57 protein-coding genes (1 of these 57 running past the window's edge) are annotated in these 56,258 nt (G+C 68.5%); 29 read left to right on the top strand and 28 right to left on the bottom strand.

Going from position 1 to position 56,258, the window contains the following annotated elements; all coding sequences use genetic code 11:
- Positions 1-310 carry the 3' portion of a TetR/AcrR family transcriptional regulator gene (locus tag ABD327_RS37160; protein ID WP_344458446.1) on the top strand. The gene continues 260 nt to the left of window position 1, outside the view, so the window shows 310 of its 570 coding nt (coding positions 261-570); its start codon lies beyond the left edge, outside the window; it ends in the stop codon at positions 308-310.
- A gap of 71 nt (positions 311-381) precedes the next feature.
- Complete coding sequence (locus tag ABD327_RS37155) at positions 382-666, top strand: hypothetical protein (RefSeq protein WP_344458443.1); 285 nt, start codon at positions 382-384, stop codon at positions 664-666.
- Here the strand turns inward: ABD327_RS37155 and ABD327_RS37150 are convergent, their stop codons facing one another.
- Both ABD327_RS37150 and ABD327_RS37145 read right to left on the bottom strand, forming a co-directional pair.
- Entirely contained in the window at positions 667-1,479 is an 813-nt protein-coding gene (locus tag ABD327_RS37150) for a hypothetical protein (RefSeq protein WP_344458440.1), read from the bottom strand.
- Positions 1,472-1,981 (bottom strand): SigE family RNA polymerase sigma factor, encoded by a 510-nt coding sequence (locus ABD327_RS37145; RefSeq protein WP_344458437.1) that lies wholly within the window; start codon positions 1,979-1,981, stop codon positions 1,472-1,474. Before ABD327_RS37145 ends, ABD327_RS37150 begins: the two co-directional genes overlap by 8 nt.
- A 306-nt stretch (positions 1,982-2,287) precedes the next feature.
- On the opposite strand from ABD327_RS37145, the gene gad reads away from it, so the two are divergent.
- Entirely contained in the window at positions 2,288-3,658 is a 1,371-nt protein-coding gene (gene gad, locus ABD327_RS37140) for a glutamate decarboxylase (RefSeq protein ID WP_344458434.1), read from the top strand.
- Between the two features lie 231 nt (positions 3,659-3,889).
- Here the strand turns inward: gad and ABD327_RS37135 are convergent, their stop codons facing one another.
- Positions 3,890-4,519, bottom strand: coding sequence for an SMI1/KNR4 family protein (locus tag ABD327_RS37135; RefSeq protein WP_344458431.1), 630 nt, complete (start codon positions 4,517-4,519; stop codon positions 3,890-3,892).
- 234 nt (positions 4,520-4,753) lie between these two features.
- Between ABD327_RS37135 and ABD327_RS37130 the strand changes: the two genes are divergently transcribed.
- From ABD327_RS37130 to ABD327_RS37110, 5 genes are all read left to right on the top strand, one after another.
- On the top strand, positions 4,754-4,957 hold the full coding sequence (locus tag ABD327_RS37130) for a hypothetical protein (protein ID WP_344458428.1): 204 nt from the start codon (positions 4,754-4,756) through the stop codon (positions 4,955-4,957).
- Positions 4,958-5,004: 47 nt separating this feature from the next.
- Positions 5,005-6,990 carry a hypothetical protein gene (locus ABD327_RS37125; protein ID WP_344458425.1) on the top strand — a complete coding sequence of 662 codons (1,986 nt, stop codon included), beginning with the start codon at positions 5,005-5,007 and terminating at the stop codon, positions 6,988-6,990.
- Positions 6,991-7,328: 338 nt separating this feature from the next.
- Positions 7,329-7,589 carry a hypothetical protein gene (locus ABD327_RS37120; protein ID WP_344458422.1) on the top strand — a complete coding sequence of 87 codons (261 nt, stop codon included), beginning with the start codon at positions 7,329-7,331 and terminating at the stop codon, positions 7,587-7,589.
- A gap of 180 nt (positions 7,590-7,769) precedes the next feature.
- Positions 7,770-8,504 carry an SDR family oxidoreductase gene (locus tag ABD327_RS37115; RefSeq protein ID WP_344458419.1) on the top strand — a complete coding sequence of 245 codons (735 nt, stop codon included), beginning with the start codon at positions 7,770-7,772 and terminating at the stop codon, positions 8,502-8,504.
- Between the two features lie 164 nt (positions 8,505-8,668).
- Positions 8,669-9,211 carry a glutathione peroxidase gene (locus tag ABD327_RS37110; RefSeq protein WP_344458416.1) on the top strand — a complete coding sequence of 181 codons (543 nt, stop codon included), beginning with the start codon at positions 8,669-8,671 and terminating at the stop codon, positions 9,209-9,211.
- A 191-nt stretch (positions 9,212-9,402) separates the two neighbouring features.
- Here the strand turns inward: ABD327_RS37110 and ABD327_RS37105 are convergent, their stop codons facing one another.
- On the bottom strand, positions 9,403-9,870 hold the full coding sequence (locus ABD327_RS37105; protein ID WP_344458413.1) for a PPOX class F420-dependent oxidoreductase: 468 nt from the start codon (positions 9,868-9,870) through the stop codon (positions 9,403-9,405).
- Positions 9,871-10,184: 314 nt separating this feature from the next.
- Between ABD327_RS37105 and ABD327_RS37100 the strand changes: the two genes are divergently transcribed.
- Positions 10,185-11,081, top strand: coding sequence for a LysR family transcriptional regulator (locus ABD327_RS37100; protein ID WP_344458410.1), 897 nt, complete (start codon positions 10,185-10,187; stop codon positions 11,079-11,081).
- A 175-nt stretch (positions 11,082-11,256) separates the two neighbouring features.
- On the opposite strand, the gene ABD327_RS37095 is transcribed toward ABD327_RS37100, so the two are convergent.
- The 4 genes from ABD327_RS37095 to ABD327_RS37080 form a co-directional block, all read right to left on the bottom strand.
- Positions 11,257-12,294 carry an HAAS signaling domain-containing protein gene (locus ABD327_RS37095; RefSeq protein ID WP_344458408.1) on the bottom strand — a complete coding sequence of 346 codons (1,038 nt, stop codon included), beginning with the start codon at positions 12,292-12,294 and terminating at the stop codon, positions 11,257-11,259.
- A complete protein-coding gene (locus ABD327_RS37090) occupies positions 12,291-12,611 on the bottom strand; it encodes a PadR family transcriptional regulator (RefSeq protein ID WP_344458405.1) in 321 nt (106 codons plus the stop codon). Before ABD327_RS37090 ends, ABD327_RS37095 begins: the two co-directional genes overlap by 4 nt.
- Before the next feature lie 81 nt (positions 12,612-12,692).
- Positions 12,693-12,860, bottom strand: coding sequence for a YbdD/YjiX family protein (locus ABD327_RS37085; RefSeq protein WP_344458402.1), 168 nt, complete (start codon positions 12,858-12,860; stop codon positions 12,693-12,695).
- Complete coding sequence (locus tag ABD327_RS37080; protein WP_344458399.1) at positions 12,857-14,959, bottom strand: carbon starvation CstA family protein; 2,103 nt, start codon at positions 14,957-14,959, stop codon at positions 12,857-12,859. The genes ABD327_RS37085 and ABD327_RS37080 overlap by 4 nt, the downstream gene beginning before the upstream one ends.
- Positions 14,960-15,136: 177 nt before the next feature.
- Between ABD327_RS37080 and ABD327_RS37075 the strand changes: the two genes are divergently transcribed.
- Positions 15,137-15,649, top strand: coding sequence for a mycothiol transferase (locus ABD327_RS37075; RefSeq protein WP_344458397.1), 513 nt, complete (start codon positions 15,137-15,139; stop codon positions 15,647-15,649).
- A 37-nt stretch (positions 15,650-15,686) separates the two neighbouring features.
- Here ABD327_RS37075 and ABD327_RS37070 read toward each other — a convergent pair whose 3' ends face one another.
- Positions 15,687-16,238 (bottom strand): hemerythrin domain-containing protein, encoded by a 552-nt coding sequence (locus ABD327_RS37070; protein ID WP_344458394.1) that lies wholly within the window; start codon positions 16,236-16,238, stop codon positions 15,687-15,689.
- A 228-nt stretch (positions 16,239-16,466) separates the two neighbouring features.
- Between ABD327_RS37070 and ABD327_RS37065 the strand changes: the two genes are divergently transcribed.
- Positions 16,467-16,856, top strand: coding sequence for a DUF7144 family membrane protein (locus ABD327_RS37065; protein WP_344458391.1), 390 nt, complete (start codon positions 16,467-16,469; stop codon positions 16,854-16,856).
- A gap of 47 nt (positions 16,857-16,903) precedes the next feature.
- Positions 16,904-17,953 carry an adenosine deaminase gene (gene add, locus ABD327_RS37060; protein WP_344458388.1) on the top strand — a complete coding sequence of 350 codons (1,050 nt, stop codon included), beginning with the start codon at positions 16,904-16,906 and terminating at the stop codon, positions 17,951-17,953.
- 32 nt (positions 17,954-17,985) lie between these two features.
- Here the strand turns inward: add and trxA are convergent, their stop codons facing one another.
- From trxA to ABD327_RS37025, 7 genes are all read right to left on the bottom strand, one after another.
- Positions 17,986-18,264, bottom strand: coding sequence for a thioredoxin (gene trxA, locus ABD327_RS37055; RefSeq protein ID WP_344458385.1), 279 nt, complete (start codon positions 18,262-18,264; stop codon positions 17,986-17,988).
- Positions 18,173-18,676 (bottom strand): MerR family transcriptional regulator, encoded by a 504-nt coding sequence (locus ABD327_RS37050; protein WP_344458382.1) that lies wholly within the window; start codon positions 18,674-18,676, stop codon positions 18,173-18,175. Before ABD327_RS37050 ends, trxA begins: the two co-directional genes overlap by 92 nt.
- Positions 18,677-18,809: 133 nt before the next feature.
- The gene (locus tag ABD327_RS37045; RefSeq protein ID WP_344458379.1) at positions 18,810-19,589 is read right to left on the bottom strand and encodes a VOC family protein; all 780 of its coding nucleotides are present in this window, start codon (positions 19,587-19,589) and stop codon (positions 18,810-18,812) included.
- Positions 19,590-19,687: 98 nt separating this feature from the next.
- Positions 19,688-21,070, bottom strand: coding sequence for a hypothetical protein (locus tag ABD327_RS37040; protein WP_344458376.1), 1,383 nt, complete (start codon positions 21,068-21,070; stop codon positions 19,688-19,690).
- 69 nt (positions 21,071-21,139) lie between these two features.
- On the bottom strand, positions 21,140-21,943 hold the full coding sequence (locus tag ABD327_RS37035; protein ID WP_344458374.1) for a DUF1295 domain-containing protein: 804 nt from the start codon (positions 21,941-21,943) through the stop codon (positions 21,140-21,142).
- The gene (locus ABD327_RS37030) at positions 21,940-22,833 is read right to left on the bottom strand and encodes an SDR family NAD(P)-dependent oxidoreductase (protein WP_344458371.1); all 894 of its coding nucleotides are present in this window, start codon (positions 22,831-22,833) and stop codon (positions 21,940-21,942) included. The genes ABD327_RS37035 and ABD327_RS37030 overlap by 4 nt, the downstream gene beginning before the upstream one ends.
- A complete protein-coding gene (locus ABD327_RS37025) occupies positions 22,830-24,038 on the bottom strand; it encodes an acetyl-CoA C-acyltransferase (protein WP_344458369.1) in 1,209 nt (402 codons plus the stop codon). Before ABD327_RS37025 ends, ABD327_RS37030 begins: the two co-directional genes overlap by 4 nt.
- A 194-nt stretch (positions 24,039-24,232) precedes the next feature.
- Between ABD327_RS37025 and ABD327_RS37020 the strand changes: the two genes are divergently transcribed.
- From ABD327_RS37020 to ABD327_RS37005, 4 genes are all read left to right on the top strand, one after another.
- Entirely contained in the window at positions 24,233-25,450 is a 1,218-nt protein-coding gene (locus tag ABD327_RS37020) for an acetyl-CoA acetyltransferase (RefSeq protein ID WP_344458367.1), read from the top strand.
- A gap of 11 nt (positions 25,451-25,461) precedes the next feature.
- The gene (locus ABD327_RS37015) at positions 25,462-26,973 is read left to right on the top strand and encodes a carotenoid oxygenase family protein (RefSeq protein ID WP_344458364.1); all 1,512 of its coding nucleotides are present in this window, start codon (positions 25,462-25,464) and stop codon (positions 26,971-26,973) included.
- 10 nt (positions 26,974-26,983) lie between these two features.
- A complete protein-coding gene (locus ABD327_RS37010; RefSeq protein WP_344458361.1) occupies positions 26,984-27,970 on the top strand; it encodes a winged helix-turn-helix transcriptional regulator in 987 nt (328 codons plus the stop codon).
- A gap of 238 nt (positions 27,971-28,208) precedes the next feature.
- Entirely contained in the window at positions 28,209-30,203 is a 1,995-nt protein-coding gene (locus tag ABD327_RS37005) for an NACHT domain-containing protein (RefSeq protein ID WP_344458358.1), read from the top strand.
- Positions 30,204-30,373: 170 nt separating this feature from the next.
- Here the strand turns inward: ABD327_RS37005 and ABD327_RS37000 are convergent, their stop codons facing one another.
- Positions 30,374-31,060 carry a VOC family protein gene (locus ABD327_RS37000; RefSeq protein ID WP_344458355.1) on the bottom strand — a complete coding sequence of 229 codons (687 nt, stop codon included), beginning with the start codon at positions 31,058-31,060 and terminating at the stop codon, positions 30,374-30,376.
- 439 nt (positions 31,061-31,499) lie between these two features.
- Between ABD327_RS37000 and ABD327_RS36995 the strand changes: the two genes are divergently transcribed.
- The 3 genes from ABD327_RS36995 to ABD327_RS36985 all read left to right on the top strand — a co-directional run bounded on the left by ABD327_RS36995 (position 31,500) and on the right by ABD327_RS36985 (position 33,936).
- Complete coding sequence (locus ABD327_RS36995) at positions 31,500-33,191, top strand: class I adenylate-forming enzyme family protein (protein WP_344458353.1); 1,692 nt, start codon at positions 31,500-31,502, stop codon at positions 33,189-33,191.
- A 2-nt stretch (positions 33,192-33,193) separates the two neighbouring features.
- Positions 33,194-33,460 carry a nuclear transport factor 2 family protein gene (locus ABD327_RS36990; RefSeq protein WP_344458351.1) on the top strand — a complete coding sequence of 89 codons (267 nt, stop codon included), beginning with the start codon at positions 33,194-33,196 and terminating at the stop codon, positions 33,458-33,460.
- A gap of 338 nt (positions 33,461-33,798) precedes the next feature.
- Positions 33,799-33,936: a hypothetical protein gene (locus tag ABD327_RS36985; RefSeq protein ID WP_344458348.1), complete on the top strand. Its 138-nt coding sequence runs from the start codon at positions 33,799-33,801 to the stop codon at positions 33,934-33,936.
- Positions 33,937-33,980: 44 nt separating this feature from the next.
- Here the strand turns inward: ABD327_RS36985 and ABD327_RS36980 are convergent, their stop codons facing one another.
- On the bottom strand, positions 33,981-34,676 hold the full coding sequence (locus tag ABD327_RS36980) for a DUF429 domain-containing protein (protein ID WP_344458345.1): 696 nt from the start codon (positions 34,674-34,676) through the stop codon (positions 33,981-33,983).
- Between the two features lie 482 nt (positions 34,677-35,158).
- Positions 35,159-35,956 carry a class I SAM-dependent methyltransferase gene (locus ABD327_RS36975; RefSeq protein WP_344458343.1) on the bottom strand — a complete coding sequence of 266 codons (798 nt, stop codon included), beginning with the start codon at positions 35,954-35,956 and terminating at the stop codon, positions 35,159-35,161.
- Positions 35,957-36,126: 170 nt separating this feature from the next.
- Between ABD327_RS36975 and ABD327_RS36970 the strand changes: the two genes are divergently transcribed.
- The 4 genes from ABD327_RS36970 (at position 36,127) to ABD327_RS36955 (ending at position 40,055) form a co-directional block, all read left to right on the top strand.
- A complete protein-coding gene (locus tag ABD327_RS36970; RefSeq protein ID WP_344458340.1) occupies positions 36,127-36,714 on the top strand; it encodes a hypothetical protein in 588 nt (195 codons plus the stop codon).
- 157 nt (positions 36,715-36,871) lie between these two features.
- Positions 36,872-37,510: a nitroreductase family protein gene (locus ABD327_RS36965; protein WP_344458336.1), complete on the top strand. Its 639-nt coding sequence runs from the start codon at positions 36,872-36,874 to the stop codon at positions 37,508-37,510.
- 138 nt (positions 37,511-37,648) lie between these two features.
- Positions 37,649-38,104 carry a hypothetical protein gene (locus ABD327_RS36960; RefSeq protein WP_344458333.1) on the top strand — a complete coding sequence of 152 codons (456 nt, stop codon included), beginning with the start codon at positions 37,649-37,651 and terminating at the stop codon, positions 38,102-38,104.
- A 274-nt stretch (positions 38,105-38,378) separates the two neighbouring features.
- Positions 38,379-40,055: a serine/threonine-protein kinase gene (locus ABD327_RS36955; RefSeq protein WP_344458330.1), complete on the top strand. Its 1,677-nt coding sequence runs from the start codon at positions 38,379-38,381 to the stop codon at positions 40,053-40,055.
- 4 nt (positions 40,056-40,059) lie between these two features.
- Here ABD327_RS36955 and mltG read toward each other — a convergent pair whose 3' ends face one another.
- On the bottom strand, positions 40,060-41,157 hold the full coding sequence (gene mltG, locus ABD327_RS36950; RefSeq protein WP_344458328.1) for an endolytic transglycosylase MltG: 1,098 nt from the start codon (positions 41,155-41,157) through the stop codon (positions 40,060-40,062).
- A gap of 257 nt (positions 41,158-41,414) precedes the next feature.
- Between mltG and ABD327_RS36945 the strand changes: the two genes are divergently transcribed.
- Both ABD327_RS36945 and dnaE read left to right on the top strand, forming a co-directional pair.
- On the top strand, positions 41,415-41,969 hold the full coding sequence (locus ABD327_RS36945; protein WP_344458325.1) for a hypothetical protein: 555 nt from the start codon (positions 41,415-41,417) through the stop codon (positions 41,967-41,969).
- A gap of 150 nt (positions 41,970-42,119) precedes the next feature.
- Positions 42,120-45,710 carry a DNA polymerase III subunit alpha gene (dnaE, locus tag ABD327_RS36940; RefSeq protein WP_344458322.1) on the top strand — a complete coding sequence of 1,197 codons (3,591 nt, stop codon included), beginning with the start codon at positions 42,120-42,122 and terminating at the stop codon, positions 45,708-45,710.
- A gap of 74 nt (positions 45,711-45,784) precedes the next feature.
- Here dnaE and ABD327_RS36935 read toward each other — a convergent pair whose 3' ends face one another.
- From ABD327_RS36935 to ABD327_RS36900, 8 genes are all read right to left on the bottom strand, one after another.
- The gene (locus ABD327_RS36935; protein ID WP_344458319.1) at positions 45,785-46,252 is read right to left on the bottom strand and encodes a hypothetical protein; all 468 of its coding nucleotides are present in this window, start codon (positions 46,250-46,252) and stop codon (positions 45,785-45,787) included.
- A gap of 253 nt (positions 46,253-46,505) precedes the next feature.
- Positions 46,506-47,465: an NAD(+)/NADH kinase gene (locus ABD327_RS36930; protein ID WP_344458317.1), complete on the bottom strand. Its 960-nt coding sequence runs from the start codon at positions 47,463-47,465 to the stop codon at positions 46,506-46,508.
- Between the two features lie 261 nt (positions 47,466-47,726).
- Positions 47,727-49,349: an ABC-F family ATP-binding cassette domain-containing protein gene (locus tag ABD327_RS36925; protein ID WP_344458315.1), complete on the bottom strand. Its 1,623-nt coding sequence runs from the start codon at positions 49,347-49,349 to the stop codon at positions 47,727-47,729.
- A gap of 312 nt (positions 49,350-49,661) precedes the next feature.
- A complete protein-coding gene (locus ABD327_RS36920) occupies positions 49,662-50,513 on the bottom strand; it encodes a formate/nitrite transporter family protein (RefSeq protein WP_344458312.1) in 852 nt (283 codons plus the stop codon).
- Between the two features lie 371 nt (positions 50,514-50,884).
- The gene (locus tag ABD327_RS36915) at positions 50,885-51,259 is read right to left on the bottom strand and encodes a DUF2255 family protein (protein WP_344458309.1); all 375 of its coding nucleotides are present in this window, start codon (positions 51,257-51,259) and stop codon (positions 50,885-50,887) included.
- Positions 51,260-51,282: 23 nt separating this feature from the next.
- Complete coding sequence (locus ABD327_RS36910) at positions 51,283-51,621, bottom strand: carboxymuconolactone decarboxylase family protein (protein WP_344458307.1); 339 nt, start codon at positions 51,619-51,621, stop codon at positions 51,283-51,285.
- A 357-nt stretch (positions 51,622-51,978) separates the two neighbouring features.
- A complete protein-coding gene (locus tag ABD327_RS36905) occupies positions 51,979-52,278 on the bottom strand; it encodes a hypothetical protein (RefSeq protein ID WP_344458304.1) in 300 nt (99 codons plus the stop codon).
- 75 nt (positions 52,279-52,353) lie between these two features.
- The gene (locus ABD327_RS36900; RefSeq protein ID WP_344458301.1) at positions 52,354-53,166 is read right to left on the bottom strand and encodes a CPBP family intramembrane glutamic endopeptidase; all 813 of its coding nucleotides are present in this window, start codon (positions 53,164-53,166) and stop codon (positions 52,354-52,356) included.
- Positions 53,167-53,730: 564 nt separating this feature from the next.
- Between ABD327_RS36900 and ABD327_RS36895 the strand changes: the two genes are divergently transcribed.
- The 4 genes from ABD327_RS36895 to ABD327_RS36880 all read left to right on the top strand — a co-directional run bounded on the left by ABD327_RS36895 (position 53,731) and on the right by ABD327_RS36880 (position 56,195).
- A complete protein-coding gene (locus tag ABD327_RS36895; RefSeq protein WP_344458299.1) occupies positions 53,731-54,162 on the top strand; it encodes a hypothetical protein in 432 nt (143 codons plus the stop codon).
- A 2-nt stretch (positions 54,163-54,164) separates the two neighbouring features.
- Entirely contained in the window at positions 54,165-55,469 is a 1,305-nt protein-coding gene (locus ABD327_RS36890; RefSeq protein WP_344458297.1) for a hypothetical protein, read from the top strand.
- Positions 55,470-55,507: 38 nt separating this feature from the next.
- A complete protein-coding gene (locus ABD327_RS36885; RefSeq protein ID WP_344458295.1) occupies positions 55,508-55,924 on the top strand; it encodes a hypothetical protein in 417 nt (138 codons plus the stop codon).
- A gap of 142 nt (positions 55,925-56,066) precedes the next feature.
- On the top strand, positions 56,067-56,195 hold the full coding sequence (locus tag ABD327_RS36880; protein ID WP_344458293.1) for a hypothetical protein: 129 nt from the start codon (positions 56,067-56,069) through the stop codon (positions 56,193-56,195).
- Positions 56,196-56,258 lie beyond the last annotated feature (63 nt).

Here is a 56,258-nt window from a genome sequence, read left to right as displayed (position 1 = left end):
CGTGCGCTTCGCCGCCGCATACCCGGCGCACTTCCAGGTCATGTTCCGCCCGGAGCTCCTGCGCCCGGACGACCAGGAGCTCGCCGCGGCGCGCGAGCGGACCCGGAACCAGCTCCACACGGCGGTGACGGGCCGTGGCGCAGACCAGGCCACCGCCGTCATGGCGGCCTGGTCGATGGCCCACGGCTTCGCGACACTGCTGCTCTCCCGCAACCTGGACGGCCTGCTGGACGGACGAGACCCCGAACAGGCCTTCCTGGCGCTGACGAACGAGCTGTTCCAATCCGCCGCGAATCCCGCGACAGGCTGACCGGAGCCGGTAAGCGATCAGGCACCCCACGGCCAGTCGATGAGAGAGGACGCCTGGGTGAAGATGGCGACGTGAACGACCTGCGCTTCCGCCTCGCCGACGATTCCGACCTCGCCACTCTCGTGCGCCTGCGCGACGACGCCGCCCGCTGGATGCTCGCCCGGGGCGTCACCGGCCAGTGGCGGCCGGGCCAACTGGACGGCCACAAAGCGGGTAAGCCGCAGCCCGGCGGGACGTCCAAGTCGTTCACGCTCATGGAGAAATCGTGCAGGATCACACGTCGACGGCGTCTTCGGCGTGAACGCCACACCGGCGGTTCTTCACTCACACGGCGTTCTGGACGTCCCGTCGCGTGATCAGTAGCCGAGGGACTTCAGCTTGTCGACCATCTTCCGGGCGTCGTGCTCGTGGTCTGAGAGGGTGGCCAGGGGGCGACCGCCGTTGCGTTGGTTGCCGTAGACCACGATGACACGGCCCTGCCTGACGACGATGCCGTTGTTGCGCTGGGGCTCAGGTTCGTCGGGAAAGGTTCCGACGACGCTGAGCGACTCGTCGCCGATGCCGGGGCGGCCCAGGACGGCCTCGGTCCTCCCGCATTCTCTGGCCGAGCCGACGATGTCGCCCATCGTTCTGCGGGCCGCGGCCTCGTCGGCGAAAACGATGACCTGTTCGCCGCGTGAGGTCAAAGCCACCTTGTCGTCCAGCTTGAGACGGCCGTCGTAATTGATGTCGAAGCGCTGTTCGGTGCCAGGGATGCGGCGGCTGAAAGGGTCCCCCTCGCCTGGTTCGTAGCCGCCGCAGAGCTGGATGGACAGCCACCAGCCGCCGTCCTTTTCGGTGTTGACGTACCAGCGCCTTGGATCTCCCTTCGCCGCCTTCTCGCCGTAGAGCAGGTCCTTGAGCTCGAGCGGCCTTCCCTGAGGGGGCGCGGACGAGGTCACGGTCGGCGGCGTCAGCACCGGCGGCCGGTCCTCGCGTTCGGGACCGCCCTGGAAGGCGACCAGGCTCACCACGACGGCCGCGGCGGCCGCGGCGAGTCCGCCGGCCGCGAGTCTGCGCCGGACGGTCCGGGTGCGGATGCGCGAGATGATCTCCACGGGTTCGGGGCCGGCCACATGGGGGAGCATGCCGTCGCGCAGCTCCTGGAAGAGGGGTTCGACCTTACGCATACCGGTTGGCCTCCTTCATCCCGTTCGTCTCGTCTGTGAGCAGCTCGGCCAGCCGCCGGCGTCCGCGCGACAACCAGGCCTTGACCGTGCCCTCGGCGACCCCGTCCATCTCCGCGATCTCGGCGACCGAATAGCCGCCCATGTAATGCAGCACCACGGCGCGCCTCTGTCTCTCCGGGATCAGGCGCAACGCCTCGACCAGCACCATCGAGACGACGCCCGGCGGGGCGACATCCGGCTGCGGCCCCTGCCGCCACAGGTTCGCGAGCGTGCTGCGGGCCTTGCGCCACCGGCTGACGGCCAGCCGGTAGCCCACCCGCGCCACCCAGGCGCGCGGCCGGTCGTAGGAGCCCACCTTGTCCCAGCGCTGCCACGTCCGCGCGAACGCCTCCTGCGCGGCGTCCTGGGCGTCGCCCAGATCGCCGGTGTAGGCGTAGAGCTCGATGACGAGGCCGGGATAGGCGCCTCGGTAGAACTCGGCGAAACTCTCTTCGTCCGCCACATCGCCCCCTCGGCTCGGATGTCGCCCAATACACGCGGTCCTCCGGGACCCGGTTGCAGACGGAGACGAGTTTCTGCGCGCCCTCCTCGCCGGGCACTGAGGCACCGCCTGCTCCCACGGCTCCTCGGGTACCGGTCGGAACCCGGAGCCGACATCACTTCCGTTCTCCGGGGCGCACGGAAAAGCGGTAAGTATCCCGTTTTCGGCATGGACCTGACCTATCGCTATCGTGAAAAGCCTGGTCAAAGTGCCGTAGAGGTTCCGAAGAAACGCCGGGACCCCGGGTGCCGTGGGTAGGAGCCCGGCATGGCGCTGCACCGGGTGAGAGTCAAGACCGATCCGCTGGACGACGTGTTCAGCATGCCGTTGAGCGAACGCGTTCTGCCCAAACGGCGCATCCCCGACGAAGAGAGCGATCCGCGCGCCGTCTACGAGGCGATCCGCGACGAGCTGCTCCTCGACGGGAACTCGTCGCAGAACCTCGCGACCTTCTGCACCACGTGGAACGGCGACGAGGCGCGGAAACTGATGGACCAGTGCCTCGACAAGAACATGATCGACAAGGACGAGTACCCGCAGACCGCCGACATCGAGTCGCGCTGCGTGCAGATCCTCGCCGACCTGTGGAACTGCGCGTCCGACGACACCGTCGGCTGCTCCACGACCGGCTCCAGCGAAGCGGCGATGCTCGGCGGCCTGGCACTGAAACGGCGGTGGCGCCGGCGACGTGAAGCCGAGGGCAAGCCGGCCGACCGTCCGAACCTCGTGTGCGGGCCCGTCCAGGTGTGCTGGGAGAAGTTCGCCCGCTACTTCGACGTCGAGCTGCGCCAGATCCCCCTGGAGCGGGGCGCGACGGGGCTCCGTCCGCACCAGCTCGCCGACCACGTCGACGAGAACACCATCGGAGTGGTGGCGATCCTCGGCGTCACCTACACCTGCGACTACGAGCCGGTCGCCGAACTCGCAGCCGAACTCGACCGGATCCAGGCCGCGACGGGCCTGGACGTCCCCATCCACGTGGACGCGGCCAGCGGCGGCTTCGTCGCTCCCTTCCTCCACCCGAACCTCGTGTGGGACTTCCGCGTCAACCGCGTCGCCTCGATCAACGCCTCCGGCCACAAGTACGGGCTCGCGCCGCTCGGCTGCGGCTGGATCGTATGGGCCTCCGCCGACCTGCTCCCCGAAGAACTGGTCTTCCGGGTGGACTACCTCGGCGGCGACATGCCCACGTTCGCGCTCAATTTCTCCCGCCCCGGCGGCGAGATCATCGTCCAGTACCACCAACTGGTCCGCCTCGGCCGCGAGGGCTACCGCAAGATCCACCAGGCCTGCTCCGACACCGCCCGCTACCTCGCCGGACGCATCTCCGCGATGGGCCCGTTCGACCTCCTCTACGACGGCGAAGGCGCGCTCCCCGCCGTCTGCTACACCCTCAAGGACGACACGCCCTTCACCCTCTACGACCTCACCGAACAACTCCGCACCCGAGGCTGGCAGGTCCCGTCCTACCCTCTCCCCGCCGACCGCCAGAACGTGACCGTCCAACGCGTCCTCGTCCGCCACGGCATCGGGGAGGACGAGATCTCCCTCCTAGCCGACGACATCGAACGCGCCCTGCAACGCCTGCGCGCCAGCGGCGGCACCGGCGCCCCCCGACAGCCGAGCTTCCACCACTGACCCACCGGTCGCTACAGGGAACATCGAACCGGACGTCACGTCGCCATCGCCACCTTCCCAGCCCGTACCACCACGATGTCCGGCGTTTTCTCCTCGTCTGGGGGGACCAACCTCCTCGGAGCTGTTGAGGGTCGCGTCGGGACAGCAGCGGGTCCTGCGAGAAGCAGCTGATCATCTGAGAGCCGTCCAGTCCGCGCCGGACGACGTTTGAGATAGGGGAAGTGAGCCCGGTCAGGTTTGAATCGGCCAATTGAGGAACCATCGGCCGGGGCCGAGGTGCTCGACGCACGGATAGTGGTGCCGGAAGGGCGAACCTGTTTCGATGGCGTCGGCGAGCCGGTCGAACAGGTCGGTCAGGCTCGTCGCCCACGGTTGCGGATCGCAGCCGGATCCCGCGCCCCATTCGAAGACGTGGCCGTAGGTGGGGCCCGGCCGGTGGTCGACGAACGCGAGCCCACCGTCGTTGGGATGGGCGAAGGGGACCCATTCGTCGGCATGGCACTCGAGCGGCTCCTCGATGTACTCCTCCCGGAATTCCTCCCATTCCGCTGCCGTTTCGACGAGGAACTCGTGCATGCCGAGGATCAGGTCGGTGTCGTTGAGCCGGTGGCCGAGAGGCAGGAACGAGCCGGCCTGGAAGTGGTCCAAGTCGTAACTTCCCAGTTCTCTGCGCGCTCCGTCGTGCAGTTGCAGGAGCGCTTTCAGCTCGGGGTGCAACGGGAAGCCGTACAGGGTCTCGATCGCGGAGATCTGGTCGTCCGTAGCGGGTGGGCGGAGCTCAGAGTGGTCGTGCGGAGAATGCTCGGCGAGCCAGGTGGCGAAGCGGCTCCATGCCCGATGGAAGGGGTCTGTTGTTTCCACACGCCGAACCTATTGGCGGTGCCGGACATTTCTGTGATCTACCAGAGGTGTGGGATGGCGTCGGTTCGTTCTTGTTTCTTCCTCAACGGCTCGTCTCGGTCCCGTCTCGGCAGGCGCAAGTCACGTTCCCCTGGTGATGCCGCGATTACTGTGGGTGGTCGGCTGGTTCGGTTCGGGCTCTTCGGGGGCGTTGTGGCAGGGGACGACTTTCGGCTGCGGATGATCCTCGCGGACGTGCGGGAGATGTCGGACCGGCATTGGCGGCAGTTCGACGATTCCGTGCGGCTGATGGACGGCAAGGCCTGGGTGGGGCCGTCGGCTCGGGTTTTCGAGCGGGAACTGCGGCGGAACCGGCAGGTGCTTCAGGCGCAGTTGCAGAAGGCCGTGGACTCGTTGCGGAGGTCGGGGGTCGGCAGCGGGTCCGGTGTCGTCCTGTGAGCGGGGACGGGTGGCTGGAACCCGGGGTCTGCGGGGTGCAGTTGAGCATGTTCGACCAGCTCACGCTGGAAATGGGTCGTTCGGAAGGCGATCTGGAGCAGCTTGGCCGGCGTCTCTATGCCGCGCTGGCCTCGGCGGGGGCGGATACCGGGCCCGCGCTGGAGATTTCGCGGGTCGCCCGGTGGGCCCATGAAGCGGGGACGGACCTTCGACGGCGTCAGCGGCTCGCACAGGACCTTGACGCGCAGCAGCCCAGGGCGGCTTTGAGCGTGGTGGACGGGGTGTTCGTCCGGTTGCCGGACGAGTACTCCGATCAGCAGGCGCAGATCAGCGGATATCAGGCGGCGGACCTGTTCGAGCGCGCTACGGCCGGGGACAGGGGAGCGCTTCGGTCGCTGCGGAATTACGAGCGGTTCATCGGTGATCCGTACTTCGCGCGAGGGCTGCTCGAAAAGCTCGGGGCGGTCGGAGTGCTGAACGTTCCGTTCGGGCTGGGCCGGGAGCTCCGAACCGACGCCAACCGGCATGACGCGATGCTGGACGCCAATACGGCCGATACCCGGGCGGCCATGGAACTGCTGGGACGGGCGCTCGCCGACGGGACTCGGCCGTTGAGCGCGGGATATGCGGGGGACGGTTTTCTGACCGCTCTCACCGCTGCAGGGAGGGCCGGGTTCCCTCCCGAGAACAGCCGCCCGCAATACTTCGGATATCAGGGGCTCGGCACGATTCTCGGCTCTGGATCGGGGGCGGTGAAGTACTCGGACGCGTTCATGCGCGTGGTCGGGCGGGACATGCTCGCGCATGAGCGGCAGAACGACGTCGCCTCTTGGCGGGCTGTGCCGGATGCCGCCGGGATTTACGCGTCGGTCGCTTCCCAAGGAGAAGGGGAGCAGTCGGGGCATTACCTGCAAGGGCTGCTCATGGCCGCTGGGGCGTCGCGAGCGGGGGCGCAGATCCTGCTCGACTACACGCCGGCGGGGGAGACCTCCGGCAACCTGCGTTATCTGCTGCATGAACGTCGCCGTATGTGGGCGGGGACGGACCATGGGGCGGCGCTCGGGAACGTCCTTCGAACCGCCGCGTCGGGGGAGGACGAACGCTCTCGGGAGATCTTCGACGAGATCGTGCGGGTGCTGGGGGCCGATCAGCTGAAGCTGATGAAGTACGAGGCCGGCGGGCTGAAGATCGACGACCGGGAGGCGTTCGACGAACTGTCGGGACTCCGGGCGGCGATGGGCGACCTTCTGATCAGCCAGCTCGACCACGTCTCCACGAAGCTCTACGCGGCAGAGGACTCGGGGCACATCGTGCGGGGCTCCCGGGAGCGGACTCGACTCCTCCTGGCCGTCATCGCGGACACCGTGACGGATGACGCGGCCTATACGGCGCTGTTCAAAGCCCATGTCGGGCATCTGCGGCTGTGGATCGACGACCAGAACGGCAAGGGACGTGAAGGGGAGGTCGGGCTGGCGATGGGGGCCGGCTCGCTGGGGCGCCTCCTAGCCTTGCGCACGGAGACGATGAAAGCCCTCAAAGTCCAGGAGGACAAGGTCAACGCGGCACTCAAAGCGAAGATCGACTTCGGGTTGGGGCTGGTGGACCCGGCGGCCTACCTGACACGTTTCCGCGTCCCGCCCGAGATCACGGGACCCGCCGGGGCGAAGGTCTTCGACGAGATCAGCAAGCACCTGGTGGAACGGCTCGGGGAGAACGCGGAGAAGGGGAACACCGAGAACCACCGGATCAGCGACGAGGACCGCATGCGCGACCTCGTCAACCAGATGCTGCTCTCCTCGGCGGTGTTTCATCTGGAATATCAGGCTGCTGAGGTCGTGGGTGAGATCTTTGCGGAGAACGGGAAGATACTGCCGCCGTCGACTTGGGATGAGGGCCAGGCTGAGGCCTTCTATGACTGGTGTAGGGAGCGTGACGTTCCTATCCCGAAGCTGAATAACACTGTGAACAGCGCAGTTGACAGCGCGCGCGACGGAGCGATCGAAAAGTTTGCTGTCGGCGGTGATAGAAGGTGATCTTGATTGGGGTGGCTAAAGCAGCGGGCCTGGCGTTGGTCACGGTTCTAGCGTTGGTTCAGTGTGGAAGGGGTGAGGTACCAGATCAGTCGACCACCAAAAAGAGAGCGGACCTGAGCCCTGTCGCTGATGTTCCTCCGTACTGGTGTGACTTGGTGTCCGTGGACGCTCTTCAACGCATCACCGGAGCTGTATCTGGGCTTGAGGAACAACGCAGTGGGTGGCTCGTGAACAAGGGCGGCTGCCTGGTCCGTGACGGGAGTCCAGTCGGGCCGCTCGGGCTGAGATGGAGCCAAAACGAAGGTCGCGAAGCCGTCGACCGACAGCGAGAAAAATTCGTGGACTACCGGCCCGCATGGTTGGAAGAGTCGCTCGGCTATGGCTTCACCGTCTATGCGCCATCTCACCCGGGAGACCGGCCGTACTACGCGATCTCGACATTTCGCTGTGGTCAGCATGAACCCTGGCTGCGGATCGACATCAGCAAGGTGCAGGACGGTCGTGACTATCAGGAGGACCTCACCGCGCTGATGCGGATCGCCGAGAAGCGTTTCGGTGTCCTGCACGAGTGCGAACCCGGTCCGGTGAAGGACAGATAGCAAATGCCCGTGGTCCGCGGCGCGGACTGGGTATGACTGCGGGATCCGTGGCTCGGCTGAAAGGCGGAAGCCGGTGCATCGAAAAGAGCGATGATGATCATCGAAATGATTCGTTTGTCGTGATGCATCCCGATGGCGGATGCTGAGGGCAACGGCACCGATCCTTCACTGGAGGCCATCATGACCACCTCACCGCGCGTCGCGATCGTGACCGGCGGTTCCCGCGGCATCGGGCGGGAGGTCGCCGGACGGCTGGGGGCCGACGGGTTCGCGGTCGTCGTCACCTACTCGGGCAGCAAGAGCGAGGCGGACAACGCCGTCGCGAGGATCACCGCGGCCGGCGGGGCAGCGATCGCCGTGCAGGCCGACGTCGCCGAGGAAGCCGAGGTCGCGGCGCTCTTCGACGCCGCGGAACGGGCGTACGGGGGCGTCGACGTCGTCGTGCACGCGGCGGGCGTCATGATCCTGGGGCCTCTGGCCGACTTCGACCTCGACGACCTGGACCGCATGCACCGCACCAACATCCGCGGCACGTTCGTCGTGGACCAGCAGGCGGCGCGCCGGGTTCGTAAGGGCGGCGCGATCATCAACTTCTCCACAAGCGTCACCAAGCTGGGGCTCCCCACGTACGCGGCCTACGCGGCGTCGAAGGGGGCCGTCGACGCGATGACCCTCATCCTGGCGCGTGAGCTGCGCGGCCGCGACGTCACCGTCAACGCGGTCGCGCCCGGCCCCACGGCCACCGACCTCTTCCTCAGGGGCAAGGACGAGGAGACCATCGCCCAGCTGGCCGCGCGGCCGCCGCTGGAACGGCTCGGCACCCCGGACGACATCGCCGAGGTCGTCGCCTTCCTGGCCGGGCCGGGACGCTGGGTCAACGGGCAGGTCGTGTACGCGAACGGAGGCATCGCCTGACCGTTATCCCCCGAGGCGGTGTTGACGGTGGGAGATGGGCTCTTTAGGCTCTTCTGGTAATCGGACAGACCAGTCTGTCTATTGAAGAGGTCGGGCGACCACGGACGGGAACCGGCTTCAGGCGGCGGAACACGTGGCGCCCGCGAACGGATCGGGAGTTACCCATGGGCGTACACGACTTCGAAGTGGTCACGGCGGACGGATCCCTCCAGAGCCTCGGCGACTTCTCCGGCAAGACGCTGCTCATCGTGAACGTCGCCAGCAAGTGCGGGCTGACGCCGCAGTACGAGGGCCTACAGGCGCTGTACGGCGAGTTCCAGGAGCGCGGACTGGAGATCCTGGGCTTCCCCTGCAACCAGTTCGGCGGCCAGGAGCCCGGCACCGACGAGGAGATCCAGGAGTTCTGCTCGACCAACTTCAACGTCACCTTCCCCGTCTTCGGGAAGCTCGAGGTCAACGGCTCCTCCGCCGCTCCGCTGTTCGTCCACCTGCGCTCCGAGGCCCCTGGCGACTTCGGCCCCGGCAACGGATTCCTGTACGAGCACGTCAAGAACAGCCGCCCCGAGGCCATCGGCACCGACGAGGTCAAGTGGAACTTCACGAAGTTCCTCGTCGACACGGACGGCAAGGTCCTGCGCCGCTACGAGCCGACCACCACCCCCGAGCAGATCCGCGAGGACCTCGACGGGCTCCTCCCGGCCGCCTGAGCTCTACCCCTGAGCCCTGATCAGCGGGCTCACCGAACGAGAGAACCACGGATGGCGGAGCCCCATGGCCGCCCAGCGGTTCGGCCCGACCGATGAACAGCGGGCAGCCGTTGCCGACTGCGGACGGGAAGCAGTGCCGGTCGCCGTCGCGGGCGAAGCGACGGCGACCGGGCGCGGCGCGGAACGTACGCTCAGCCCTCGGCGAGGCGGGGCGGAAACCCTCCGGTGGCGACGGGCCCCCAGCGTTCGATGGTGACGCGGATCAGCGACTTGCCCTGGTGGCGCATCGCCGCGCGGTACTCGTCCCAGTCGGGGTGCTCGCCGGAGATGCAGCGGTAGTACTCCACCAGCGGTTCGAGGGCGTCGGGCAGGTCCAGGACCTCTGCCCGGCCGTCCACCTGCACCCACGGACCGTTCCAGTCGTCGGACAGGACGCAGACCGAGACCCGCGGGTCGCGCCGGACGTTGCGGGCCTTGGCCCGTTCGGGATAGGTCGAGACGACGATCCGCCCCTCGCCGTCGACCCCGCAGGTGACGGGGGAGAGCTGCGGGCCGCCGTCCGCGCGGAAGGTGGACAGCAGGCAGCGGTGCCGGGGCCTGAGGAAGTTTAGGAGCTGGTCGCGCCCGACGGTGTCGGCGGTGGCGATATGAGGTGCCATGCGTACTTCCCCCTCGTCCGGCGGCGGATGACGCCGCCGCGGTGAACAGAACCGGAGCCGCCCGTCGACGAGATCGCCGCCGACCGCACATCCCGGTAGATCCACTGTACGAGTGGGACGGACAGGGACCGGTCGAGGCAAGGGCAGGCGGAGACCTCACAAGCCACAGTCCGGTATTTCCCGGAGAAGGCGGCCGCATCGTCTGACAGCCGAGATCCTTCGAAGGGGGCGTCAGCGAACACGACCTCGTCCAGGCCCGTCGGCAGGCTGCTCGCCCCGGTCCATCGGGGGATTCGTGTGGAATCCTTGGCGGCGTGGAGCTCAGGCACCTGGAGTACTTCGTGGCCGTGGCGGCCGAGCGGAGCTTCACGCGTGCCGCCAACCGGCAGCATGTGGTGCAGTCGGCCGTCTCGGCGGCGATCTCCGCGTTGGAGCGTGAGCTGGGTGCCGTGCTCTTCGAACGCAGTGCGCAGCGCGTCGTTCTGACGGAGGCGGGGAAAGCGCTCCTGCCCAAGGCGCAGGCGACCCTCGACGCGGCGCAGGAGGCGCGTGACGCCGTCCACGAGATCGGCGGGGAGTTGCGCGGCACGGTGGTCGTCGGCTGCCTGACCGGGGTCGGAGGTCTCGACTTCGCGGGGCTGCTGGGCCGTTTCCACCGGGAGCATCCCCAAGTGCGGCTGCTGCTGCGGGCCGCGACCTGGGACGGGTCGGCGGGGCTCGCCCGGTCCCTCGTCGAAGGCGTGGTCGACGTCGCGTTCCTCGGGGTGGGCGGACGGCCTTTCCCGGGGCTGCGCACCCGCATGCTGATGCGCGTTCCGCAGGTGCTCGTCGTGCCCGCCGACCATCCGCTGGCCGTGCGGGAGACGGTGACGCTGGCCGAGACGGCCGGGGAGTCCTTCATCGACTACCCCGTCGGATACGGCAATCGGACCGCCAACGACCGGGCGTTCGACGCGGCCGGAGTCGAACGCGTCATCACGATGGAGGCCACCGACGTCAGCGCCGCCGCCGAGTTCGTCGCGCACGGGTTGGGCGTGACGATCCTGCCGACGAGGACAGTCCCGAAGGCCGTCGGCTGCAAGGCCCTCCCTGTCACGGACCAGTCGCTGGAGTGGGCGCTGCACGTGGCGACGGCCGAACACCGGCGGGTCGGCGCCGCGACGGCCGCCCTCGTCGGAATGGCCGACGACTTCGTGGACGACAGGGGCTGAGGCCCGGTCCGGCGGCACGAAGACCCCGGCCTGATCGATCCTGCGCGCGGATGCCGGATCAGGCCGGGGTGGTTCGGGGGTGCGGTCGTCGGCGAGGTGGTCTCTCTTCCCGGCCACGCGATGTCGGCATGCGAGCATCCGATCAGAACGTCGGTGGCAGGTGCTCAGATAGAGGTCACTCCGTCGGGCTGCTCTCGGGCTTCGTCGGGGAACCGCTGGGAGAGGACGAAGGGCTGCTTTCCGCCGACGCCGCCGGTTCGTCCGGCGTCGCCGACTCCGTCGGAGGGGCTGCGGGGAGCGGTGCCGCCGAGGGAGGCTGCGGGACGGTGGCTCTGGAATCCCCGGAGTCCGAGGAAGGGCAGAAGGGGATGAGGGGGGTCTGCGGCTCGTCCATGTAGGTGTTCGGGTCGCAGATGGGCAACGGGTAGGAGTTGGGGATCTGCGGGGCCCCGCCGGGGACCGACTGGTACCCGTGCCATTCGGGGTCGAGCTGGATCGGCCGACCGTTCTGGTCGTAGAGGAGGACGTCCTTGAGGGGCGTTCCGTCCTTGGAGTACGGGTAGATGTTCGCCAGGTCGCCGTTCGGCGAGAAGGCCGAGTCGGCCTCGGAGGAGTAGACGGTGGGGCCGTCGCTGCTCTCCACCATCAGGCCGAAGACGACGAAGACGGCGAAGAGGCCGGTGCCGAGGGCGAGGAAGGCCAGCAGGTAGGAGCGGCGGCGGCCGGCGCGCATCCGGTAGCCGAGGGCCACCGAGGCGCCGACGGCGATGACGAGGATCAGGAGCTCGAGGATGCCCGTCGGGAACGGGGAGACGTCGCCCGTGGTGAGGATCCAGAAGGCGACGGCGACCAGGTAGCCGCGGAACAGCCACCAGGCGGGACGGAAGTCGTTCCTGGCCGTCTCGTACCAGGGGAGCCGTTCGGCCATGCGCGTGTGGAAGGCGGCGGCACGGGCATCGAGGCGGTGAAGGAGCCTGGGCTTCTTCTTGGAGACCGGCCGCTGGTCGGGGCGCTGCAGGTAGGCGGCGTGGAGTTCGGCGGCGTACGACTCGGGGGCGCCGAGGCGGGCCTCCAGGGGCTCGTCGGACTCGCCGGCGACCTCCGCCAGGTGGTCTTCGAGGTCTTCCAGAAGCTCGGACCGGTCCGGCTCGGGGACGTCGGTGAGGGCGGCGCGGACGGCCGCGGCGTAGTCGGAGACCGGTGTGGTGATCATCGACTCTCCAAGAGGGTGTCCATGGTCTGTGCGAACGAGGTCCAGGTCTTGCGGGAATCGGCGAGGGTGGTGCGGCCCGTGGCGTTCAGGCCGTAGTACTTGCGGTGCGGGCCCTCCTCGGACGGGACGACGTAGGAGTTGAGCGCGCCCGCCTTGAAGAGGCGGCGCAGGGTGCCGTAGACCGAGGCGTCGCCGACGTCGTCCATGCCGGCTTCGCGGAGGCGGCGCACGACGTCGTAGCCGTAGCTGTCCTCCCGGTCCAGGACCGCCAGGACGGCGAGGTCGAGCACTCCCTTGAGGAGCTGTGTGGTGTCCACCGAGAACCTCCTTGTGCCGTGCACACTACTACGGATACCGCACTACCGCGCAAGAGCCAGTGCGGTCGAAAGGAGCCGGGCTCAGCAGCAGCCGGAAGGCGGGCGGGAGTCCGTGCGCAGGCGCCAGAACTCCTTCTCCGGCAGCACCGGCTCGCCCGGGTGGGCGGCGGCGCGGTGCTCCAGGTACTGCTCGTAGGCGCGGTCGCCGGTGAACTCGCGGAGCAGCCTCCAGAAGGAACGCCAGGTCATGACAGGGCTTTCATCTTCCGGCGCTCCTCGGCGGTGGTGATCAGGCCGGAGGGGGCGTAGAGCTCGGACTCGACGTAGGGGTCCTCGGTGGTGTCCACCTCGCGGCGGCGCAGCGAGATGATCCAGACACGGACGGCGTCGACGAGGATGACGATGACGAGCAGGGCGAAGAACGCCGCCAGCACGCCGTCGACCGTCGAGTTCAGGACGACCTGCTCCATCTCATCGACGTTCTTGGCGCTGCCGAGCGAGGTCTTCCCGGCGTCCAGGGCGTCCTGGTAGAGGTCGCGCTGGGCGAAGAAACCGATCTTCGGGTCGCTGGAGAACACCTTCTGCCAGGACGCGGTGAGCGTCACGGCCACGTCCCAGACGAGGGGAATGATCGTCACCCAGGCGTACCTGGCGCGGCCCGTCTTGATCAGCAGCGTCGTGCAGACGATGAGGGCGATGGCGGCGAGCAGCTGGTTGGAGATCCCGAACAGGGGGAACAGCTGGTTGATGCCGCCGAGGGGGTCCTTGACGCCGGCCCACAGGAAGTAACCCCAGGCGCCGACGATGACCGCGCTGGAGAGGTAGAGGCCGGGCTTCCAGCTGACGTCGCCGAACTTCTTCCACACGTTGCCGATGGTGTCCTGCAACATGAACCGGCCGATCCGGGTGCCCGCGTCGACCGTCGTCAGGATGAACAGGGCCTCGAACATCACCGCGAAGTGGTACCAGAACGCCTTGCTGCCGATGATCCCCGCGAGGATCTCCGAGATGCCGACGGCCAGGGTGGGGGCGCCGCCCGTCCGGGACAGGAGCGTGCTCTCGCCGACGTCGGCCGCCGCCGCGGAGAGCTGCTCGGGGGTGATGGTGAAACCGAGGTTCGCGATGGCCTGGGACGCCGATTCCAGATTCGGGCCGAGGGTGGCGGCCGGCATGTTCATCGCGTAGTACAGGCCGGGGTCGATGATGCAGGCGGCGATCAGGGCCATGACGGCCACGAAGGACTCCGCGAGCATGCCGCCGTAGCCGATGACGCGGATCTGGGATTCCTTCTCGACCAGCTTCGGGGTGGTGCCGCTGGCCACCAGGGCGTGGAAGCCCGACAGGGCGCCGCACGCGATCGTGATGAAGACGAACGGGAACAGGGCTCCGGCCACGACGGGGCCGTTCCCCTCCCAGGCGAACGAGGTGAACGCCTCGGTGCGCAGGTCGGGCAGGGTCGCGAGGATGCCGACGGCGAGCAGGGCGATGACGCCGATCTTCATGAACGCGCTCAGGTAGTCGCGGGGGGCGAGCAGCATCCACACCGGCAGCACCGAGGCGACGAAGCCGTACCCGACGAGGGCGAGGACCAGAGTCTCGGGGGACCAGGTGAACGCGGCGGCCCCCCAGCCGGACTCGGCGACCCAGCGGCCGGAGACGACCGCCAGGACCAGCAGGACCGCCCCGATGACGGAGACCTCCATGACCTTGCCGAACCGGAAGTACCGCAGGTAGAAGCCCATGAACAGGGCGATCGGGATGGTCATCGCGATGGAGAACGTGCCCCAGGGCGAACCCGCGAGGGCGTTCACCACGACCAGGGCGAGCACCGCCAGCAGGATGACCATGATGGAGAGGGCACCGACGAGCGCCGCGACGCCGCCGACGGGCCCGATCTCGTCCCGGGCCATCTGGCCGAGGCTGCGGCCGCTGCGGCGCATCGAGAAGAACAGCACCACGAGGTCCTGGACGGCGCCCGCGAAGATGACGCCGATGATGATCCACAGGGTGCTGGGCAGGTACCCCCACTGCGCGGCCAGGACCGGGCCGACCAGGGGGCCCGCCCCGGCGATCGCGGCGAAGTGGTGGCCGAACAGGACGCGGCGGTCCGTCGGATGGAAGTCGATGCCGTTGTTCTTCAGCTCCGCCGGGGTGGCACGGGTGTCGTCCACCCGCAGGACCCGGTAGGTGATGAACCGCGCGTAGAACCGGTAGCCGATGGCGTAGGAGGCGAGCGCCGCGAACAGGATCCACGCCGCGGACACGTGCTCGCCGCGGGCCAGCGCGAGCACGGCCCAGGCCAGCGCACCGACCGCGGCGACCAGGAACCAGATCACTTTCTGCCGCATGACGGGCCTCCTCCGGGGGTGATCCGTATCACTTCTCTCATGACATCACAGAAAGTCAAGAGGCGGTGGGGGTTGTGGACATCCTCGGGGCCGTGCGCGGGCGGCCCGCCATGTGTGCGGACGCCGGGGGCCGGGAAGGCAACGTCTTCAGGAGCCGAGAGCCAGGGGAGACGCCCGATGAACAGCGCGGATCTACTCGTCGACGCCTTCGGGCGAGTCCGGGAGGGTGTGCACGCCGCCGTCGAGGGGCTCGACGCGGCGGCGCTGGCGTACCGGCCGGAGGAGGGGGCGAACTCGATCGCTTGGCTGGTCTGGCACCTCACCCGGGTGCAGGACGACCACCTCTCGGAGATCATCGGGGCCGAGCAGGTCTGGACGTCCGAGGGGTGGGCCGAGCGGTTCGGCCTTCCGCTGGATCCGTACGACACCGGTTACGGGCATGCGGCCGGGCAGGTGGCCTCCGTCGAGGCGGAGGCGGAGGCGCTGCTGGGCTACTACGACGCCGTCCACGCCCGGACGGAGGAGTTCGTCCGGTCCGTGAAGGAGTCCGAGCTGACGCGGATCGTCGACGAGAACTGGGATCCGCCCGTCACGATGGCCGTCCGGCTCGTCAGCGTCATCGAGGACGACCTCCAGCACGTCGGGCAGGCGGCGTACATCCGGGGGATCTACGAACGGGCGCACGGATAGGGGCGAGGCCCCCCGGGCCCCGCCCCTAGGTCGGGCGTCAGCTGCGCGCCTTGTGAATCGCGTCCCGGGCGCGGTCGACGACCGCGGCCATCGGGCCCAGGGCGAGGTTCTTGGTCTGGCTCTCCACGCCCGGGTGCGGGTGCGTGGGCGCGACGGCCTCGGCGGCCTTGACCAGCGTGGCCATGCCGACGAGCTCGTCCTCGGAGCCCTTGATCCGCAGCTGCGGGAACTCCGTCTCCTCCTCGTGCCGCGCGTGCGCCTCGACGGCGGCGCGCAGCTTGCGGAACAGCGGTAGGAAGTCCGGCGAACCGGTCTCCACGTCCTCCAGCCGACTGAGGACCTGCTTGCCCTGCCTCTCCTCGTCGAGGATCTCGTTCACGGCCTCGTCCCCGCCGAACTTCCGGCGCGCGTACGGGTGGACGACCTCCTCCTCGGCGGTCTCGTGCACCGCGAGGAGCTGGCGCAGCTCGTCGAACTTCTGCTTCCGCCGCTCACCGCTGCTCTTCTCGACGGTGTCGAGCAGCGAACGGATCTCGTCATGCTGCTTCAGCAGCAGATCGACCACATCTTCCCGGGTCTGCGCGGTCATAGCCGCTCCTTTCGCTCCATTGGGGTACGCCTTTTCCCGTACCCCTGCGAACCGTCAAACCACGGTGACAACGGTCACTGGTCTGTCAAAGGGTCGCAATTCTCCTGGCCGTTCGCCACAAGTCTCCCTCGGCGCAGGGCAAAAGATCACGTCTGACGACGTCATGTCCCGTACAGCGGGGGAAGCCGTGAAGACGAAGACCATGAGAAACCGAACCGAGGAGGCCGGATGGACGGGCGTCAATCCACAGCAACGGGATTCGTGCTCTTCGCCGCGATCCTTTTGATCATCAATGGGCTCTGGGGCATATTCGTCGGTCTCGCCGCCATCATCAGGGACGAATTCTTCGTCGTCACCCCGAATTACGTCTACGAGTTCAACACCACCGGGTGGGGCTGGATCCACCTGATCCTCGGAGTACTGGTCGTGGTGGTCGGCGTCGCGCTGCTGTCCGGCCAGAGCTGGGCGCGCTGGCCCACCCTCGTGGTGGTGGTGCTCCAGGCACTCGCCCAGTTCTTCTTCATCCCCTACTACCCGTGGTGGGCCATTCTCATCATCGTCCTCGACGTGATCGTCATCTGGGCGCTGCTGGCCTACGAGCCCAAAGCGCTGAGGTGACCGCCTTTCAACCCGCGGGAAACACGAGAGCTGCAGAATCAGGACGCATGACCGAGGTACGAACGGGATTCGACGAGGCGCTGGAGCGGCTGCCGAAGGTCGAACTGCACTGCCACGTCGAGGGGACGATGCGCCCCGGGACGGTGATGGAGCTGGCACGGGCCAACGGGATCCCGCTGCCCGCCACCGAGGTGACGGAGCTGTACCGCTACACCTCGCTGGACGAGTTCCTGTCGGTGTTCTGGCTCGTGCAGTCCGTCCTGGTGAAGCGTGCCGACTGGGCGCGGCTGGCGTACGAGAGCGTCGTGGACGCCGCCGCGCACGGCCGCGTGTACGCCGAGGTCTTCTTCACCCCGGCGCGGCACCTCGCCGGCGGTCAGCGGCTGGAGGACATCGTCGCCGGGCTGCACGAGGGGCTCGCCGCCGGGGAGGCCGAGACGGGTTCGCGGGCCATGCTGATAGCCGACATCGACCGCGCGTACGGGCCCGCGGCCGGACTGCTCCTCGTCCAGGAGGTCGTCGGGCTGCGCAGGAGGAACACGCCCGGTGCCGAACGGATCCTGGGCATCGGCATGGACTCCACCGAACTGGGCGTCGACCCGGCCTCCTTCCGCGAGGCCTACGAGCTGGCGGGGCGTTCGGGGCTGCGCCGTACCGGCCACCAGGGGGAGAACAGCCCCCCGTCCGCGATCGCCACGCTGGTGGACGTGCTCGGCGCCGAACGGGTGGACCACGGGCTGTCGATCATGGAGGATCCGGCCCTGGTCGAGCGCTTCGCCCTCGAGCGCATCCCGCTGACCGTCTGCCCGAACTCCAACATCCGCATTGCCAACGCCTACCCCGCGCTGGCCGACCACTGCTTTCCCGGGATGCGCCGCGCAGGCCTGCTGGCCACCCTCAACACCGACGACCCGGCGCTGACCGACCTGGACCTCGGCTACGAGTACCGCTCCGTCGCCGAGGCCTTCGGCTACACCTGGTCCGACATGGTGCAGATCGCCCTGGACGGCGTCGAAGCCAGCTGGCTCGACCCCGCGGACCGGACGGCCCTGCGCCGCCGCATCACGGACGAGGCGGCGGCGCTCCAGCCCGGTTGAGCCGGTCTCGGGACCCGGCCGGGCTTCGGGGCTCAGACGCGGTCGTCCAGCTCGGCTTTGAGGAGGCGCTTGGGCTTGGCGCCGACGATCTGGTGGACGACCTCGCCGTCGCGGTACAGGTTGAGGGTGGGGAAGCCGAGGATCCCGTAGCGCCGGGCGATCTCGGGGTGGTCGTCGCCGTTGAGCTTGGCGATGGTCAGGCGCTCGCCGTACTCGGCCTCAAGCTGCTCCAGGATCGGGGCGATCATCTTGCAGGGCGGGCACCACTCCGCCCAGAAATCGACCAGTACCGGTCTGTCTGCGCGGAGCACCCGCTCGTCGAAGTTCTCCGTCGTCAGCGTGATCATTTCTCTCCTCCTGGGACAGGACGCATCCGGGGCGCGCACTCGTCAGCTGTTCGGTCAGTTCGGCCCTCCGCCTGATCAGGGCCCGGATCTCCGCGTCGACCTCCGCCAGCTTGCGCCGGTAGACGGCGACCGACTCGGGGCAGGAGCCGCCCGCCTCGTTCCCGGCCCGCAGGCACTCCAGGAACGGCCGGGTGTCCTCCAGCGAGAACCCCGACGCGAGCAGCGACCGGATCTCCACGACCAGCCGCACGTCGGCCTCGTCGTACTCCCGGTACCCGTTCACGCCCCGCCGCGCCGAGATCAGCCCCTGCTGCTCGTAGTACCGCAGCGCCCGCGTGCTCACCCCGACCCGCGCGGCCAGTTCCCCGATCCGCATGACCCCTCCCACCGGACGACCACCACAGACGCTAACCCTTGACACCGACGTCAAAGTCAAGCCCTGTGGACGAAGAGCGCTGAGCCTCCCCGCGCGCCTCGCAGCCGTCTTCGGACTCACCGCCCGGAGGCCGTCACTCCTTCGGGGTGAGGATGGCGAGGCGGGCGCCGCCGGGGTCGGTGAGCATCGCGAAGCGGCCGCGGTCGGTGTCGCGGGGCGGGAGCTGGATGTGGGCGCCCAGGGCGGTGGCCTTGGCGGCGGAGGCGTCGCAGTCGGCCACGGCGAAGTGGGGGATCCAGTGGGCGGGGTAGTGGGCGGGCCAGCGGTCGCCCATGTGGATCATTCCGCATACGGGGCGCCCGCGGAGGTGCCAGTCGGTGTAGGCGGTGTGGTCGTAGATCCTGGTGACGGGTTCCCAGCCGAAGATCTTGTTGTAGAAGCGGAGGGCCTTCTCGGTGTCTCGGCAGGCCAGTTCGACCCAGCACATCGTTCCGGGTACGCCGGCCGCTTCGGCGCCGGCCATCTCGTAGGCCTGCCAGAGGCTGAACTCGGCTCCTTCCGGGCCGGCCAGCATCGCGGTCCGGCCCGTGTCGCCCATGTCGGTGCCCTCCATGTACACCTGGCCGCCCGCGGAGCGGGCCGCCTCGACGGTCGCGTCCACGTCGTCGACGGCGAAGTAGCACGTCCATGACGGTCTCTCCGACTCGTCGGCCAGTTCGGTGATGCCGCCCACCATCGGGCCTTGGATGTCTCCGAGGGCGAGGATCTCGTAGTCGCCGAACCGGTCGGTGGAGATGGTGTAGGCGGCCCAGCCGAACAGCTCCGAGTAGAACGCCCTGGACGCCTCCAGGTCCGGGGTGGCGAGCTCCGCCCAGCACGGAGTCCCGGGGCTGTACTCCCGTACCTCGGCCATGAGCCCTCCCGCTTTACCGGCTCATTTCACGCTATGCCCGACAAAGTAAATGATCACCGGGTGGGCGGAATACATATCGCCAAGACGGGGCGGGCCGGTCAGTCCAGGGCGTTCAGCCAGGAGGCCAGGGCGGGATCGGTGTGGGAGACGCGGCGGAGGGCCGCGGCCACGTCGGCGGGCGGGAGGGCGTCGACGAGGGCGGCGGGGAGGCCGAGGAGCCTGGTCAGGTGCGGGCGGGTGGCGACGTCCGCGACCTCCTTGACCATGAGGGGGGCGATGACGCGGTCCCTGACGTCCGGGTCCTCGAAGACCTGGCGGAGCTGGGGCTCGCACTCGCTCAGGGCCGCCGGGGAGGCGCCGGTCCACCAGACGCGGTCGGTCCGCTGGGCGGGCCAGATCTTGAACACGGTGGCCAGGAACGGGGCCCGTCCGGCCCCGCCGGAGGAGAAGGGGAGCGCGGCGGCGACGGCGGCGAGGCGGCGGAGGTCGACCGCCGCCTGCTCCTGGTGGGAGGCCGACCTCAGGACCTCCTGGAGGACGCCGAGGACGTCGCCGATCAGGGCCAGGTCGTCCTTCGACGGGTCCGTCTGCGTGGCGATCGGGGCCAGCAGCTCCACCGTGGTGCGCGGGCTGGTCCTGGCGAGCGCGCCCAGCCGCAGGGCCCTGGTGAGCAGGAAGAACAGCGCGGAACGCTGGGCGGAGTCGTCCTCGTGGACCTCCGCCGCGGCCCTGGCGAGGATCGTGTCGACGTCGGCGGGGGAGAGCCCGCCGACCAGGTCGAGGGACTGGTCGTGGCCGGGGCGGGCCAGGAGCAGGCTGAGGACGGCGTGCTTGTCATCGTCCGGCGCGGACTCCACGAGGAGGTCGATCTCGGACGCCGAGAGCCTGCCCAGCCGGACGCCGACCGCCAGAGGGGTCTTCAGGTGCTCGCGGAGCGCGGCGGGAGAGGAGGAACCGAGCACGGATTCCAGCAGGGAGGGGGCCGGTTCCTGCTCTTCCTCCGGAGCGGGGGCCGCGGCCGGAGCCGCGTCCTCGGCGGGAGGCGCCGGGACGTGGTGCCTCTTCGGCTTCCACCGGTAGCCGGCCTTGCTCACCGAGACCTCTTCGAGGGAGATGAGCTTGCTCTGGATCCGGCGCCAGGCCTTGTCCACGTCTGCGGAATGGAGCCCGAACCCGACGAGAAGGCTCTTGATGTCGGCGGCCTTCAGCCGCGTGCCGTTCTCGTCGAGAAGCTGGACCACCAGCGCGAGCGGGTCCTTCTCCAGCCGGACGGCGAGCGAGGCGGGGTCGACGAACGCCTGGTAGCGCAGGCTTCCAGGCGGCATGAAGGTGGTCGTGGAACTGATCCGGACCTCTTCCACCCGGCCGTCGTCGTCCCACCGGACGGTCATCAGACCGCCCTTCCGGGACAGGAGTTCTCCGGTCCGGATCAATCCGTCCAGTTCCAGCGACTTGCTCACGACGATCTCAGCCCGTTCCACGAACGTAACTGTAGGGGCGGTCGAGCCGTCCGGGCGCCACGCGGATGGTCGGCGGGACGCCCGGACGGGTCAGGCGCGGCGTGGAGGGCAGGGGAAGAAGCCGCTGGTGCGGGCGACGTAGGCGGTGTATTCGGGGCCGCGGCGGCGGGACATCTGGCGCTCCAGGAGGGCCTTGCCGCTCTTGTTGACGAGCATGTGGGTCATCAGGAGGGGGCCGACGACCGTCAGGAGGCCGCTCCAGTGGGAGCAGGCCAGCAGGAACAGGCCCCACCAGACGGTGGCGTCGCCGAAGTAGTTGGGGTGGCGGGTCCAGGCCCACAGGCCCCGATCCATGATCTTGCCCTGGTTCGCGGGGTCGGCCTTGAAGCGGGACAGCTGGGCGTCGCCGACCGTCTCGAAGAGGAACCCGACCAGCCACACGGCGACGGCCGCGTAGGTGAGGAGGGTGACGCCGGCCGTCTGGTACATCGCGAACTGGACGGGCAGGGAGACGACCCACATGATCGAGCCCTGCGGCCAGTAGATCGTCCGGACGACGTAGGGGACGATCCTGCCGTTGTTCTTGCGCATCAGGGCGGCGTAACGGGGGTCCTCGCCGTGGCCGCGGTTGCGGCTGAGGATGTACAGGCCGAGGCGCAGGCCCCACACGGCGGTGAGCGCCAGGGCGATGAGGCGGACGGCCGGGTCGCCCGCGTCCTGGAGGAAGGACGTGAGGGCGGAGACCGCGGCGATGACGACGAAGCCGAGGCCCCACACGATGTCGATGCCGCTGAAGACGCGGGTGCGCAGGGAGACGGCCATGGTGGCGAGCATCGTCAGCGCCACGGCCAGGGCGGTGACGCCCAGGTTGACGAGGAGAGGGGCCAGGCTCACGTCGTCAGCTCCTCGGCGAAGTCCTGGAAGCCGTCCTGGGCGTGGAGGTACTCGTGGGCGGGGCCCTTGCGGCTCGCCTCCAGCAGGGACGCGAGTTCGGCGGGGTCGTCGGCGCCGGACGTCAGCGGGACGGTGCCCCACTCGACGGACGTCGCGACGCGCAGGCCGCCGCCCGCCGCGACGATGACCTGCCCGTTCAGGGTGCTGGAGGGGGAGACGAGTGCGGCGACGACGGGTGCTACGGCGGCGGCGTCCATCACGTCGCGGTAGCGGGGGTCCATACCGGCGTCCGTCATCTGGGTGGTGGCGTAGGGCAGCAGGACGTTGGTGAAGACGCCGCGGGAGGCGCCTTCGAAGGCGATGGTCTTGCCGAGGGAGATGAGCGCGCCCTTGCTGGCGGCGTACGCCGAGACGGTGGGTTCCCCGTGCAGCCCGGCGGCGGAGGAGACGAGCACGATGCGGCCGTGGCGCTGCTCGCGCATGACGGCCGAGCACGCCGAGGCGATCTGGGAGCTGCCGAGCACGTTGGTGCGGATGACCGTCTCGAACGCCTCGGGGCTGGTCTTGTGGAACATGGCGGGGCCGCTGACGGCGGCGCTGGTGATGCAGGCGTCGATACGGCCCCAGGTGTCCAGGGCCAGCCGTACGACGTCGGACGCCGTCGCGGGGTCGGTCACGTCCCCGTGCTCGGCGACGGCCTCGCCGCCCATGGCCTTGATCTCGGCGACGACGTGGTCGGCGGGGCCGAGGCCCTGGTCGTCCACGACGCGGTTGCGGTTGTTGACGACGAGGCGGGCGCCGCGTGCGGCGAGGTCGAGCGCGAAGGCGCGGCCGAGGCCGCGGCCGCCGCCGGAGATGACGACGACCTGTCCGTCGAGGGAGGTGCTCAAGGGTTCATCCGTTCGATCAGGACCGCGACGCCCAGCCCGGCGGCGCCGCTGACCGCGGCGACTCCGTACCGGCCCTCGCGGCGTTCCAGTTCCTCCACGCAGCCGCCGGTCATGATCGCTCCGGTGGCGCCGAAGGCGTGCCCCATGGCGATGGTGCCGCCGTTGGGGTTCATCCGGTCGGGTCCGGCGTCCAGCTCGCGGCGGAATTTCAGGCACATCGCCGCGAACGCCTCGGCGAACTCGAAGACGTCGATGTCGGCGGGGGTCAGGCCCGCCTTGGCGATGACGGCCTCGACCGCCTGCTGGCCCGCCGTCAGCATGATCACGGGGTCGGTGCTGACGACGGCGGACGCGACGATCCGGGCGCGGGGGCGCAGGCCCAGGGCCTCGGCCGTCTCGGGAGAGCCGAGCAGGAGCAGCGCGGCCCCGTCGGCCAGGGCGGGTGAGGTGCCGACGGTGTGCAGGTGGGCGATCTCGCCCGCCTCGGGGTGGGCGGCGAGCGCGATGGCGTCCTGGCCTTCGGCGCCGAGTCCGGCGAACGCGGACGGCAGCCTGGCGAGCCACTCCGCGCTGGTGTCGGGGCGGATCAGTTCGTCCCGGGCGAAGAGCGACCCGTCGGGCAGTTCGACCGGGACGACGGAGCGCGCGTGCACGCCCTCGTCCCAGCCCCGGGCGGCCTTGGCCTGGGTCTCCACCCCGTAGGCGTCGAGTTCCTCGCGGGTCCACCCGTCGAGGGTGGCGTTGAGGTCCGCGGCGATGCCCATGTGCACCGAACCGACGCGCCTGATCGTCTCCGGGTCCGTCCACAGGGGTCCGCGGTCGCTGAACATGGGGACGCGCGAGACGCTCTCGACGCCGCCCGCGACGGCCAGGGAGAGGTCCCCGGCGCGGATCCGCGCGGCGGTCTGGGCGACGGCGTCGACGCCGGACGCGCAGAACCGGTTGATCGTCCCGCCGGGGACGCCGTGTCCCCATCCGGCCAGCAGGGTGGCGGTGCGGGCGAGGTCGGCGCCCTGCTCGTCCACCTGCGACGCGGAGCCGACGGTCACGTCCTGGACGCGGGACGGGTCGATCTCGGTCCGGGCGACCAGGGCCTCCTGGAGCCGGACGACCAGGTCGACCGGGCTCACCTGGTGCAGGGACCCCCGCTTGGAGCCCTTGCCCCGGGCGGTGCGCACGTAGTCCAGAACCAGCGCTTCGGTCATGCGTGACCTTCTTCCTCCTCGGATTGCTCTTTTAAATGTAGTTTCATCTCGAGGGCGAGGACAAGGCCGGATTCGCTGCGTTTCCCTTTCTGTGCTGGGTGATCGACGAACCTGTCATTGACGACTTACTCTCTTTGTTGTAGTAAGAACCCAGGCGGTCCGAGCCGGGCCGCACACCGAGGGAGGAGCCAGAGATGACCGCAGCCGTGTCGATCCTGGGCGGCTACCAGACGGACTTCGCCCGAAACTGGGGCCGCACGGGCGGGGAGTTCTCCGACCTCACCGAGGAAGTGACGACGAGAACGCTCCAGGACGCCGGCCTCGAACCCGGCGACATCGAGGTCATCCACGTCGGCAACGCCTTCGGCCAGCTGTTCACCGGGCAGGGGCAGCTGGGCGGCATGCCCGCGACGGTCGTCCCCGAACTGTGGGGCGTCCCGTCCTCACGCCACGAGGCGGCGTGCGCCTCCGGAGGCATCGCCGTCCTCTCCGCCATGGCCGATCTCGAATCCGGCCGCTACGACGTCGCCCTGGTACTCGGCCTCGAACTGGAGAAGACCGTCCCCGGCGACGTCGCACCCCGCCACCTGGGCGCCGCGGCCTGGGTCGGGCACGAAGGCCAGGACGCGAAGTTCATGTGGCCGTACATGTTCAGCGCCCTGACCGACGAATACGACCGCCGCTACGGCATCGACGACGCCCACCTGCGCGCGATCGGCGAGCTCAACTTCCGCAACGCCCGCGCCAACCCCAACGCCCAGACGCGCGGCTGGGAGCTCACCGAGGCGAGCTTCAGCACCGACGACAAGGTGAACCCGCTGGTCGAAGGCCGCCTGCGCCGCCACGACTGCAGCCAGGTCACCGACGGCGGCGCGGGAATCGTCCTCGTCAGCGAGCGCTACCTGCAAAGGCGCCCCGAGCTTCGGAACCTCGCCCGCATCCAAGGCTGGGGACACAGCACGGCGGGCCTGCCGCTTCAGCAGAAGCTGGACCGCTCACGCGACGCTGAATACGCGCTCCCGCACGTCCGTGACGCCGTCCATGACGCGTTCCGCCGCGCCGGAATCCCCGACGTGGACGCCGTGGACGGTATCGAGACGCACGACTGCTTCACCATGTCGGAGTACATGGCCATCGACCACTTCGGCATCACAGCCCCCGGCGAGAGCTGGAAGGCCGTCGAGAACGGCGACCTGGAGAAGGACGGGCGAATCCCCGTCAACCCCAGTGGCGGGCTCATCGGAGGCGGCCACCCCGTGGGTGCGACCGGCGTACGCATGCTCGTGGACGCGGCCGACCAGGTCACCGGCACCGCCGGAGACACCCAGGTGGACGGAGCGAACCGTTTCGCGACCCTGAACATCGGCGGCAGCACCACGACGGTCGTCAGCTTCGTCATCGGCACCGACTAAGGAGATCGACCATGGACGTTGAAGTCCTGGGAAGGGTGCTCTCCACCCTGCCTTCCGACGACGACCACCCGTACCGGACGGGTCCGTGGCGGCCCCAGACCACCGAGTGGAAGGCCGACGACCTCGAAGTCGAAGGCGAGATCCCGGCGGACCTGGACGGCATCTACCTGCGCAACACCGAGAACCCCGTGCACCCGGCCCTGGACGGCCGCTACCACCCGTTCGACGGCGACGGCATGGTCCACGTCGTCGGTTTCCGCGACGGCAAGGCGTTCTACCGCAACCGTTTCGTGCAGACCGAGGGACTCCTCGCCGAACGGGAAGCGGGCCAGGCGCTGTGGGCGGGCATCGCAGAACGCCCGGCCAAGTCGATCCGCCAGGACGGCTGGGGTGCTCGCGGACGCATGAAGGACGCCTCCAGCACGGACGTCGTCGTCCACGCGGGCGTCGCCCTCACGAGCTTCTACCAGTGCGGAGACCTCTACCGGCTCGACCCGCTCACCCTGGAAACACTCGGTAAGACCACCTGGAACGGTGATTTCCCGTCCACCGGCGTCTCCGCGCACACCAAGGTGGACGAGCACACCGGCGAACTGCTGTTCTTCGACTACGGAACCGACGCGCCGTTCATGCACTACGGCCGCGTGGACGCCGACAACAAGCTCGTCGACTACGTCGAAGTCCCGCTGCCGGGCCCCCGCCTTCCGCACGACATGGCGTTCACCGAGAACTACGCCATCCTCAACGACTGTCCCCTCTTCTGGGAGCCGGAGCTGATGAAGAAGGGGCTGTACGCGTCCCGCTTCCACCCCGAACTGCCCCTCCGGCTCGGCGTCCTGCCCAGGCGCGGAGGCGGCAAGGTGCAGTGGTTCGAGGCCGACCCCACGTACGTCCTGCACTGGGTGAACGCCTACGAGGACGGCGACGAGATCGTCCTGGACGGCTTCTTCCAAGGGGACCCGGAGCCCACGGACACCGGCGACGGCACCTTCTACCAGCGCATGTTCCGCTTCCTGGCGCTCGACCGGATGCAGACGCGCCTGCACAGGTGGCGGCTGAACCTCGTCACGGGCCAGTGCAAGGAGGAGCGGCTCTCCGAGTCCATCACCGAGTTCGGCGTGATGAACAACCGCTACGGCGGCCGCCCCTACCGGTACACGTACGCCGCCAGCGGCCTGGACGGCTGGTTCCTGTTCAACGGCCTCGTCCGGCACGACGTGGTGACGGGCGCGGAGGAGCGCTTCTCCCTGCCGGAAGGCGTCTACGGCAGCGAGCCCGCCATGGCTCCGAGAGTCGGGGCGACGGGGGAGGAGGACGGCTACGTTATTACCTTGACCACCGACATGAACCAGGACCGCTCCGAGTGCCTGATCTTCGAGGCGTCCAGGCTGGCAGACGGCCCGGTCGCCCGCGTCAGGCTCCCCGAGCGCGTCTCCAGCGGCACCCACGCCACCTGGGCGCCGGGCTCGGCGATCCCCGGCTGGTCGGCCGCGGACTCCGCGGCCTCGGCAGTCGGTCTCTGAAAGGCGCCCCTTGACCAACCCGCCGTCGACCCCGTCGACCGACACCGCACCGCCCCTGGTCCACCCGTCGGACCGGCCCACCAGGCTGCCGGCGGGCGAGACCAACGCGGTCGGATGGACCCTCGGCCTCATCGGCGACGAGTGGAACCTTCTGATCCTGCGCTACGCGATGCTGGGTGTTCGGCGATACGGGATCTGGCGGCAGGAACTTCCGATCTCACACGCGGTGCTCACCCGAAGACTCAACGTTCTCACCGAGATGGGAATGTTCGAGAGGGTCGAGTACCAGCAGAAGGCCAAGCGCTTCGAGTACGTCCTCACCAGACGCGGACGCGACCTGTGGCCGGTGCTGCTGACGATCTGGGCGTGGGAGTCCCAGTGGGTCCCCGCGCATCCGGAGCGGCTGCCCCGGATGGTGCACAAGACGTGCGGCCGGACGTTCCTCCCGACGCTCATGTGCGCCGCGTGCGGGCGGCCCGCCAGAGCACGCGACGTCACCGGCGGATTCGGACCCAGCGGCACCTGGAGCCGCTCGGTCCCCGCCGCCACCACCCGCCGCCGCTCGTCGTCCGCCGAGGGCGCCGGGATGTTCCCCGAGACGATGGCGCTGATCGGCAACCGCTGGTCGGCGGCGCTGCTGGGCGCCGCCTTCCAGGGAGCCCACCGGTTCCGCGACTTCGAGCAGCGGCTCGGCGCCCCGCCCACGATCATCTCCGACCGGCTCCGCGTCTTCTGCGACCTGGGGGTCTTCACCCAGATCCCGGGGAGCGAGCGGGCCGACTGGCAGAGCTACCAGTTCACCGACAAGGGCCGGGCGTTCTACCCGGTCGTCATGACCGCGATCGACTGGGGGCAGCGCTGGTTCCGGGCCGCCGAAGGCCCGGCGCTGGTCTACACCCACCGCGAATGCGGCCAGGACCTGCAGGTCCAGCTCACCTGCGACCAGTGCGCCGGCGTCCTGCGCGGCACCGAGGTGCTGGTCGAGAACAGCACCTGATCCGTAGTCCCGCCCCCGGCGAGGGCCCGCGAACGCGCCGCCGCCCACCCGGACCGCATCAGGTGAACAGGCCGACACCAACAGCAAGACCTCTTCACGCGCCAGGAGCGACAAGTTCATGGGCGTGTATGGCCGCATCGGGTCATTGCACGGTTTTGGGAAGATATGCGGTGCTTGTCGCGCCACCATTCACTGCATGATCACACGGAGGGGGCGGCGGCGACTGGAGTCCGGATTCGTGGGACTGGTGCTGCTCGGGGTGGTGGGCGGGGTCGGGTGGCTCTTCTATGTCGTACAAAGTGATGGCGGCATCAGCAAGGCCGATAACTGGGCGAGTGTCATCGGTGCGGTGACCGCCATGGTCGCCATGCTGGCCGGGACCGTCGTCTGGTGGTGGCGGAAGAGACCGCAGGGCATCCTTGCGATCGAGCAGGTCGATGCCGCCGGACGGCAGCTCGCCGAAATCGTGCTGGCGCAGTGGCGTGACGAGATCAGCGTTCGCCGGTTGGACGATCCGGTGGTCGTGCACTGGCGCACGACCCGGCTGCCGGTCATGGATCATGCGCGGAACATCAGGGGCAAGCCCGGACGGGTGCTCATCGGCGGAGACACCGAGACGGTGGCCGAGCTCGCGCAGCGTTTCCGTGCCCTGCCCAACCGTCGGCTCGTGATCCTTGGAAATCCCGAGCTGGGAAAGACGACGCTTGCGGTCATGCTGCTGCGCGAGCTGCTCCTCACCCGCGCCGAGGACGAGCCCATCCCCGTGTTGTTCACTCTGGCCGACTGGGACCCGGATGTCCTGTCGTACCCCGATTGGCTCGCCCGCCGGCTCGACCGCGACTACTCCTTCCTGGCCGCCGCCGAGTACGGGGAGGAGGCTGCGCGCCGCTTGGTCCGCAACAGAAGAATCCTGCCGGTTCTCGATGGCTTCGACGAGCTGCCCGAGCCCGTCCGGCCGAAGGTGATCAAGGCGATCAACGCGGCGCTGACCGCCGATGATCCATTGATCTTGACGTCGAGGACAGAGGAGTTCCGGAGGGCGGTGACCAGGGGCGTCCTGAGCCGTAGCGCGGTCATCGAGCCTGAGGCGGTGGAGGGCCCGGCGGCCGCCGACTACCTGGAACGGTGTCTCTCCCCGGACGCTCCCGGTGAATGGCCGGCCCTCCTCTCCGATCTGCGCAACCGGCCTCGAACGGCCCTCGGGCGCGCCCTCACGACACCGCTGCGCTTGTGGCTGCTTCGCGAGGTCTACATCGTTCCCCATCGTGAGCTCGTCCTCGCCGACCTCCCTACGTCGCCGGACGGCGTGGTCCAGGCTCTGCTGGACCAGCTCGTCCCGGCACTCCTCGAGGCCAATCGGCCGTCCCGGCACCGAGACGAGGACCGTCCGTTCCGCCCCCGCCGATCCTGGGACGCCTCCGACACCCGCCGTTGGCTGGCCTTCTTCGCCGGCAGGCTCGAGGCGGAAAGCAGCCGTGATCTTGCGTGGTGGCAGCTTCACAGCGCCGTCGACCGACGTGGACGTTCCTGGAAGATCCTGTTCCTGGGCGGGTTGCTGTGCGGATTCCTTGCCGCCTACTCGGCCTCGATCCCCGGGTTTCTCGGCGGCCTGCTCTTCGGCTTGCTGCTCACTCTGTCCACCGGCGTGCTCGTCGCGTTCAACTTCCTCAAACCGGCGCCACGGCAGGTCGGTCTCCGGTTCCGGCACAAAGGCAGTGCGCTGAGGAGGACGGTGCTCTCGCCGATCTCTCTCCTCGCGGTAGCCATGGGGGTCGGAGTCGCCCTGATCGCCGGCAAGGACGCCACGCCGGCCGGCATCGTTCTCGCCGTTGTCCTGATCTGGGTCGTGACCGTCCTCTTCAGCTGGGCGACAAAGCCTGCAAGCGACCAGCAGCCCCGGACCGCCGCGAAGATCCTGGCCCACGACTTCTGGCTCCGGACGGCCTACGCGCTCGCCTTCGGAACGATCGCCGGAGCCTTGGGAGGGCGCGGCGGCGGCATGGCCGCGGGAACCCTCGTCGGCATCACTGCGAGCATGAGCGCGGGCTGGGTGTACTACCTGACGGTCATCATGCTCCGCGCAGAGTCGAAGACCCCGCTGAGAACCCTGAGCTTCCTCGAAGACTGCCACCGGCTGGGTCTTCTCCGACAGGTCGGTCCGATCTACCAGTTCCGCCATGCGATGTTCCAGGAGTACTTCGCCGCGGTGCGGCCTCCTGCAAGCGACCACTGAAGACGCCTCCATCGACAGCATCGGAGCAAGGCCGCCGGGCTCGGCCACCGAGATCCATAACCCCGGCAAGGTCGGGTGACGAGCCGCTGGTCGCTTTCGTGCGCGATGGATACGGGCATGTGGAGAAGGCAAGCGCCTTCTCTTTATGTCAGGAGAATCTGACTGGATCGTCACGCATTTCCCTCGGGGATGAAACGGACGGTCAGTCCGGAGAGCACGTGTTCGGCGGCGTGCGAGGCTCGGAGGTCGACGGCTGCCGGCCCGGTACGTCCGGCGGAGGGCACGAATCGCACCAGGCCCGAGCCCACCTGGACGGAAGAGGCGGAGGCGAGCGAGGCGTCCAGCAGGAAGGCCCACAGTTCGGCCTTCTCCTCGGGGGAGTCCACGGCGACGTCGACCGCGATCAGGTCTCTGATGGGAGCGTCTTCGGGTCGCTCGGGCACGTCCAGGGTGTCGTAGTGCCAGTGCCTTCCCTCGGGCAGGAGGTCGGCTTCGAGTGTCACGCCCAGGTCGTCCGGGTGGAGCTGGACGATGTCCGCCCCGCGGAACTCCTGCCGGTGGACCAATCGCACCCCGCGCCGAGAGGCCCGCTCGACCAGCGCGTTCGTGTCCGGCGTCCGGAGCGCGACGACGTATCCGCCTTCCCCTTGGGCCAGGAAGGCGTGCAGGGAGGAGGAAGGCCCGGCCGGTGCGAGGAACTCCAGGTACGTCCGTCCGAGGTCGAGGATCTCGTTGGCCATTCCCCAGCCCTCGAGTTCCGGGTCGACGAAGCCCCGTGGCAGTCCCAGTACCTCGCGCGGGCGGGAGGTGAGCTCGTGCCCGGCCACCGACACCTGGATCAGTTCGAGCCCGCTCATCGGCCGGTCCGCGGGTTCGAGACGGGCAGGAGGCGGGACGTGCGGCGCTCGCGTCCTGCGGTGGCGTCTTCGGTTCGGATCATTCGCCGGCTCCGTTCGGGTCGTGGAATACGAGGTCGCCGGGGCGCTCGCCGCCCGGGGCGAGGCGGGCCGGGTCGCCGATGAGTATGCCCAAGAGCCGGATCCCGGTGGACGGGGCGTCGTAGGGTCGCTTCGGGCGGTGAGTGATCCCGGTCTCAATCAAGCTACAACTACGAGAGTGTGCTGGCGATCCGTTGACGTCGTCACTCTTTCTGTTGTAGCAAGGTGTGTGACCGGCAACACACTGCTAATTGAAGTATTACCCCCCTGTAAGGAGCCGGCCGGAAGCCCGGGGCCTTCATCCGACCCGCCGGCCTGCCTTCCCCTCTTTTTCGTGCGCAAGGAAAGGACGGCCCGAATGGGACACCGAGGACTGCACTCCGCCGAGCGCGTCGCGGAGTACACCTCCGCCGGCCAGTGGGGCGACGAGACCATGGACGGGCTGTTCCGCGCCCGTGTGGCGGCCGCTCCCGGCCGGCTCGCCGTCGTCGACCCCGCCAACAAGGCGGACCTGACCGGCACGCCGCCCCGGCGGCTCACCTGGCGCGAACTGGACGAGGAGGTCACCGGCCTCGCCGACGTGCTGCTCTCGCACGGAGTCGGCGCGGGGGACGTGGTGGGGCTGCAGATGCCCAACACCGTCGAGCTCGTCACCGCCTACCTGGCGTGCTGGCGGCTGGGCGCCGTCGTCTCGCCGCTGCCCGCCCAGTACCGGGAGCACGAGGTCACCGAGCTGGGACGGCTCGCCGGATTCACCGCCTACCTGACGGTGGACCGGCTGGGAGACCGCTCGCCCGTACGGGAGATCTGCGGGGTGAAGGACGCGCTGCCCGCGCTGCGGACGGTCTTCGCGTACGGCGAGGACCTGCCGGAGGGCGTCGTCGCCGCCGTTCCCGTCCCGGGGGCGCGGGAACGCGTCGAGGCCTACGCCGCCGAGCACCCCGCCGACCCGAACGACTGCGTGACGATCTGCTGGACGTCCGGCACCGAGAGCACCCCGAAGGGCGTGCCGCGCACCCACTACGACTGGCTGGCCATCTGCTGGGCGACCGTCGACGCGCCCCGCCTCACCGCCGACGACGTGCTGCTCAACCCGTTCCCGATGGTGAACATGGCCGGCATCAACGGCATGTTCCTGCCGTGGCTGCGCGTCGGGGGAGTGCTCGTCCAGCACCACCCGTTCGACCTTCCGACGTTCCTGCGGCAGATCGCCGAGGAGAAGGCGACGTACACCGTCGCGCCGCCCGCCCTGCTGAGCATGCTGCTGGCCCGCCCCGAGCTGCTCGCCGCCACCGACCTGGGCTCGCTGCGCGTCCTCGGCTCGGGCTCGGCGCCGCTGCCGCCCGCGATGGTGCGCGGCTGGCAGGAGAAGCACGGCATCGGGGTCATCAACTTCTTCGGCTCCAACGAGGGCATCGCGCTCCTGACGGACCCGCACGACGTGCCCGACCCCGAGCAGCGCGCCCGCTACTTCCCGCGCTACGGCGTCCCCGGGGTGGAGTGGACGTCCCGCGTCTCGAAGTGGGTGAGCGTGCGCCTGGTCGACGACGCCACCGGCAAGGAGGTGACCGAGCCCGGCGTCCCCGGCGAACTCCGCATCAAGGGCCCGACGATCTTCCCGGGCTACCTCGGCGGCGCGAACCTGGCGAGTCCCTTCGACGAGGACGGCTACCTGCGCACGGGCGACGTCTTCGAGATCGCCGGCGAGGACGGCCGCTTCCTCCGCTATGTCGACCGGGCCAAGGACCTCGTCATCCGCGGCGGCATGAACATCGCCCCGGCCGAGCTGGAGGACCTGCTCTCGGCCCATCCGGCCGTCGCGGAGGTCTCCGTCGTGGGCTACCCCGACGAGATCCTCGGCGAGAGGGTCTGCGCCGTCGTCGTCCCCGCCGAAGGCGCCGCCCCCACCCTCGAAGATCTCGTCTCCCACCTCCGGGACCGGCGCATCGCGTCCTTCAAGCTCCCCGAGCGCCTGGAGCTCCGCTCGTCCCTGCCGCGCAACCCGATCGGCAAGGTCCTCAAGAGGGACCTGCGCGAGGAGCTCATGTGACCATGACCGGCGAAGAGAAGCCGCACGTCGTCCGGCAGATGGTCGACGCCTGGAACGCCACGGACCGGGAGGGGATCGTCTCCCTCTCCGCCCCCGGCGGCGTCCTCCACGGCGTCACGCAGGAGCCCCTCCGGGGCCGTGAGGCGATCCGTGAGCGCCTGAGCCCGCCGGCCGAGGGTCTCGTCCACCCGGGCCTGCAGATCCAGGCCATGGACGTCGTGGACGGCCGCGTCTTCCTCCAGTGCCGCGACGTCTTCGACGCCCCCTGACCCCGCGGGCCGGGGGATCGTCCGCGAGGACCCCCTCGGCCCGGCTCTTCGCCTGCGGGCGGCCGTGGTCTTGGTCACTGCCGCGGCCCTCGTCGCAGTCCCGCGTCCTGCGGTTTCCGGTCATCGGGACGGCCGTCCGAGGCCTTCAGGAGGGGTAAAGAAGGCCTCAACCGGGTCTTCGGCTGTGTTCGAGGTAGATCTTTGGGTCTTTTGGGTCCCGCTGGACGGTTTTTCGGCGAATACTGGAGAGGATGAAACCTTCACGCTCCACTCCGAGGCATCTGCCGACCAGTCCCTTCGCCCCGCCGCCGCCTCCGCCGCCGCTCGAGAAGTACGCCGTGGACGATCTCGTGAGCCACGACAAGTACGGTCTCGGCCGCGTCACCTCCGTGACGGAGGGCGTGGACGTCGTGGTCGACTTCGGCACCGAACGCCGCCGCATCCCGGCGCCCTTCGCCAAACTGAACAAGCTCTGACCGTTCGCCCGTCCGGTTCCGGTGCGACGGACCGTACGGGCGGGTCAGATCCAGACGGCGCAGGAGAGCCCGTCGCTGAAGGTCTCCGGCGGGTCCGGCAGGACACGGGCCTCGCCGCGGGCGGCGCGGCGGGCCGTCCATGCCGCGATCCCGGCGTCGAGCATGTCGTCCACGTTCGCGTTCAGCCCGGGGTCGCCGAGCTCGTTGGGCAGCATGATCCCCGCGCGGGCGAGCAGCTCCCGCCGGTGGTGCGCGCCCGACCACGACGACTTGCGGGAACGCAGGTGCCCGCCCGCCAGCGCGGCGAAGCTGACCTCGGGACGCACCTCGACGACCCGGACCCGCGCCTCGCGCACCCAGCGGTCCACCTGAAGGATCCTGGTCCTGAGGGAGAAGGCCTGGGGGGTGAAGCCCTCCCCGGCCAGCCGGAGGTTCGCCTCCCTCGCCGCGGCGAGGTCCTTGCTCTCCAGGGCCTCCCGCACCGGGACGATGACCACCGAGTGCCACTGCGGCCCGGCCGCCTTGCGCGCGAGCACGTCCGCCTGGCGGCGCCCGGCGTCCGCCAGGCCGATCGGCATGCCCACGCCCACCATGTCGACCTTCCCGTCGACCTCGGCGATGGCGACCAGCTCGTCGATCTCCGGAGCGTGGTAGGCGGTCAGCCCGCCGTCGTCCGAGACCGCGATTCCGACCCAGCCCTTCTTGCAGGCGTCCACACCCAGGACACGCGGCAGGTCCATGCAGTTCTCCCCGGCTTCACACTCGTCGACGACGACGACCTTAGGACTTCCGGGATCACCTCACCGGCATAACGGACAGAATACGGAAATTTAGGCCACTTACTCCTTTAGTTGACAGAGAAAATGCTCACACTCCGTGTCCGCCCCCGTCGGGAATGCATTCCTTCGGACACGTAGCGCGAGCACGGTTCGCCGTCACCGGCCCTGTCCGTGCTCCCGGATGTTCCTGCTCCGGTGCCCATTCTGCCTGAACTGTCTGACAGGCCATGTGCGCCATCACCGGGCTTCGCCGCTCTCATCACATGACCGTTACCGGCAGGTTTGTTGACCCAAGAGTTTTATGAAAGATGAGAGTTTCAGCCAATCTGGAAGCGGCCTTATATCGCAGGAGTGGCCGCTTGCAAAAGGTCCTTATGGCACTTTTTGCGAAACTCAAGGTCATCATCCCCGGAGGGTCCGCCGAACCGGCCGGAACACGGAGGTCAGGGAGAAGGGCGGACGGCGGTGGTGACGCGGAGGACGGTGTGGAGGGAGAAAGGGGCCTCGGGCAGGACGGCGTAGGCGGCGGCGCGGGCCTCGTCCAGGCGGTCGGCCGGGATCTGCTCCAGGAGGGCGCGTATGCCGTGGGACCAGAGCCAGTCCCAGAAGAGGGGCCTGCCGCTGAAGCGGGTCTCGACGGGGTGCTCGGTGATCTCGACGCCGGACCAGCCGGCGAGGAGCGAGGCGATCGAGGCCGGGTCGCGGAAGCGGTCGGCGGGACGTTCGCCCTCGGAGGGCCGGGCGAAGGGCGCGAGGGTCTTCACGACGGTCTGCAGGGCGGGGTCCTGGGCGCCGAAGGTGCTGAAGGCGAGCCGCCCTCCCGGCCGGAGGACGCGCCGGTAGGCGGACAGGGCGTCCTCGGGCGAGGGGAGGAAGAAGATGACGAGCCCGGCGAGGACGGCGTCGAACGCGCCGTCGGGATGATCCGGGGCGCCGGCGTCCCCGAGCCCCACGGTCACCCACGGCAGGTGGGCGGCGGCCGCGGCCGTCAGCGAGACCATCCCCTCGGCGAGGTCGGTCGCCACGACGGACCCGGACGGCCCGGTCGCCTCGGCCGCGGGGAACAGCACGTGCCCGCGCCCGCACCCGACGTCCAGCACCCGCATCCCCGACCGGATCCCGGCCCTTTCGACCAGCGCCCGTCCCATGGGCGTGAAGTACTCCACCCCGAGCTGCTCGTAGTTCGCTGCGGACCGGCTGAACACGTCCACCACGGGAGACCTACCCTCAAAAACGCTCATACAGGAGATTCTCGCACTCCGAGGCCCGTTGGTCCTGGAGCGATCACCCCCGAACCGGACGGGGCCGGTGACCCATGACCTGATCTTGGAGTTTCGGAGCGCTATCTCGCGAACGGGAGGGGTAGGAGGTGACGCGACCAAGACCGTCTGGCCTTCGGGAAAGGAAGCACGTGCTCCGTACTCTCCGTTTCGCAAGCGTCCTGGCCCTCGCTGTTCCGCTGACCATGCTCGGGGCGCCCGCCGCCGACGCCGGACCGCCGGGCGAGCCGGGGCCCGCGGCCGAGGAGTCGGCCGGCCGTCCTCCGGGCGGGGGGACCGTCACCAGGATCGACAACGGCGGGGTGCTGACCCGCAAGACCGCCGGGGGCAGGCAGCAGTTCGAGTACCACTTCGAGGTCTGGCAGCTGAGGGGAGGCCTCGACGCGGCGGGAACGAACACCGAGCTCTCGGCGGCGATGCAGGTTCCGCTCTCCGGGCCCGCCTCGCTGGGGGAGGCCAAGGGGTCGCTCAAGGAAGGGGTCGCCCTTCCGTTCGAGCTCAGTGTCGCCAAGGGCGACGCGCGCCTGTACCTCAAGAAGGAGAAGGAGGTCTGGGCCCACATCAAGGCCACCACTCCTTACGGGGTCTACGACCACGACGTGCACCTCTTCGACCTGGAGGGCACGACGGGCGCCGCCGAGGAGAAGGACGCCGCGGTCAAGGAGAAGACCGCGAGCACGCAGATAGTCCCGAGCAAGCAGGACGCGGCCGGCTCCTGACCGTCGCGTCCTCCACGGCCCGGCTCCCACCGCCTCGCGGTTCCTCTCACGTCGAACCCGGGTCGGTGCGGGGCCGGGCCTCCTCATGCCGGGTCCGGGGTCCGAACGGGCACCGCGGTGGCGGGCCGGCCGCGGCACGAAGCTTATGATCATGGTTATGACGCTGCTAGACCTCGATCCCGACCAGCTTCTCTCCACCACTCGCGCGGTGCGCAAACGGCTCGACTTCACAAGGGAGGTCCCCGAGGAGGCGATCCGGGAGTGCGTGGCGATGGCGCTGCAGGCGCCGTCGGGGTCGAACGTGGTGACCATGCGGTTCGTCGTGGTGCGGGACGCGGAGAAGCGGCGCGCGATCGGCGAGGTGTACGGGCAGGTCTATGCCGGGTACAAGGCCTCGCCGGCCTATCCGGGCAGGCCGACGGGCGACGCCGAGCGCGACCGCGTCCAGGCCCGGGTGGCGGCTTCGGCGGACCACTTGGGCGAGCACCTCGGGGAGGCCCCCGTGCTGGTGCTCGGCTGCAACGAGGGCACCGACCGCGCGTCGGCCAGAGCGGGGCTCGGCAACATCCTCCCGGGCATGTGGAGCTTCATGCTCGCCGCCCGCGCCCGTGGTCTCGGCACCGCCTGGACGTCGATGCACCTGGCCCGCGAGAAGGACATCGCCGACATCGTCGGGATCCCTTACGAGACCGTCGCCCAGGCCGTGCTGACCCCCCTCGCCTACACCAAGGGCACGGACTTCCGCCCGGCCCCGCGGCCCGAGCCCGACTCGGTGATCCACTGGGACACCTGGTGAGCACCGCCGGCCGGGCTCTTTCAGGTGGGATGGGCGCCGCGTTGCCGAACCTGGGGCGGGGCTAGATGATCTTTCGAGGCTTTCCCGGGTAGGAGCCGCCCCTGTCGGGTCGTTCGTTCTCGGGGGAGGAACTCCGCAGTGCTCCGTGCTCTTCGTCTCGCAGGCGTCTTCGTTCCAGCGACCCTGGCCGTCTCGGGTGTGGTGATCCCGGCCGCCCTTCCGGAGGAGGTCACCCCGGTCGAAGACGGCTACCTGTACCGGGACGTCGTCGACGGCAGGCAGGTCTTCGAGTACCACTACAAGTCCTGGAACCTGCAGGGGAACTTCAGCCCGAGGTCCCTCGCCACCGACTTCCGGGTGCGGATGGGACTCCCGGTGCTCGGCCCGGTCACCATGGGAACGGGCAAGGGCGATCTCAGGAACGGCGTCACCGTGAACTTCTCGCGTTCCGTGGCCAAGGGCAGCGCCCGCCTGTACCTCAAGGGCGGCCGGAAGGTGTGGGCCCACGTCAAGGCCGAGACGATCACTGGGAAGACCGACCACGACGTGCATCTCTTCGATCTGGAGAGAACTCCGAAGATCGCCCGCCGCTGACGCGCGCACCCCGCGCGTCCGAGTGACGTGGCCCTCGTTCGAGGGCGGCAACGCGATAAACAGGGCGATGCGGGTAGAGCGTAGCCATGTTCTTCTTCTTCTCCAGCAGGCTGGGATGTCTGGGTTCGATCCTTGTGAGCGTGATCGCCACGGTGATCCTGTATCTCGTACTGGTCCGTTGAGTCACCGGTTTCTGGTCCGACTTGGAGTAGCTATCGGCTGACTTGCTGCACAATGTCGGGGTCAGCGATCTTGGCTCTCCCCGAGGACTCCTGTGAACCCCCTCGCTCCACGTGATCCCCAGGAGATCGACGGCCACCGTCTGCTCGGCCGCCTCGGCGAGGGCGGACAGGGCGTCGTCTACCTGGCCGAGGCTCCCGACGGGCGGAAGGTCGCCGTCAAGGTGCTGCACGGCGGGCTCGACGGGGCCTTCAAGCGGGAGGTCTCCGCCGCGCGCAAGGTGGCGCCGTTCTGCACCGCGCAGGTCCTCGAGGTCGGCGACGACTACGTGGTCACCGAATTCATCGACGGGCCGTCCCTGCGCGACGCCGTCGAGGAGGACGGGCCGCTCGCCGGCGCGGCCCTGTACCGGCTGAGCGTGGGGACGGCCACCGCGCTCGCCGCGATCCACCAGGCGGGCATCGTCCACCGCGACTTCAAGCCCGGCAACGTCCTGCTCGGCCCCGACGGGCCCCGCGTCATCGACTTCGGCATCGCCCGGCACGCCGACGCGACCGCCTCGGTGAGCGGCTCGATCGTCGGCACGCCCAGCTACATGGCGCCCGAGCAGTTCTCGACGCGTTCCGTCACGTCCGCCGCGGACGTGTTCGCCTGGGCGGCCACGATCGCCTACGCCGCCAACGGGAACCCGCCGTACGGCCAGGACTCCATCCCGGCCGTCATGCACCGGCTCCTGACCGCCGAACCGGACCTCGGTCTGATCGACCAGCCCCTGCGCGGGCTCCTGGCACGCTGCCTCGCCAAGGAACCGGAAGCCCGCCCGTCCGCCCGCGACGTCCTCATCAGTCTGCTGGAGAACACCGGCCCGGGTGTCGACGCGCTCGCGCTGGGACGGGCGACGGCCGTCGAGGCTTCCCTCGACGACGACCGGACCGTCCGCTGGACGACCCTTCGGCTGACTCCGTACACCGAACCCGGCCGTCGGCGCCGCTCCCGGAAGCTTCCCTTCGTGGCGGCGGTGGCGGCGGGCGTCCTGGTCGCCGGGGGAGGCGGAATCGCCCTGGTCCAACTGTCCGGAGACCGCTCGACCGACTCCCTCGCCGCCTCCACCACGCCGGAGAGCAGTGCTGACTTCGCGAAGGCCGTCGAAACCGCGGTGGTCGGCGCCAAGACGGCGAACGTCAAAGTGGAGGGCGGACTCGAGAACAGTCTCGAACAGTTGGAAGCGGAGGGAAGACTCGACCACGGGAATGGCCGGAAGACCAATTACGACGTCTCGGTGAGCAACCCGGCCGCTCCCGATGAGAGCATCAACCCGCGCCGTTTGATGCTGATCGGGGACGAGGCGTACTCACAAGAGATCGGCTGGGGATCCAAGCAGGTCGGGGATTTCCTCTCTCACAAAGGCGACCCGTATCTGGACCTGCTGCTCCTGAACCGCTGGGTGAGTTCGCCGCAGAACCTCGTGGCGCTGCTCCGCAACACGACGTCCTTCACCCACACCAAGGACCAGGCCACCTGGACGTTGAGCGGTGAGGCCCAGGGCGCGTCTCTCGCCGAGGACCCGGCGGTCGGCGCCTTCTACGAGGGAACCGGCGGCTCCGGCCTGACGGTCAGTTTCACCATCCTGCTGTCCGCCGGGCATCTGCCCCGAAGCCTCGACCTCAACCTCCGGACCGCGGTGAACGGCGGAGAGACCTTCTACAAGTCCTTCTACAAGGTGGCCTACGACGGGTGGGGCACCAGCGGCACCATCGCCAAGCCGTACTGAGCCGTCAGTTCTGCGGTTGGGGGTTCTCCCGCAGCCACCGGTCGAACTTCGCCTTGAGCTTCAGGAACTCGTTGTAGGACGACGCGAATTCGGTGCGGCGTTCGGTCGGATTCACGGTGACGAAGTAGAGCCACTTCCCGTCGGCCGGGTTCATGGCGGCCTCGATGGCGGCGAGCCCGGGATTGGAGATCGGCCCCGGCGGCAGCCCCTTGTGCCGGTAGAGGTTGTAGGGCGAGTCGATTTCCTGGTGCCGTTCTCGCACGTCGATGGTGCGCTTCTGCCGGGCGTACAGCACGGACGGATCGAACTGGAGCGGCATGCCGATCTTCAACCGATTGTGGACGACCCGCGAGATCATCCGGCGGTCCTCGGGCCGCCCCGCCTCCGCGTCGATCAGACTGGCGACGGTGACGACCTCGGCCGGATCGAGCCCCAGCGCCTTCCCTTTGGTGAAGTCGACCTTCTGCGTCTCCCATTTGAACCGCTCGACCATCATGCCGAGCAGTTGACCGGCGGTGGCGTCCGGCGGAAGGTCGTAGCGTCCGGGGAAGAGGTACCCCTCCACCTTGCCTCCCGCGAATTCCGGAAGGCCGAGTGAAGCGGGATCGACCTTCTCGAACTCCTTGACCGGGATATCCGTCGCCTCCGACAACTGCGCGTAGATCTCCGAAGCCCACCGGCCTTCGGGAACGTGCACGACACCGATCCGGGACTTCGGATCGAGCAGAGCCGCGACGGCCTTCTCCGACGACATCCGCTTCCTCACCCGGTAGAACCCGGGCTGAAGCGTCCGGAGCTTCTCACCCGCCGCGATGGTGAACGCGTCGACGGACTTGACGACCCCCGCTTCCCGCAGCCTCCGCCCCACCGCCGCGGTGGAGTCGCCCTTCACCACCTCGACGGTGACGACTTCCGCGCCCTGCCCGGAGTAGTCCGGAGCGGGCATGTGCCCCCGCAGTTTGCTGTATCCGAAATAGCCGCCCCCGCCGATCACCGCGAGGAGGAAGAGCAGTGAGACCATGACGGCCAGTCCGCCGCGCCGCCCTTTGCGCTTGCGGCGGGAGGGCTCTTCTTCTTGCCACAGTCCCGGGTCGACGACCATCGCTTCTCCTGATCGGTCCGCTCAGCCCCCGGTGAGGCCGCGGCCGCCGTGCGACCGCCCGGTGGGGCCGGAGTCCAGAGCATGGAAAACGATGCTCTCGGTCACCCTCCCCGTCCTCCGCTCCGGTCACCGCTTCACGGGCGAGTCTTTGCCCGAAGCGTGCGTGCTGTTTCTGCGCCCCGTCCTCCGAGGGTGGACGTTCTTTTCAGGACCTCCCATAATCACCTGATCCTTTTCTTCCCCCGGAAGCAGGCGACATGAGATGGACTGCGGGTTTCCTTTTGGCCGCGGCGCTGGTGGCGGGGTGTTCGTCGGAGTCCCCGGCCCAGCCCGGCTTGAACGGCCTCGATGAGTTCCAGGAGTCGTTGACGAAGGAGAGCACGCCGGTCTCATTTCCCGACGCCTGCGAGCTGGTGGACGAACCGGGACTCCGGCTTCTGGAGGGGAACGCGCTCGCGATGAAGGACCGGTCGGAGAACGACCACAGCGTTTCCTGCGAGAAGTGGACGGAGCCCGAAGAGGGCGGGGTCTCCTCACTCACCGTCAGGGTGAGCGCCATTCCCCCGGTGAAGGAGGGCGAGACGGCCTACGAGGAGATCTTGAAGAGGATGGAGAAGAAGGAGTGCGAACGCCTTCCCGACATCAAGGACGTGGCGTGCTTTCAGCCGGCGAAGGTCGTCGACCGGTTGAGCGTCGGACGCGGCGTGTACCAGGCCGAGGTGATCTTCCGTTTCACCGGAGCGAACGAGAAGGAGAGCCGGCGGTTCGCGGAGAAGACGGCGGCGAAGGTCTCCCAGGCCCTGGCCCGCTGACCGTCCGGTTTCGGTCTTCACCGCGACCGGGCACGGCAGAGGCCGGACCCTGATGATCAAGCCCCGTCTCGTGTGACGGGGGGTGGCCGGTGCGGTGTCTCGGTAGAGTTGGGACACCGCTCGCTTGACTCCGGAAGGCCGAGATCTGCTGTGGCTGATTCGTTCGTTCACCTGCATGTTCACACCGAGTACTCGATGCTGGACGGTGCGGCGAAGATCGGGAAGATGGCCGATCGGGTGTCGCAGCTGGAGATGCCGGCGATCGCGATGTCCGACCACGGGAACATGTTCGGGTCGTACGAGTTCCACAAGAAGATCAAGGGCGCGGGGATCAAGCCGATCATCGGCATCGAGGGCTATGTCAGCCCGGCGTCCCGCTTCCACAAGAAGGCCGTCTTCTGGGGCGAGCCGCACCAGCGCAAGTTCAACGAGCAGACCGGCCTCGGCGGCGACGTGTCGGCGAGCGGCACCTACCTGCACAAGACCATGTGGGCCTACAACGCCCAGGGGCTGCGGAACCTCTTCAAGATCAGCTCGCTGGCGTCCCTCGAGGGCCACATGAAGAAGTACGCCCGCATGGACGACGAGCTGTTCGACGAATACCACGAGGGGATCATCGCCACCACCGGCTGCCCCTCCGGCGCGGTCCAGACCCGGTTGCGGCTCGGGCAGTTCGACAAGGCGCTGGAGCACGCCGCCAAGTACCAGGAGATCTTCGGCAAGGAGAACTACTTCCTGGAGCTGATGGACCACGGCGGCATCGCGATCGAGACCGCCGTCCGCTCCCAGCTGCTGGAGATCGGCAAGAAGCTCGGCATCCCGCCGCTGGTCACCAACGACTCCCACTACGTCACCGAGGACCAGGCCTCCGCGCACGACGCGCTGCTGTGCGTCGGCACCAACTCCCAGATCGCCAACCCCGACCGGTTCCGGTTCAGCGGCCAGGGCTACTACATCCGCTCCGCCGAGGAGATGCGCGAACTCGACCACGACGCGCTGTGGAAGGAGGGCTGCGACAACACCCTCCTGATCGCCGAGCGCGTCGAGTCCTACGACGAGGTCTTCGCCCACCGCGACCTCGCCGCCAAGTTCCCGGTCCCCGAGGGGGAGACCGAGATGACGTGGCTGCGCAAGGAGTGCCGGAGGGGGGCGGTCCAGCGGTACGGCGAGCCGGTGCCCGCCGAGGTGCAGGAGCGCATCGAGTACGAGCTGTCGGTCATCGAGGAGATGGGCTTCCCCGGCTACTTCCTCGTCGTCGCCGACATCTGCAAGTACGCCCGGGACAGCGGCATCTGGGTCGGGCCCGGCCGCGGGTCGGCCACCGGCTCCATGGTCGCCTACGTCACGGGGATCACCGAGCTCGACCCGATCGAGCACAGCCTGCTGTTCGAGCGGTTCCTGAACCCCGAACGCATCTCGATGCCCGACGTCGACCTGGACTTCGACGAGCGCCGGCGCGGTGACATGATCCGCTATGTCACCGAGAAGTACGGCGAGGACAACGTCAGCCTGATCATCACCTACATGACGATCAAGTCGAAGGCCGCCGTGAAGGACGCCGGACGCGTCCTCGGTTACCCCTTCGCCGTCGGGGAGAAGATCACCAAGGCGTTCCCGCCCGCCGTCATGGGCAAGGAGATCCCGCTCACCGGCATCTTCGACCCCAACCACGCCCGGTACGCCGAGGCGACGGAGCTGCGCAGGCTCTACGAGGAAGATCCGGACGTCAAGAAGGTCATCGACACGGCCCTCGGCCTGGAGGGACTGACCCGCGGCACCGGCGTGCACGCCGCCGGCGTCATCCTGTCGTCCCAGCCGCTGGTCGACGTCATGCCGATCTTCCAGCGGCCCGACGACGGCGCCCGCATCACCGGTTTCGACGGGCCCAGCTCGGAGGACATGGGCGCGCTCAAGATGGACTTCCTGGGCCTGCGCAACCTGACGGTCCTGGGCGACGCGGTCGAGAACGTCAAACTCAACCGCGGGGTCGAGCTCGACATGCTCAAGCTCGGTCTGGACGACAAGAAGACCTACGAGGTGCTCGCCCGCGGCGAGACGCTGGGGGTCTTCCAGCTCGACTCGACGATGATGAGGGACCTCACCAAGCTCATCGCCCCGACCCGGTTCGAGGACATCTCGTCGATCCTCGCGCTCGGCCGCCCCGGCCCGATGGGCGCCAACGCGCACGTCAACTACGCCCTGCGCAAGGAGGGCAAGCAGGCGATCACGCCGATCCACCCGGACCTGAAGGACGCCCTGGAGCCGATCCTCGGCACGACCTTCCACCTGGTCGTCTACCAGGAGCAGGTCATGGCCATCGCGCAGCAGCTGGCGGGCTACACGCTCGGCGGCGCCGACATCCTCCGTCGCGCGATGGGCAAGAAGAAGAAGGAGGAGATGGACAAGCAGTGGGCCACGTTCTCCTCCGGAATGGTCGACAACGGTTACACCGAAGAGATGGCCAAGGCCGTCTGGGACGTGCTGGAACCGTTCAGCTCCTACGGCTTCAACAAGTCGCACACCGCCGGATACGGGCTCGTCTCCTACTGGACCGCCTATCTCAAGGCCAACTACCCCGCCGAGTACATGGCGGCGCTGCTCACCTCGGTCGGCAACAACAAGGACCGCATGGCGATCTACCTCGCCGAGTGCCGCCGCATGAAGATCCGCGTCCTGCCGCCCTGCGTCAACGAGTCGAACCTGCGTTTCGCCGCCGTCGGAGACGACGTGCGCTTCGGTCTCGGCGCCGTCCAGAACGTCGGCGAGGGCCCCATCCACGGGATCATCTCCGCCCGCGAGGAGCACGGGAAGTTCAACGACTTCAACGACTTCCTCACCAAGGTCCCGGCGGTGGTCTGCAACAAGAGGACCATCGAGTCCCTCATCAAGGCGGGCGCGTTCGACGGCCTCGAGCACCCCCGCTTCGGGCTGCACCAGATCCACGAGCAGGCCATCGACTCGGTCATCGACGTCAAGAAGAAGGAGGCGATGGGGCAGGACTCCCTGTTCGGCGCCTTCGAGGACACCGACGCGGGCGACGACGCCTTCACCGTCGTGGTGCCGCCCATGGAATGGGACAAGAAGGTCAAGCTCGCGTTCGAGCGGGAGATGCTCGGCCTGTACGTGTCCGATCACCCCCTCAACGGGGCCGAACGCGTCCTGGAACGCAACCGCGACTACAGCATCGCCCAGATCCTCAACGGCGACGCCGACCGCGAACGCGGCGAGATCAGGATCGCCGGGATCATCTCCGGCGTCGACAAGAAGGTCACCAAGCAGGGCAACGTCTGGTCGATCCTCAAGATCGAGGACCATGACGGCTCGATCGAGGTGCCCTGCTTCCCCGCCACCTACCAGCTGTACGGCGACAACCTGGCGCCCGACCTCGTCGTCTCCGTCGCCGGCAAGATCCGGATCCGGGACAACGGCGAGGAGTCCAGCGTCAGCTTCAACGCCGTCGCCATCGAGTTCCTCGACATCTCCAACGTCCCGCAGGACGGCGGCCGCGAACCCATCACCATCGCGCTGCGCGAGGACCGGGTCGACCGGGCCCTCGTCGCCGAGCTGAAGCAGATGTTCCGCACCCACCGCGGCGACACCCCCGTCCACATCCTGCTGGAGAAGCTCAACCGCCGGAAGGTCCTCCTCAACCTCCCCGACTACAAGGTCGACCTGCGCAACGGCGCCTTCGCCGGCGACCTCAAGGTCCTCCTCGGCCCGACGGCCCTGGTCGAGCAGTGACCGCTTCCTGACGCGGGGGAAACGGCGAGCCCCCGGCACCGTGCGGGTGCCGGGGGCGTTGACCGACCCGAGGGCTACAGGTCGTAGAGCTTCAGGCCCACGTGGTCGACTATCCAGCGGCGGTCACGGGTGTCGAGGGCGAAATAGATCCTCCCGACCCGCGACGGGGCCACGTGGTCTTCCAGTTTGATGTGGTGGACCCGGCTGTACTGGTGTTCTCCGAACTCGAACTTGTCCAGTCCCTTGATCTTCAGGCCTTTGTCGATGGGGGAGTACCGCAGTCCGAACGTCGTCATCAGCCAGTCGTGGAGGCGTCCGTGTATGTCGCCGCCTCGCAGCCTCCACAGGGGCGCCGCCTCGGAGAGCCGTGTGAGTGCCCGGTACATGAGCTCCTCGTTCTGGTACTTGCACTTGATCCAGGATCTGGGGGCCGCCGAGGTGAAGACGAGCGCGCCGTCGGAGCGTTCTTCGAACCGACGGAACAGGCTCGGGGTCTCCTCGCGGCGGCCCCTGCGTCCGCCCACGTGTTTCGACGTTTCCATGTGTTGGGCTCCTCCGTTGGGGACGGACGCGCCCGCGATAGCGCGCGGGCGCGCTAACGGGTTCAGGGTAGTTCCGAGAAAGGCGAATTTCGAGAGATAGGCGGATGGGTAAGGAATCTGTCTACAAAGTGTCACGTGGAAAACGTGACTTCGGTGCCGAGGTTCGCCTTTTGCTGTCCCGCGTGGGATGTATCGGTTAATTTCACACGGGACGGTGAAAACAGAATGTGAAGAACAGAGCAAAGGCGGGGAATCAGTCCCGGGTATCGCCCTCGGCCATGTCGCCGCTCCCCGGCGCCGGGTCCGGTTCGCCGTCCCGGAACGACTCGGCGTCACGGCGCAGCTCCGGCGGGATCAGCTCCAGCAGCTGGTCCGGGCGCAGGGGCAGGTCGAGCAGGCTCAACTTGATCCTGTTCCGGCTGGCGTGCTCCTCCGTCGAGAACCGCACGACCTGCGCCGCCTCCAGGCGCATCGCGGCGGTCAGCAGGTCGCCGTGTCCGAGCTCGCCGACCGGGGCCCCGTCGACGTCGACCACGACGGACACGCTGTCCGCCGCCACGGTGAAGCGGACCCGGTCCTGCGCTCCCAGCACGACCGGCCGGCTGATGCCGGACATGGGAGCGACCGGGGTGATGACGACGGCGTCGGAGGAGGGCGACAGGATCGGGCCGCCCGCCGCGTAGTTGTAGGCGGTGGAGCCGGTCGGCGTCGAGACGACCACTGCGTCACTCCGGTAATAGCCGTACCGCAGGTCGTTGACCACCAGATCAACGGAAACCGCCCCGATGCGGTCCGGCCGGCCCAACACCACGTCATTGAAACCGAACCGAGTTCCGATCTCGGCGCCCGCGGCGTCCACCTCCAGGCATCCGTGCTGCTCGATGGTGAAGTCGCCGGCGGTGAGCCGCGCCAGCGCCAAGGGCAGCCGATCCGGGGTCACCTCGACGAGGAAACCGAGATTTCCGTAGTTGACCCCCAGAACCGGAACGGGCCGGTCGACCATCAACCGCATAGCGCCCAGCATCGTGCCGTCGCCCCCCAACGCCACGACGACGTCCACACCGGCCACGAACGCACGATCGGACACGAGGCCGACCCCTCCCGGCACCCGGTCCCGGTCGATCTCACGTGCCAGCACCCGCACGGCGCGACCGCGCACGAACTCGATGATCGTCTCGACCGACCGGTCCACCGGCTTCGTCGGATGAAGCACCAGACCGACCGTGCTCCCCCGATGCCCGGACGCCATACCCCACCCTAACCACCACCGGTCGAGCCATGCCTCCGCCACCTGCGGAGACATGGCTCGACCATGGACGTGAGGAGCACGTCGTCATGGGCTCCGTTTGAATGTCACAGTCGGATGACCGACACGAGAAGCGGGCGCGAACGACAGGCTGCGGGCGGAAGTGGTTCTCCTCCAGGTAGACGGCTTCCTTCCCCGAGGCCTCCGGTCGTTCCCGACCGGCCGCGGTCAGACCTGCAGGTGCGGCCAGGCGGCGGTGTCGCGGAGCAGCTGGCGGTCGTGGGTGGCCAGGACCACCGCCGCGTCCGTGGCGGCCAGGGCCTGGGTGAGTTCTTCGACCAAGGACATGGACACGTGGTTCGTCGGCTCGTCGAGCAGGATGACCTGGGGCCGGGCGGCCAGCAGGAGGGCCAGGTCGAGTCGGCGCCGCTGGCCGATCGACAGCTCGTTCACCGGGAGGTGCGCGGCCTCGGAAGGCAGCAGGCCGAGTCGGGCGAGGCCGATCCGGTCGCCTTCGGCGAGGGCGCCGGAGCTGATGAGGCGGCCCACGGCGGCGTCGTAGACCTCGAAGGCCCGCCGTCGTGACGGAGACGACGACTCCTGTGCCAGCAGGCCGATACGGACGCCCCGCTTGAGCTGCACGGTCCCCGAATCGGGTGTCAGGGTCTGTGCGAGCACGGCCAGGAGGGTCGACTTGCCGGAGCCGTTGGGGCCTGCCACCACGAGGCGGTCCCCCGAACGCAGGTGAACGGATCGGGGAGTTTCGAGCCTGCCGTCCACCCTGACCTCGTCGGCCCGCAGGAGCGTGACTCCCCGCGGTGCTTCCAGCGGCGGCATCTGGAAGCGCAGCGGGGGTTCGGGGACATCGAGTACGTGGGCTTCCAGGTCCTCCTGCCGCCGGTGGACGGCCCGTACCAGTGCGGGGGCACGGGTGGCGCGGGTGTGTTTGCCGGTTCCCTTGTCCGGCCGCCACCCTGTGGACAGGCGGTTCTGGGCGGCGGACAGGTCCTGCGCGAGGCGTTGGCGTTCGTTCTGCTGGTCGCGGTACGCGGTCTCCCAGCGTTCCCGCTCGGCGCGGCGGCCTTCGCGGTATCCGGTGTATCCGCCGCCGTAGGTGCGGGGGAGCCCGTCGCTGGTCGGGTCGAGGTCGAGCACGGACGTGACGACGTCCGCCAGCAGGGCGCGGTCGTGGCTGATCAGCACGACCCCGCCCGGGTGCTCACGCAGCCGGACGGTCAGATGGTCGAGGCCGCTCGCGTCGAGATGGTTGGTCGGCTCGTCCAGGAGCAGCAGGTCGTGCCCGGCGCCCAGCAGGCAGGCGAGCCGGACCCGGTAACGCTGCCCGACGGACAGGGCCCTCAGCGGACGGTCCCGGTCTGTGACCGCGCCGAGGGCGGCGAGTGAGATGTCGACGCGGCGGTCGGCGTCCCAGGCGCCGGTGGACTCCGCGGCCGCGAGCGCCGTGTCGTAGTCCCGCTCGGCGCCGGGGCGTCCCTCGGTGAGGGCGAGCGTCGCCGCCTCGAACGCGCGGAGCACGGCCCGCGCCTGCGCGAGCTCGACGTCGATCAGGTCGCCGACCGTGCGGTCGTCGCCGACCGGCATCTCCTGGTCGGCGATGCCGATGGTGCCGACCCGGTGGACGGAGCCGGAGTCGGGCGGCAGGGTTCCGGCGAGCACCTGCAGCAGCGTGGTCTTGCCGCGGCCGTTCTCGCCGACCACGCCCAGGCGGTCGCCGGGGGAGATGGTGAGGCTCACGCCGGTCAGGACGGGCCGGCCGCCGCGGGCGAGGCACACGTCGGTGGCGTTGAGATGGGCCCGCGCACGGGTGGGCAGGGAAATGCCGATGGACATGCTTCCTCCGAGGACCGGGCCCCCGCGCGCACCGACGTGGGGTGGGGAGGCCCGTGAAAGGTGAGAGACGACGTCAGGAACGTCCGGCCGCGCCCGGGCCCGTCGATCAGGGCAGAACCGGGTCAGCATCAGCGGCCGACGTCGTCATCCTCAGAGGAAGAAGAGGTATTGCATGTCACCAGGCTACCGAACGACCTCCAGGAGCCGCCACGGAATATCCCTCGGCCGGTCCCGGCTCTCCTGGTCTCGAATTCTCCGGCGTCCGCGCCGTCGATCACGATCGGCGGCGCGGACGGGAGGCCTGTGAGCGTGTTACGCGTCTACTTTGACCGGTGCGTCGATCTTCTGGGGGGTCGGGCGGTCCAAGCTCCCAGCGGTGCGGGCGTGCGTCGCGTACAGCGTGAGCCCCACGAACGTCAGGCCGCCGACGAGGTTGCCGGCCACGGTCGGGAGCTCGTTCCACACGAGGTAGTCCATGATCGAGAAGTCGCCGCCGAGCATCAGGCCGGACGGGAACAGGTACATGTTCAAGATCGAGTGCTCGAAGCCCATGTAGAAGAAGAGCATGACGGGCATCCACATGGCGATCACCTTGCCCGAGACGGACGTCGACATCATCGCGGCGACGACGCCGGTGGAGACCATCCAGTTGCACAGGACCGCCCGGACGAACAGGGTCAGCATCCCGGCGGCGCCGTGCTCGGCGTACCCGACCGTCCGGCCCTCGCCGATCGAGCCGATCTGCCGGCCGATCTCGTTCGGTTCCATGGAGAACCCGACGGTGAAGATCACGGCCATCATGACCGCGACGGTGAGCGCCCCGGCGAAGTTGCCGGTGAAGACCAGCCCCCAGTTGCGCAGGACCGACCGCGGCGTGACACCGGGCCGCCTGTCGATCAACGCGAGGGGGACGAGGGTGAAGACACCGGTCAGAAGGTCGAATCCCAGCAGGTACAGCAGGCAGAACCCGACCGGGAAGAGCACCGCGCCGAGCAGCGCCTCGCCCGTCTGCACGGTGACCGTGACCGCGAACGCCGCGGACAGCGCGAGAACCGCACCGGCCATGTACGCGCGGATCATCGTATCTCGGGTCGACATGAAGGCTTTGCTCTCACCTGCGTCGATCATCTTCTGCACGAACTCGGGCGGACTCACATAGGACACGAGGTCACTCCTCAGCCGTGGGAGCCCCGCAGGGCTCCGCGGACGCGCACCGGCATGCGGTGACTACGCATTTCACGGCGAGTCTGGACACCGAAGATTTCCGTTGTGTGACGCGGCCGGGAGCATTGAGTCACGTAGGTTTCACGCGGTCGGCGAGCCTCCGGTGAGACCGCCGACGGCGCCGCGCCTACAAAGATCACGTCCTTCTCGACGTCGTCCCGGGCCACTTGCGGGGCGATCGCATTCTCGGGAGAAGGAGCGGACTCGAACATCCGCCCGTCATAGTGACGATCCGCCGCCGGTCGGCGGCGTGGATGGAAGGCCTGCGGGTGCGGGTCGCATACAGGGCGAGCCCCACGGTCGTCGTCGGGTCAGCGCGGAACGAGTTTGATGGTGGCGACCCGGGATGCGGGATTGACGACGCCGTCGACGATGTCCTTGCTGTACCGGCGGTACTTGGCGCGGTAGACGTCGTCGATCTGCCCGTCCAAGGCGTGGTCGGCGTCGGCGAAGACCACGTCCTTCTCCACGCCGTCGGCCGAGACGTGGCCCTCGTGGCGGGTCTCGGCGCCTCGGTACCAGGCGCCGTCCGGGCCGTTCATGCAGCGGACGTACAGGTCGTCGCCGTTGCGGACCACCCACATGGTCACCGGGTCGCGCAGCGTGCCGTCGCGGCGGGAGGACTGGAGTCGCAGTTCCTCCGCGTCGCCGATCCTGGTGAGTTCGTCGTCTGTCCAAGCGGCCATCGGTTCGGCTCCTTCGTCGTTGTTCAGGTGCGTGACTCGGTCTGGCCGGAACCCTCGACGAGCTCCTTCAGCAGGGAGATCGCGTTCATGGCGTTGGGCCAGCCGGTGTAGAAGGCCAGATGGACGACGGCTTCGACCAGTTCGTCCTTGGTGAGCCCGTTGTCCAGGGCATGGCGCAGGTGGAAGCGGAGCTGGTCGGTGCGGTAGAGGGCGATCAGCGCCGAGACCGTGACGAGGCTCCTGTCCCGCCGAGACAGGCCGGGCCGCGCCCACACGTCCCCGAACAGCACGTCGTCGGTGAGCTGGACCAGCTTCGGCGCGAAATCGCCGATGGCCTTCTGCGCCGCGCTGGGCTCGGGCATTCCGTCCTCCTCGTGCGCCGGCTCCCGGACCGACCGCCGGAGAGCCATTCCTCTTGGAATCGTCACATGTCGTGATTTCTCTTCTGCGGTCGGTCGATTTCTGGCTGTTCTTTCGTATTGCCGGATCTGGGTTAAGGGCTGCCGGGTATGCCGCAAAGATTCGAACAAGTCTGGCGGGGGATCCGATCCGAGCCCGACGTATCGCGACAAATCTGCATGGCGTGAGGGGTCCGCTTCAGCGAAGCCCACTCGTTCCCGCCCGGAGGACGCCCACCAGGGCGACGCTCTCACGACGCCTGCGGCACCCCGGGAAGGGCAGGGCCCGCTCCGAGGTGCGAGCCCGGCCCGCCGGACCGGCTACTTCCCTCCGAAGACGAGGGCGGCCAGGAAGCCCGCGTACACGGCGAGGCTCGCGTAACCGATCGTGCGCGGCAGCCACCGAGGACCTCGGTCGGCGGCGGTGACGGCGAGCGCCGCCGTGAGCAGACCCCAGACCGCGGTGTGCCCGTACTCGAGGACGGCACCGCGCAGCCCCGGCGCCTCGTCGCCGACACCGTCGCCGATCGTCGCGAACACGACCGTCACCACCGCGGCCGCGACGGCGCCGAGCCCCGCGGCCATCCGAACGGTACGTCCCTGCGCCCTTCGGATCTCCACGTGCCCGCCTCCCCTTCCACACCGCGCGGAACCACGCGAAGACCTGCCCGCCTACGCGAGCAGAGCGTGGAAAGCCTAATCCCCGGAGGCGAACCGGTTCCTCAGAGACCGGAAAGGCCGCACGGCCTTGGAGATGACGACCAGCAGGCCGGCGAGGACGAGGGTGAGCAGCGCGGTGGCCGCCGGATCGTAGTGCGCGCCGGAACCCGTCAGCAGCGACCAGGCGACGTTGTAGGAGGCGTGACACACGATGACCACCGGCACGCTCGCACCCGCGCGGTCGTACGACCCCACCAGAAGGATCCGGAATCCGACTGTGAAGAGGCACTGCCAGAGAATCCAGGACGGCCCGTGGCCCGCCTGCCAGTACGGAATGATGTGCCACACGGCCCAGACGACCCCCAAGAGGACCCCGGCACCCCAGACGCCGTAACGCCGTTGCAGAGACGCTGTGGCGTAGCCCGTCCAGCCCAGTTCCTCCCCCGTCGCGCTCACCAGGTAGACGACGGCCAGCGGCACCAGCAGAGACCATTGGACAGAGTCCGGTGCGGCCGGTCCGCCCTGTGGGGAGAGCAGGTGGGCCGTGACGACGATCAGCGGCATCAGCAGCACCGCGACCGCATACCAGGCCGCCCCGCCGCCCGCCCTGAGAGCGAGCGTGGAGCCGAGCCACTGCCGCAGCCCGCGCGCTCCCACACGCCGGTAGACCAGGAACGCCGCAGCCAGCCCAGGGCAGACGAACATCAACGCGCTGGCGGGCAGCGTGCCGTCCCCCGTCCCCGCCAGCGCACCCAGCAAAGGCCCCGCCAGGTAGAACACCACGCTCATGGCGACGACCAGCGCCACGAACACCGCCACCGAGCGCCCACCCGAACCTTGCGAGGACATCTTTGCTTCTTCGCGCACGCCCTCACCGTAATAGCCGCCCCGCAAGCAGGGCGGCGAGACGAATCCGGCGGACAACCGGGCGGTATTCACCGCGCACGCACGTGCCGAGCGGAAATTGTGCCTAGCGGATACCGCCGACGAATCCCGGATTTCACCACGACGCGTCACCGCTCCGTCTTCCGCTGCCCTCGAAATCCGATGGGAGGTCAGGCGGAGACGTCGGTGACCGAGAAGTCCACCAGCGCCCCGCGATCGGCGCCGCGGGCCGCGCGTACCCGCTCGGCCAGGACGAGGACCTCCACTCCGGGATGTACCGCGCTGCTACACGACTTCGGTGAAGGGGCGCTCGCGCGGCCGGTAGCGGCCAACCTCACGTGAAGAGTCAGAGATGCCGAGTGAATTCTTTTCACTCTCCAGGAAGAAGCGGAACGAAACTCAGAGTGGTGTCCCCTGTCGGATAAGCGACTTGTTCGCTGAGCAGGAAGGAAAAGGAAAGAAGACGGCTCTCGCTGATGATCGCCATGATGATGCTTTTCCCCTGCTCCTGTGAGGAGAGACGCCCGTATGAGTGGTGACACCTTGTTCGAAAGGCTGCTCAACGGAGACCCGAGCCCGGCACCCTCTCCCCGGCCCGGCCACCCTCCTCTGGCTCCCGTTCGCCCGCCAAGCGGTATCGGGGGGGCCGGCGAGGTGAGTTTCTCGGACCTGGACAGCTTGAACCAGGCGGCCCAGGCCGCAGAGGACGTCTCATCATCGGTTCGCGAGAAGCTGCCGAAGCCGATCCGCACCGCGGACACCGCGAGCAGGGCACTTGACGGGTTTCTGTCGGGGCCCGCCATGGACAAGATGGCAGGCGAGTGGAACGGCTCACTCAAAGTCCTCAGCGACTCAGTGGAAGCGCTGTCCCCGAAGTTCACCAGAACCGTGAGGGCGTACAGGAAGAGCGAGAGCGACAGCGTCAGGGCCATCAATGCCATCTGGAAGGTCGGCGGCTGACGATGGTGACCTTCGCCCAGTTGCGTGATGTGGACCTGGAGCCGCTCGCTACCACGGCCGGAGTGTGGGAGAGGTTCGCCCAAGCCCTCAAAGACGCCCAGAAACAGTACGACACCAACGTCGTCGCCAAGACGGACGAAGCCGGCTGGAAAGGGTTGGCCGCGGACGCCGCCAGGAAGGAGATCTCCAGGCCGGCGACCCGACTGGAACTGGCGGCGGCGCAGGCGGGAAGCGTCGCGGGCTTCATGCGGGGCGGATACGACGAGCTGCGAGCCGCCAAACAACGGTTGAAGGACGCCCTCTCCGACGCCTCTGCGATCCGCCTGCGGATAGGGGACGACGGTGCCCTTCACTTCCCCGAACCCCGGGCGGAGGACGCCCTCGATCCCGCGCACATGGTGGAGTCGATACAGCTCAGGCAGCAAGCCTCCAAAATCCATGACCGGTTCGAGGAAGCCGTACGGCTCGCCACCACCGCAGACGAGAGACTGGCCGGCGGCCTGTCCCGCCTCGGCGCCGACAACCTCGAAGGGCGCACCGACCTCGCCAAGTCACTGGCTGACACGCTCGCGAACTTCGGCGACCACCCCGTGAACCTGCCGCCGGGACTGGTGGAGCTCGCCCGGCAGCTGGCGCGTCGGCACGGCATCTCCGACCGCCTCATGCTGATGACCCTCTGGCAGGAACAGCAGTGGTATCAGAACCACGGCGGCTATGGGCCCTTTTCTACGCTCACGGAGAAATTTGGAAACGAATTCAATAAGAATTACCAGAAATATCGCGACGAAACAAAATCGATGGGCATTTCCCATATGAAGGCCGAGACCGCGCGTGACATCGTCACACAACACGGGATGGCCGATTCGAACGGACGGCCGTACAGCTCCTACAACGACCAGGAGCTCGCCGAGAGGATCGAGGACGATCCCCAGTTCGCTCTCGACCTCACCGCACGGTATCTCGCCGACATTCAGAACGAGGACGAAGAACAGCCGTGGAGTGATAAGCAGACCTTCCTCCTGTATGCGGTCGGCGACGATGAGGGCACTCGAGAAGCGAACCGCCAGTACGGAGACTCCACCGAGGACCGGAAGCACGATATTCGCCTCCGTGCCGAGAACTGGGATCGTGTGGCACCGGTGATCGACGTCCAGCAGGACTGGGAAAGACTCAGTCCTGAGGACCGGCAGCGCGCGTTGGACTCTCTCGGCTCCTCAGGGCGGGGCGACTCCCTGAACCTTCCCTATGCTCAACCCCATGCCCCCTCTCCGCAACCGGGACCGAGCCCGCGCCCTTCAGGGGGATGAGCGCCGCACCCCGACCCCTCACCTCAGAAAGCCGACCGTTGAACATTCCCCTCAAGCGGCTGATCATCGTTTCGACAGCGGCCATGATGATCGGAATAGGCGTACTCGCATACTCTCCGTATCATCGGCACAATCGGCAGGCGGCCGAGTTCACCAGAGATCTCGGGAATTCCCTGACCGCAGACGGTGAGATGCGGGTCGTCGAGGACGGTCATCGGGTCGACAATCTGGGAGCGGCAGGGGGCTACTGCTATTTCGTCGCGGACCTGACCTTCAGTACCTTCCTGCCCTTCTCCGCCGCGGAGAAGAAGATTGATGCTCTCCTCGACCAGGATCTCGACGGCTACAGGATGCCCTCGATCACCGACGAGGGACACCGCGAGGGCCGGAACATCGTCAGGCTCGTGGTCAGCCGAGTAGGCGAAGGCGGTTCCATGGACCTGCGCTGCGGTTGAGCTTCCGGAGACCTCGGCGGGGTCGACCAGGCCGGGGCGTCGGAGTGCATGGGGCGCGTCGCGCGGGAGTTCAAGGGTGCCACCTCGCTCAAGTCGGCGTTCGGTTTCCTCGGCCGAGACCGAGGCGAACTACAACGAACTGATGGACCGGATCCAGAGCCGGCTCGGCAGGCTTCAGAGTCGCCTCAACGATTTCATCTCCGGTATTGCTAAGACCGTGTCCTACGTGGATTTTCGGGTGATCTACGGCGATGATCCTGAACCGTGCTGATGTCGAGTCTGGGTCTGCGGCTGGTGCCCGATGAGCTGTGGGAGTTGTGGGAGCCGCTGGTGC

The organism is Actinocorallia aurantiaca (assembly GCF_039533685.1).
In the GTDB taxonomy this organism is placed as follows: Bacteria; Actinomycetota; Actinomycetes; order Streptosporangiales; family Streptosporangiaceae; genus Actinocorallia; species Actinocorallia aurantiaca.
The sequence above is the reverse complement of the archived record's forward strand: the minus strand, read 5'-3'. Positions and strand labels throughout refer to the sequence as shown.

What these genes read in the sequence shown, in the direction of transcription:
- ABD327_RS37075 (WP_344458397.1), top strand. Translation starts at nt 15,137, where the DNA reads ATGAACAGCGCGGATCTACTCGTCGACGCCTTCGGGCGAGTCCGGGAG.
- ABD327_RS36880 (WP_344458293.1), top strand. Translation starts at nt 56,067, where the DNA reads ATGGACCGGATCCAGAGCCGGCTCGGCAGGCTTCAGAGTCGCCTCAAC.
- ABD327_RS37105 (WP_344458413.1), bottom strand. Translation starts at nt 9,870, where the DNA reads ATGGCACCTCATATCGCCACCGCCGACACCGTCGGGCGCGACCAGCTC.
- ABD327_RS37000 (WP_344458355.1), bottom strand. Translation starts at nt 31,060, where the DNA reads ATGAGCGGGCTCGAACTGATCCAGGTGTCGGTGGCCGGGCACGAGCTC.
- ABD327_RS36980 (WP_344458345.1), bottom strand. Translation starts at nt 34,676, where the DNA reads ATGGACCTGCCGCGTGTCCTGGGTGTGGACGCCTGCAAGAAGGGCTGG.
- ABD327_RS36925 (WP_344458315.1), bottom strand. Translation starts at nt 49,349, where the DNA reads ATGTCCATCGGCATTTCCCTGCCCACCCGTGCGCGGGCCCATCTCAAC.
- ABD327_RS36895 (WP_344458299.1), top strand. Translation starts at nt 53,731, where the DNA reads ATGAGTGGTGACACCTTGTTCGAAAGGCTGCTCAACGGAGACCCGAGC.
- add (WP_344458388.1), top strand. Translation starts at nt 16,904, where the DNA reads ATGACCGAGGTACGAACGGGATTCGACGAGGCGCTGGAGCGGCTGCCG.
- ABD327_RS37015 (WP_344458364.1), top strand. Translation starts at nt 25,462, where the DNA reads ATGGACGTTGAAGTCCTGGGAAGGGTGCTCTCCACCCTGCCTTCCGAC.
- ABD327_RS36900 (WP_344458301.1), bottom strand. Translation starts at nt 53,166, where the DNA reads ATGTCCTCGCAAGGTTCGGGTGGGCGCTCGGTGGCGGTGTTCGTGGCG.
- ABD327_RS37080 (WP_344458399.1), bottom strand. Translation starts at nt 14,959, where the DNA reads ATGCGGCAGAAAGTGATCTGGTTCCTGGTCGCCGCGGTCGGTGCGCTG.
- ABD327_RS37095 (WP_344458408.1), bottom strand. Translation starts at nt 12,294, where the DNA reads ATGATCACCACACCGGTCTCCGACTACGCCGCGGCCGTCCGCGCCGCC.
- mltG (WP_344458328.1), bottom strand. Translation starts at nt 41,157, where the DNA reads ATGGTCGTCGACCCGGGACTGTGGCAAGAAGAAGAGCCCTCCCGCCGC.
- ABD327_RS37110 (WP_344458416.1), top strand. Translation starts at nt 8,669, where the DNA reads ATGGGCGTACACGACTTCGAAGTGGTCACGGCGGACGGATCCCTCCAG.
- ABD327_RS37050 (WP_344458382.1), bottom strand. Translation starts at nt 18,676, where the DNA reads ATGCGGATCGGGGAACTGGCCGCGCGGGTCGGGGTGAGCACGCGGGCG.
- gad (WP_344458434.1), top strand. Translation starts at nt 2,288, where the DNA reads ATGGCGCTGCACCGGGTGAGAGTCAAGACCGATCCGCTGGACGACGTG.
- ABD327_RS36915 (WP_344458309.1), bottom strand. Translation starts at nt 51,259, where the DNA reads ATGGCCGCTTGGACAGACGACGAACTCACCAGGATCGGCGACGCGGAG.
- ABD327_RS36995 (WP_344458353.1), top strand. Translation starts at nt 31,500, where the DNA reads ATGGGACACCGAGGACTGCACTCCGCCGAGCGCGTCGCGGAGTACACC.
- ABD327_RS37150 (WP_344458440.1), bottom strand. Translation starts at nt 1,479, where the DNA reads ATGCGTAAGGTCGAACCCCTCTTCCAGGAGCTGCGCGACGGCATGCTC.
- ABD327_RS36910 (WP_344458307.1), bottom strand. Translation starts at nt 51,621, where the DNA reads ATGCCCGAGCCCAGCGCGGCGCAGAAGGCCATCGGCGATTTCGCGCCG.
- ABD327_RS37115 (WP_344458419.1), top strand. Translation starts at nt 7,770, where the DNA reads ATGACCACCTCACCGCGCGTCGCGATCGTGACCGGCGGTTCCCGCGGC.
- ABD327_RS36975 (WP_344458343.1), bottom strand. Translation starts at nt 35,956, where the DNA reads ATGAGCGTTTTTGAGGGTAGGTCTCCCGTGGTGGACGTGTTCAGCCGG.
- ABD327_RS37065 (WP_344458391.1), top strand. Translation starts at nt 16,467, where the DNA reads ATGGACGGGCGTCAATCCACAGCAACGGGATTCGTGCTCTTCGCCGCG.
- ABD327_RS37045 (WP_344458379.1), bottom strand. Translation starts at nt 19,589, where the DNA reads ATGGCCGAGGTACGGGAGTACAGCCCCGGGACTCCGTGCTGGGCGGAG.
- ABD327_RS36945 (WP_344458325.1), top strand. Translation starts at nt 41,415, where the DNA reads ATGAGATGGACTGCGGGTTTCCTTTTGGCCGCGGCGCTGGTGGCGGGG.
- ABD327_RS37025 (WP_344458369.1), bottom strand. Translation starts at nt 24,038, where the DNA reads ATGACCGAAGCGCTGGTTCTGGACTACGTGCGCACCGCCCGGGGCAAG.
- ABD327_RS36990 (WP_344458351.1), top strand. Translation starts at nt 33,194, where the DNA reads ATGACCGGCGAAGAGAAGCCGCACGTCGTCCGGCAGATGGTCGACGCC.
- ABD327_RS37125 (WP_344458425.1), top strand. Translation starts at nt 5,005, where the DNA reads ATGTTCGACCAGCTCACGCTGGAAATGGGTCGTTCGGAAGGCGATCTG.
- ABD327_RS36965 (WP_344458336.1), top strand. Translation starts at nt 36,872, where the DNA reads ATGACGCTGCTAGACCTCGATCCCGACCAGCTTCTCTCCACCACTCGC.
- ABD327_RS37085 (WP_344458402.1), bottom strand. Translation starts at nt 12,860, where the DNA reads ATGACCTGGCGTTCCTTCTGGAGGCTGCTCCGCGAGTTCACCGGCGAC.
- ABD327_RS36935 (WP_344458319.1), bottom strand. Translation starts at nt 46,252, where the DNA reads ATGGAAACGTCGAAACACGTGGGCGGACGCAGGGGCCGCCGCGAGGAG.
- ABD327_RS37020 (WP_344458367.1), top strand. Translation starts at nt 24,233, where the DNA reads ATGACCGCAGCCGTGTCGATCCTGGGCGGCTACCAGACGGACTTCGCC.
- ABD327_RS37070 (WP_344458394.1), bottom strand. Translation starts at nt 16,238, where the DNA reads ATGACCGCGCAGACCCGGGAAGATGTGGTCGATCTGCTGCTGAAGCAG.
- ABD327_RS36890 (WP_344458297.1), top strand. Translation starts at nt 54,165, where the DNA reads ATGGTGACCTTCGCCCAGTTGCGTGATGTGGACCTGGAGCCGCTCGCT.